Source organism: Halorubrum sp. LN27 (genome assembly GCF_016635065.1).
GTDB lineage: Archaea > Halobacteriota > Halobacteria > Halobacteriales > Haloferacaceae > Halorubrum > Halorubrum salipaludis.
This window is the reverse complement of sequence record NZ_JAEPET010000001.1, coordinates 2,732,993-2,789,579: the sequence shown is the minus strand read 5'-3', so window position 1 is coordinate 2,789,579 and position 56,587 is coordinate 2,732,993. Positions and strand designations below refer to the sequence as shown.

The 56,587-nt window shown below is 70.1% G+C and carries 50 protein-coding genes (2 of these 50 cut by a window edge); 17 read left to right on the top strand and 33 right to left on the bottom strand.

Translation table 11 applies throughout. The features are described 5' to 3' along the window. On the top strand, positions 1-440 hold the 3' portion of the coding sequence (locus JIN95_RS13690; RefSeq protein WP_200531833.1) for a DUF555 domain-containing protein. The gene continues 10 nt to the left of window position 1, outside the view; the window shows 440 of its 450 coding nt (coding positions 11-450); its start codon lies beyond the left edge, outside the window; it ends in the stop codon at positions 438-440. A 118-nt stretch (positions 441-558) separates the two neighbouring features. Here the strand turns inward: JIN95_RS13690 and JIN95_RS13685 are convergent, their stop codons facing one another. The 8 genes from JIN95_RS13685 to JIN95_RS13650 form a co-directional block, all read right to left on the bottom strand. After that, positions 559-792 carry a UPF0058 family protein gene (locus JIN95_RS13685; protein WP_095635738.1) on the bottom strand — a complete coding sequence of 78 codons (234 nt, stop codon included), beginning with the start codon at positions 790-792 and terminating at the stop codon, positions 559-561. A 271-nt stretch (positions 793-1,063) separates the two neighbouring features. Further along, positions 1,064-1,243, bottom strand: coding sequence for a hypothetical protein (locus tag JIN95_RS13680; RefSeq protein ID WP_050026851.1), 180 nt, complete (start codon positions 1,241-1,243; stop codon positions 1,064-1,066). A 133-nt stretch (positions 1,244-1,376) separates the two neighbouring features. After that, on the bottom strand, positions 1,377-2,378 hold the full coding sequence (locus JIN95_RS13675; protein WP_095636231.1) for a transcription initiation factor IIB: 1,002 nt from the start codon (positions 2,376-2,378) through the stop codon (positions 1,377-1,379). Positions 2,379-2,706: 328 nt separating this feature from the next. After that, positions 2,707-4,758 (bottom strand): PGF-CTERM sorting domain-containing protein, encoded by a 2,052-nt coding sequence (locus tag JIN95_RS13670; RefSeq protein WP_200532160.1) that lies wholly within the window; start codon positions 4,756-4,758, stop codon positions 2,707-2,709. A 774-nt stretch (positions 4,759-5,532) separates the two neighbouring features. Continuing rightward, positions 5,533-5,841 (bottom strand): hypothetical protein, encoded by a 309-nt coding sequence (locus JIN95_RS13665; RefSeq protein WP_095635740.1) that lies wholly within the window; start codon positions 5,839-5,841, stop codon positions 5,533-5,535. A gap of 99 nt (positions 5,842-5,940) precedes the next feature. Continuing rightward, a complete protein-coding gene (locus tag JIN95_RS13660) occupies positions 5,941-6,222 on the bottom strand; it encodes a winged helix-turn-helix domain-containing protein (protein ID WP_095635741.1) in 282 nt (93 codons plus the stop codon). Between the two features lie 85 nt (positions 6,223-6,307). Next, a complete protein-coding gene (locus JIN95_RS13655) occupies positions 6,308-7,264 on the bottom strand; it encodes a mechanosensitive ion channel domain-containing protein (protein WP_200531832.1) in 957 nt (318 codons plus the stop codon). A gap of 93 nt (positions 7,265-7,357) precedes the next feature. Further along, positions 7,358-8,620 (bottom strand): Zn-dependent hydrolase, encoded by a 1,263-nt coding sequence (locus tag JIN95_RS13650; RefSeq protein ID WP_200531831.1) that lies wholly within the window; start codon positions 8,618-8,620, stop codon positions 7,358-7,360. 100 nt (positions 8,621-8,720) lie between these two features. Between JIN95_RS13650 and JIN95_RS13645 the strand changes: the two genes are divergently transcribed. Beyond that, entirely contained in the window at positions 8,721-8,936 is a 216-nt protein-coding gene (locus JIN95_RS13645; protein ID WP_233138676.1) for a PLDc N-terminal domain-containing protein, read from the top strand. A 43-nt stretch (positions 8,937-8,979) separates the two neighbouring features. On the opposite strand, the gene JIN95_RS13640 is transcribed toward JIN95_RS13645, so the two are convergent. The 3 genes from JIN95_RS13640 to malA all read right to left on the bottom strand — a co-directional run bounded on the left by JIN95_RS13640 (position 8,980) and on the right by malA (position 13,750). After that, positions 8,980-10,011: a sodium:calcium antiporter gene (locus JIN95_RS13640; RefSeq protein WP_200531830.1), complete on the bottom strand. Its 1,032-nt coding sequence runs from the start codon at positions 10,009-10,011 to the stop codon at positions 8,980-8,982. 4 nt (positions 10,012-10,015) lie between these two features. Further along, complete coding sequence (malQ, locus tag JIN95_RS13635) at positions 10,016-11,518, bottom strand: 4-alpha-glucanotransferase (protein WP_200531829.1); 1,503 nt, start codon at positions 11,516-11,518, stop codon at positions 10,016-10,018. Positions 11,519-11,602: 84 nt separating this feature from the next. Next, positions 11,603-13,750, bottom strand: coding sequence for an alpha-amylase MalA (malA, locus tag JIN95_RS13630; protein WP_200531828.1), 2,148 nt, complete (start codon positions 13,748-13,750; stop codon positions 11,603-11,605). A 166-nt stretch (positions 13,751-13,916) separates the two neighbouring features. Between malA and JIN95_RS13625 the strand changes: the two genes are divergently transcribed. After that, a complete protein-coding gene (locus tag JIN95_RS13625; RefSeq protein ID WP_200531827.1) occupies positions 13,917-18,623 on the top strand; it encodes a glycoside hydrolase family 15 protein in 4,707 nt (1,568 codons plus the stop codon). Positions 18,624-19,164: 541 nt separating this feature from the next. On the opposite strand, the gene JIN95_RS13620 is transcribed toward JIN95_RS13625, so the two are convergent. The 6 genes from JIN95_RS13620 to JIN95_RS13595 form a co-directional block, all read right to left on the bottom strand. Continuing rightward, a complete protein-coding gene (locus JIN95_RS13620; RefSeq protein WP_200531826.1) occupies positions 19,165-19,623 on the bottom strand; it encodes a hypothetical protein in 459 nt (152 codons plus the stop codon). Next, entirely contained in the window at positions 19,616-21,478 is a 1,863-nt protein-coding gene (locus tag JIN95_RS13615) for a DNA mismatch repair protein (protein ID WP_200531825.1), read from the bottom strand. Before JIN95_RS13615 ends, JIN95_RS13620 begins: the two co-directional genes overlap by 8 nt. Positions 21,479-21,566: 88 nt before the next feature. Further along, positions 21,567-22,715, bottom strand: a complete 1,149-nt coding sequence (locus tag JIN95_RS13610) for an acyl-CoA dehydrogenase family protein (protein WP_200531824.1) — start codon at positions 22,713-22,715, stop codon at positions 21,567-21,569. 61 nt (positions 22,716-22,776) lie between these two features. Further along, the gene (locus JIN95_RS13605) at positions 22,777-25,038 is read right to left on the bottom strand and encodes an AMP-binding protein (RefSeq protein ID WP_200531823.1); all 2,262 of its coding nucleotides are present in this window, start codon (positions 25,036-25,038) and stop codon (positions 22,777-22,779) included. Between the two features lie 24 nt (positions 25,039-25,062). After that, on the bottom strand, positions 25,063-25,497 hold the full coding sequence (locus JIN95_RS13600) for a universal stress protein (RefSeq protein ID WP_200531822.1): 435 nt from the start codon (positions 25,495-25,497) through the stop codon (positions 25,063-25,065). A 93-nt stretch (positions 25,498-25,590) separates the two neighbouring features. Next, positions 25,591-26,544, bottom strand: coding sequence for a transcription initiation factor IIB (locus JIN95_RS13595; protein ID WP_095635754.1), 954 nt, complete (start codon positions 26,542-26,544; stop codon positions 25,591-25,593). A 423-nt stretch (positions 26,545-26,967) separates the two neighbouring features. Between JIN95_RS13595 and JIN95_RS13590 the strand changes: the two genes are divergently transcribed. Together JIN95_RS13590 and JIN95_RS13585 are read left to right on the top strand one after the other, a co-directional pair. After that, entirely contained in the window at positions 26,968-27,369 is a 402-nt protein-coding gene (locus JIN95_RS13590) for a hypothetical protein (protein ID WP_095635755.1), read from the top strand. Between the two features lie 4 nt (positions 27,370-27,373). Further along, the gene (locus JIN95_RS13585) at positions 27,374-27,997 is read left to right on the top strand and encodes an METTL5 family protein (protein WP_095635756.1); all 624 of its coding nucleotides are present in this window, start codon (positions 27,374-27,376) and stop codon (positions 27,995-27,997) included. Positions 27,998-28,178: 181 nt separating this feature from the next. Here the strand turns inward: JIN95_RS13585 and JIN95_RS13580 are convergent, their stop codons facing one another. The 3 genes from JIN95_RS13580 to JIN95_RS13570 are packed head-to-tail and all read right to left on the bottom strand — an operon-like array spanning position 28,179 to position 29,984. Continuing rightward, positions 28,179-28,547: a hypothetical protein gene (locus JIN95_RS13580; RefSeq protein ID WP_200531821.1), complete on the bottom strand. Its 369-nt coding sequence runs from the start codon at positions 28,545-28,547 to the stop codon at positions 28,179-28,181. Positions 28,548-28,589: 42 nt separating this feature from the next. Further along, the gene (gene engB, locus JIN95_RS13575) at positions 28,590-29,210 is read right to left on the bottom strand and encodes a GTP-binding protein EngB (RefSeq protein WP_095635758.1); all 621 of its coding nucleotides are present in this window, start codon (positions 29,208-29,210) and stop codon (positions 28,590-28,592) included. A 60-nt stretch (positions 29,211-29,270) separates the two neighbouring features. Beyond that, on the bottom strand, positions 29,271-29,984 hold the full coding sequence (locus JIN95_RS13570; RefSeq protein WP_200531820.1) for a DUF4013 domain-containing protein: 714 nt from the start codon (positions 29,982-29,984) through the stop codon (positions 29,271-29,273). Between the two features lie 116 nt (positions 29,985-30,100). On the opposite strand from JIN95_RS13570, the gene JIN95_RS13565 reads away from it, so the two are divergent. Further along, on the top strand, positions 30,101-30,853 hold the full coding sequence (locus JIN95_RS13565) for a 5-formyltetrahydrofolate cyclo-ligase (protein ID WP_200531819.1): 753 nt from the start codon (positions 30,101-30,103) through the stop codon (positions 30,851-30,853). A gap of 38 nt (positions 30,854-30,891) precedes the next feature. Here JIN95_RS13565 and JIN95_RS13560 read toward each other — a convergent pair whose 3' ends face one another. From JIN95_RS13560 to JIN95_RS13550, 3 genes are all read right to left on the bottom strand, one after another. Then, positions 30,892-31,119, bottom strand: coding sequence for a hypothetical protein (locus JIN95_RS13560; RefSeq protein WP_200531818.1), 228 nt, complete (start codon positions 31,117-31,119; stop codon positions 30,892-30,894). Positions 31,120-31,361: 242 nt separating this feature from the next. Continuing rightward, positions 31,362-32,456, bottom strand: coding sequence for an archaeosine biosynthesis radical SAM protein RaSEA (locus JIN95_RS13555; protein WP_095635762.1), 1,095 nt, complete (start codon positions 32,454-32,456; stop codon positions 31,362-31,364). A 37-nt stretch (positions 32,457-32,493) separates the two neighbouring features. Further along, positions 32,494-32,928: a hypothetical protein gene (locus tag JIN95_RS13550; RefSeq protein WP_234699379.1), complete on the bottom strand. Its 435-nt coding sequence runs from the start codon at positions 32,926-32,928 to the stop codon at positions 32,494-32,496. Between the two features lie 413 nt (positions 32,929-33,341). On the opposite strand from JIN95_RS13550, the gene JIN95_RS13545 reads away from it, so the two are divergent. Both JIN95_RS13545 and JIN95_RS13540 read left to right on the top strand, forming a co-directional pair. Continuing rightward, complete coding sequence (locus JIN95_RS13545) at positions 33,342-35,273, top strand: aldehyde ferredoxin oxidoreductase family protein (protein WP_095635763.1); 1,932 nt, start codon at positions 33,342-33,344, stop codon at positions 35,271-35,273. 75 nt (positions 35,274-35,348) lie between these two features. Continuing rightward, positions 35,349-35,693 (top strand): hypothetical protein, encoded by a 345-nt coding sequence (locus JIN95_RS13540; protein ID WP_095635764.1) that lies wholly within the window; start codon positions 35,349-35,351, stop codon positions 35,691-35,693. A gap of 41 nt (positions 35,694-35,734) precedes the next feature. On the opposite strand, the gene JIN95_RS13535 is transcribed toward JIN95_RS13540, so the two are convergent. Genes JIN95_RS13535 through JIN95_RS13525 form a run of 3 tightly spaced genes read right to left on the bottom strand, consistent with a single transcriptional unit; the run spans position 35,735 to position 39,045 of the window. Further along, on the bottom strand, positions 35,735-37,099 hold the full coding sequence (locus JIN95_RS13535) for a hypothetical protein (RefSeq protein WP_200531817.1): 1,365 nt from the start codon (positions 37,097-37,099) through the stop codon (positions 35,735-35,737). Beyond that, entirely contained in the window at positions 37,096-37,884 is a 789-nt protein-coding gene (locus tag JIN95_RS13530; RefSeq protein WP_234699211.1) for a hypothetical protein, read from the bottom strand. Before JIN95_RS13530 ends, JIN95_RS13535 begins: the two co-directional genes overlap by 4 nt. Before the next feature lie 48 nt (positions 37,885-37,932). Beyond that, positions 37,933-39,045 (bottom strand): aldo/keto reductase, encoded by a 1,113-nt coding sequence (locus tag JIN95_RS13525; protein WP_200531816.1) that lies wholly within the window; start codon positions 39,043-39,045, stop codon positions 37,933-37,935. Between the two features lie 167 nt (positions 39,046-39,212). Between JIN95_RS13525 and dacZ the strand changes: the two genes are divergently transcribed. The 4 genes from dacZ to JIN95_RS13505 all read left to right on the top strand — a co-directional run bounded on the left by dacZ (position 39,213) and on the right by JIN95_RS13505 (position 42,983). Further along, the gene (gene dacZ, locus JIN95_RS13520; protein WP_095635767.1) at positions 39,213-40,022 is read left to right on the top strand and encodes a diadenylate cyclase DacZ; all 810 of its coding nucleotides are present in this window, start codon (positions 39,213-39,215) and stop codon (positions 40,020-40,022) included. 5 nt (positions 40,023-40,027) lie between these two features. Further along, the gene (locus JIN95_RS13515) at positions 40,028-40,816 is read left to right on the top strand and encodes a mechanosensitive ion channel domain-containing protein (RefSeq protein WP_095635768.1); all 789 of its coding nucleotides are present in this window, start codon (positions 40,028-40,030) and stop codon (positions 40,814-40,816) included. A 73-nt stretch (positions 40,817-40,889) separates the two neighbouring features. Further along, positions 40,890-42,170, top strand: coding sequence for a PAS domain S-box protein (locus tag JIN95_RS13510; RefSeq protein ID WP_200531815.1), 1,281 nt, complete (start codon positions 40,890-40,892; stop codon positions 42,168-42,170). Between the two features lie 144 nt (positions 42,171-42,314). Next, a complete protein-coding gene (locus JIN95_RS13505; RefSeq protein WP_095635770.1) occupies positions 42,315-42,983 on the top strand; it encodes a GNAT family N-acetyltransferase in 669 nt (222 codons plus the stop codon). Positions 42,984-43,093: 110 nt separating this feature from the next. Here the strand turns inward: JIN95_RS13505 and JIN95_RS13500 are convergent, their stop codons facing one another. Then, the gene (locus tag JIN95_RS13500) at positions 43,094-43,411 is read right to left on the bottom strand and encodes a DNA-directed RNA polymerase subunit M (protein WP_095635771.1); all 318 of its coding nucleotides are present in this window, start codon (positions 43,409-43,411) and stop codon (positions 43,094-43,096) included. A 261-nt stretch (positions 43,412-43,672) separates the two neighbouring features. Further along, positions 43,673-43,951, bottom strand: coding sequence for a hypothetical protein (locus JIN95_RS13495; RefSeq protein ID WP_200531814.1), 279 nt, complete (start codon positions 43,949-43,951; stop codon positions 43,673-43,675). Between the two features lie 210 nt (positions 43,952-44,161). Here JIN95_RS13495 and JIN95_RS13490 point away from each other — a divergent pair, with 210 nt between their 5' ends. The 3 genes from JIN95_RS13490 to JIN95_RS13480 all read left to right on the top strand — a co-directional run bounded on the left by JIN95_RS13490 (position 44,162) and on the right by JIN95_RS13480 (position 48,716). Further along, a complete protein-coding gene (locus JIN95_RS13490) occupies positions 44,162-46,603 on the top strand; it encodes a DEAD/DEAH box helicase (protein WP_200531813.1) in 2,442 nt (813 codons plus the stop codon). 70 nt (positions 46,604-46,673) lie between these two features. Further along, positions 46,674-47,120, top strand: a complete 447-nt coding sequence (locus tag JIN95_RS13485) for a phosphate-starvation-inducible PsiE family protein (RefSeq protein ID WP_095635774.1) — start codon at positions 46,674-46,676, stop codon at positions 47,118-47,120. Between the two features lie 39 nt (positions 47,121-47,159). After that, positions 47,160-48,716: a deoxyribodipyrimidine photo-lyase gene (locus tag JIN95_RS13480; RefSeq protein ID WP_200531812.1), complete on the top strand. Its 1,557-nt coding sequence runs from the start codon at positions 47,160-47,162 to the stop codon at positions 48,714-48,716. Positions 48,717-48,800: 84 nt separating this feature from the next. Here JIN95_RS13480 and mvaD read toward each other — a convergent pair whose 3' ends face one another. Further along, positions 48,801-49,799: a phosphomevalonate decarboxylase MvaD gene (gene mvaD, locus JIN95_RS13475; protein ID WP_200531811.1), complete on the bottom strand. Its 999-nt coding sequence runs from the start codon at positions 49,797-49,799 to the stop codon at positions 48,801-48,803. Between the two features lie 619 nt (positions 49,800-50,418). Between mvaD and JIN95_RS13470 the strand changes: the two genes are divergently transcribed. Beyond that, positions 50,419-51,141, top strand: a complete 723-nt coding sequence (locus JIN95_RS13470) for a hypothetical protein (RefSeq protein WP_200531810.1) — start codon at positions 50,419-50,421, stop codon at positions 51,139-51,141. Positions 51,142-51,357: 216 nt separating this feature from the next. Then, a complete protein-coding gene (locus tag JIN95_RS13465; protein ID WP_200531809.1) occupies positions 51,358-51,705 on the top strand; it encodes a 2Fe-2S iron-sulfur cluster-binding protein in 348 nt (115 codons plus the stop codon). Between the two features lie 523 nt (positions 51,706-52,228). On the opposite strand, the gene JIN95_RS13460 is transcribed toward JIN95_RS13465, so the two are convergent. The 4 genes from JIN95_RS13460 to JIN95_RS13445 all read right to left on the bottom strand — a co-directional run. Further along, the gene (locus JIN95_RS13460; RefSeq protein ID WP_095635779.1) at positions 52,229-53,284 is read right to left on the bottom strand and encodes an ABC transporter permease; all 1,056 of its coding nucleotides are present in this window, start codon (positions 53,282-53,284) and stop codon (positions 52,229-52,231) included. Further along, positions 53,277-55,190: an ABC transporter permease gene (locus JIN95_RS13455; protein ID WP_200531808.1), complete on the bottom strand. Its 1,914-nt coding sequence runs from the start codon at positions 55,188-55,190 to the stop codon at positions 53,277-53,279. The genes JIN95_RS13460 and JIN95_RS13455 overlap by 8 nt, the downstream gene beginning before the upstream one ends. Further along, positions 55,187-56,239: an ABC transporter ATP-binding protein gene (locus tag JIN95_RS13450; protein ID WP_200531807.1), complete on the bottom strand. Its 1,053-nt coding sequence runs from the start codon at positions 56,237-56,239 to the stop codon at positions 55,187-55,189. The genes JIN95_RS13455 and JIN95_RS13450 overlap by 4 nt, the downstream gene beginning before the upstream one ends. Positions 56,240-56,392: 153 nt before the next feature. Further along, positions 56,393-56,587, bottom strand: partial view of a succinylglutamate desuccinylase/aspartoacylase family protein gene (locus JIN95_RS13445; RefSeq protein WP_095635782.1) — the final stretch only. It continues 882 nt past the right edge of the window; the window shows 195 of its 1,077 coding nt (coding positions 883-1,077); the start codon falls outside the window, past its right edge; its stop codon occupies positions 56,393-56,395.

Sequence of the window (56,587 nt, the reverse complement as noted above, 5' to 3'; positions counted from 1 at the left end):
GAGTCGTCGTCGAGGCCGCCGTTCCGGTGTACGACGTGGAGACCGCCGACGAAGCGGTCCGGATCGCCATCTCCAAGACGGGCGAGATGCTGAACCCGGACCTCAACTACGTCGAGATCGAGACGGGACGCCGCACGTCGCCCGGCGGCGAGGAGCTCCCGCCTGCCTTCGTCGCCGCCGACGAGGCCCTCGTCGCGCTCCGGCTCCGGATGGACGTGTTCAACGTCGACCGCGAGAAACACGCGAGCCGCGTCGCCCGCAAGGAGATCGGTCAGCGGCTCCGAAACATTCCGCTGAAGGTGCTCAGCGTCGAGGAGATCGAGGACGACTCCGAGGCGGAGCCGTCGCCCGACGGGTCGGCGGACGGGGATCAGGCCTCCGGAGACGCGGTCGACTCCGCCGACGGGGGAGACGACGACGCGACCGGAGTCCGGGACTAACGCTCGGACTGACGGTTCTCGCTCGGGACGAAACGCACCGCGATGGGGACTCAGCAGTCCGTTTTGGCCGGCGTTGTCACTGAGAACGTAACGATCGGTCGCAGGTAGCGACGAAGATTCAGTCCGCGGTCGGGGCCAGCGGCTCCGATTCAGACTCTTCCATCGGCTCGGTGATTCCCTCGGTCAGCTTAAAAACGGCGGCTTTGTGGTCGGTCTTCGACTTGTGAATCGATGTCGGTTTGACGCCGAGTTCCTCGTAGGCGTCGAGGTCGATATCTTCGTCCCAGAACTCGCACTGCTTTCGTACTTCCGCGAGGAGGCCGTGAAGGTGGATGAGTTCCTGCTTCTTCATGAGTACCAGTCCTTTGCTACCGGAGGTTTATATTATTATCCTGAGTCACGTTACCATGGGTAGCTCCGATTTCCGCGTTTCGGGGGTAGAGAGGCGGCTTTTCGCGTTATCGATCGGGAAGATTCTGCGGCCCGGCCGCTGCTGATCGACCGCCGGACGTCGTGGTTTCCGTCGGTCGATGCGCGATATACTCGTCTGTCGATGTGTCCCGGACCGCGCTGCGGTCGCGCGCGCTCGACGGACCGACGTGGATCGTCTGAGCCGCCGTGCGTCACTGGAACTGCTTGACCGCTTCGAGATCGCGTTCGGTCCGCATGAACTCCGTCAGTCGGCGCGTCGCGTGACAGTCGGGACAGCTGAAGTTCGAACGAAGCCGCTGAAGGTCAGCGGGGTTGTCCTGCCACTCCTTGTTACACTCCGGACAGACGAGTCTGACGAACGCGTCTACCATGTGAGTGACGTACACGGGGCCGGGTTAAAAACGTACGTGGCGGCTGCGCCGCGCGACGACGTGGCCGAAGCCGGCGTCGATCGAGAGGGGTCGCGACCGAGACGACCCAGACGAACACGGGGACGGAGACGACTCAGGCGGTCAGCCCCTCGCTGGCGTCGAGGAGCTCCTTGTACCGGTTCCGGATGGTGACCTCCGAGATGTCGGCCACCGCCGACACCTCGCTCTGGGTCACCTTCTCGTTCGAGAGGAGCGCGGCCGCGTACACCGCCGAGGCGGCGAGGCCGACCGGCGACTTTCCGCTCGTGATCCCGGACCGCTTGGCGCTGTCGAGCAGCTCGCGGGCGGCTCGCTGCGTCTCCTCCGAGAGATCGAGCCGCGAGACGAACCGCGGGACGTAGCTCTCGGGGTCGGCGGGCTGGATCTCCAGTTTCAGCTCGCGGATGACGTACCGGTACGTCCGGGTGAGCTCCATCTTGTCGACCCGCGAGACGGCGGTGAACTCGTCGAGGCTCCGGGGGTTCCCGGCCTGCCGGGCGGCGGCGTACAGCGCCGCGGTCGCGACGCCCTCGATCGAGCGCCCCGGCAGGAGGTTCTCGCTCAGCGCGCGGCGGTAGATGACGGAGGCGGTCTCGCGGACGTTGTCCGGGAGCCCGAGCGCCGAGGCCATGCGGTCGATCTCGCCGAGCGCCTGCTTGAGGTTCCGGTCCTTCGAGTCGCGGGTGCGGAACCGCTCGTTCCAGGTGCGGAGCCGCTGCATCCGCTGGCGCTGACTGCTGGAGAGGGACTTGCCGTAGGCGTCCTTGTCCTGCCAGCCGATGTTGGTCGAGAGCCCCTTGTCGTGCATCATGTTCGTCGTCGGGGCGCCCACGCGCGACTTGCTGTCGCGCTCGCTGGAGTCGAACGCGCGCCACTCCGGCCCGCGGTCCACCGAGTCCTGTTCGACGACGAGCCCGCAGTCGGTACAGACCGTCTCGCCGTGTTCCGTGTCGGTCACGAGGTTCCCGTCGCACTCCGGACAGGTCGTGGTCCGCTCGCTCGCGGACTCCGTCTCGTCCGTCGTCGATTCGGCCGACTCCGTGGTTCGGTCTCGCTCGATCTCGCTGTCGTAGCCGCGTATGTGTGTCTCAGTCATGGTGTTCATGGTGTCTTACCGATCGAACCTCGACAGAAATACTGGAGCCGGGTTCGCCGATTCGCTAACTCATAGTAAGCACCGAGAGTATATAAATCTTTGCCCTCTTTCACAAGCAATGATATCTGAAAACCCTCCTACCGGTCGTATGTGAGGGTATAACGGGATCGGCGCCGTTTCGCTGCAGCGTCGGATCGCGGGCCGAAGCGATCAGAAGTATATAAAACACGGTGTTTGAGTCGGCGTCGCCGACCCGGCGTCAACGAGAAAGCGCCGCCGAACTGGTGCTGCCGAGCTGGCGCCGCCGACCCTTTTTGAGGAACCGACCTCAGGGGCGACGGCGCGCGACGAGCGCGACCGCGATCAGCGCGACCAGGGCGACGACCGCGCCGAAGCCGGGCGCTTCGTCGCCGCTACCGTCGTCGCTCGCCTCGTCATCGCTCATCTCGTCGTCCGACATGCCGTCATCATCTGACATGCCGTCGTCGTCCGACATGTCGTCGTCGGCGTCATCGCCGTCCCCGCCGTCCGTCTCGTCTCCCATCTCTCCGCTCGCGACCGTCAGGTCGGCGGCGGACATCACGGGTCCGCTCGCGGCCGCGTACGGGCCGTCATCGGCGCCGTCGCTGCCGGGGAAGTCGTAGGCCTCGTTGCCGTTGGTGTCGCGGTGCGCCATCGCGAAGACCGAGTCGTCCTCGGTCAGCGAGTCGTCCAGCGCGATCTCGACGTCGGTGTGCGTCCCCGGTCCGAGGTACGCGCTCGTCCCGCGGATCGAGTCGAACACGGCGCCGTCGGCGAGCGACGAGTCGTGAACCGTCACGAACCCGCCGTCGTGGAGCGTCACTTCGTCGACGACGACGGTGTCGCCGTCGGTCTCCTGCGCGGTCGCCGCGACGAACGCGGTCACCTGGGCGCTCGTGCCGGCCGTCACCGGGGCATCCTCGCCGGTCAGGAAGGGGCCGTCGGCGTCTCCCTCGCTGTCGACGAAGTCGTACGCCTCGTTGCCGTTGGTGTCGCGGTGCGGCATCGCGACGAGCTGCTCCGTGTCCGTCAGCGGCTCGTCGAGCTCGATCGTCACGTCCTCGTGGACGCCGGCCTCCAGGTACGCGCTGGTGCCGCGGACGGAGTCGAACACGGCGCCGCCGCCGAGCGAGGCGTCGTGGATCGTCACGAACCCGCCCTGGCTCAGGTCGACGCGGTCGACCGTGACCGTCGCGCCGTCCGAATCGGCCGTCTCGAACGCGACGCCCGCGGAGACGGTGACGTTCCCGTCGTCCATCACGATGTCCGACGAGTCGGTCGTGTACGGGCCGTCCTCGCTGCCGTCACTGCTCGGGAAGTCGTACGCCTCGTTGTCGTTCGTGTCCCGGTGCGCCATCGCGAACAGCGCGTCGTCCTCGGTCAGCGGGTCGTCGAGCTCGACGACGACGTCGCGGTGGATCCCCGGTTCGAGGTACGCGCTCGTCCCGCGGATCGAGTCGAACGTCGCGCCGTCCGCGAGCGAGGAGTCGTGCATCGTCACGAACCCGCCCTCCGGCAGGTACACCTCGTCGACGACGACCGCGTTGCCGCCGGAGGACTGCGCGTCGAAGCTCGCCCGCGCGTCGTCGTCGAGCTCGACGTCGATGCCGGTCATCACGATCTCGTCGTCGGCGTCGGGGTACGGGCCGTCCTCGTCGCCGTCACTGCTGGGGAAGTCGTACGCCTCGTTGTCGTTCGTGTCCTGATGCGCCATCGCGAAGACCGTGTCGTCGTTCTGTAGCGGGTCGTCGAGCCGGACGCGAACGTCCTCGTGGACGCCCGCTTCCAGGTACTCGGTGGTGCCGCGGATGGAGTCGAACACGGCGCCGTCGGCGAGCGACGAGTCGTGGACCGTCACGAACCCGCCCTCGCTCAGCTCGACGCGGTCGACGATCACGTACTCGCCCTCGCCGGGCTGGTCGGTCCCGCTCACGCTCGCGGAGACCGTCACGTTCGCGTCGTCCATCGCGATGTCGCCGTCGACCGTGTACGGGCCGTCGGCCTCGCCGTTCGAGGAGACGAACGTGTACGCGCGGTCGTCGTCGGTGTCCCGGTGCGCCATCGCGTGGAACGTCCCCGACTCGACCGCGTCGGTGAGCTCGACGGTCACGTTCTCGTGCGTGCCCGCGTCGAGGTACGCGCTCGTGCCGACGACGCTCCCGAGGGTGTTCCCGTCGGTCAGCGAGGAGTCGTGGATCGTCACGAAGCCGCCGTCCGGGAGGTGGACCTCGTCGACGACGACCGTGCTGCCGCCGGACGCGCCGTCGGCGAAGCTCACGCTCGCCTCGTTGGTACCGCTCTGTGCCGCGACCGCGCCAGTCGCGCCGGCGACCGCCGACACGACCACCACGACCGTCATCGCCAATGTCAATGCGCTCTTGCGCATGAGAGAGTCGACCGCGGATATATAAAAAGAGATTTTCCGAACTCCCGCCGCGTTCTCACCCAAATTCGTTCGGAAAGCCGCCCAAAACACGTTTGCAAGCGCTGATGTTCCGTTTCTCGGAACAGCGGTGATCGATAGCGCGAGTGGATCTCGCAGCTCGGCGGTGGTAATTGGATATTTAAACAGGAATGAGCGATTGCGACGATCGCTTATAAAGAACGATGTGGTGGCGTCGCCGGCGGCTTCGCCGCCGGCTGCAAGCGAGAGCTGTGCTCTCGCCCTGCGTGCCTGCGAGGCCGCTCCGCGGCCGAGGAGCACGCGCGAGGGAGTCGGGCGGCCGGAGCGAAGCGGAGGCCGGCCGACGAGGCTGGGGAGGCGTGAGGCTGCGGTCTGCGGTCGGGTGGGACTCAAAGGGGCAGTCGCCGGCGGCGGAGCCGCCGGCTGCCAGAGGCGCGAAGCGCCTCGCTGCCGCGAGGACGAAGCCCGGCGACGGAAGCACCACAGCGAAGGAGCGTCAGCGACTGAGCGAGGAGCGCACCGAGCCGCGCGAGTCGTCGCGGCTGGGGCTTTGGAGATCTTCACCGCAACATCGTCGATCACTTATAAACACCCGCCAGCACCACCGCAATCAGACTTATAAACAACCACGCTACCAACGTACGAGACTCACTCCCGTCATCGATCAAGCTGTACCTCAACACTCACGGATACTCGCTCGACAGTACGGTAAAAGCGCTCCCGGTCGGCTCAGTCCCACGTGACCCACACGAGGAAGAGGAGCCCGGCAGTCTGGAGCACGTGGAGCGCCATCATCCCGCGCCACGCGATCGGCGGCACCGCCTCGGACGCGAACCAGACCGACAGCGTCGGGTCGAGCAGGTAGATGTACAGCGCGAACGCGTTCTCCCCGAGGAGGAACACGCCGAACATCGCCAACCCGAGGGCGTGCTTCGAGCGGAACTGCGCGTAGTTCCGCCCCCACACCCAGACGAGCGCGAGCAGCAGGGCGACGTTCACCCCCGCCGAGACCCGCGCCACGTCGAACCAGAGACTCATCGTACACCTGCTATCGGCGGGCCGGGTATAACCGCTTTCCCAAATTCGTTCCGAATACGACCCGCAACGCGGCGCTGACGGGTCGAAACTGCCGATCGGTCAGTCGTCATCTGTTTGCTCCATGATCGTTTCGATAGTGTCCCAGTGCTGACGCGCCCGCGGCGTCGGGAGGTAGATAGCCCCGTAGTCGTCGCCGCTACGCTCGACGACGTCGTTGTCCATCAGTACGTCGAGGTGGTGTCGAACGGTCTTGTAGTCCAGATCGAGGTCCTCGGCGAGCTGGTTCGCGTTCCGCGGGCGGTCGTCGAGCGCCCGCAACAGCCGGACGCGGTTCGCTCCGCCCCGCGTTCCGGTTAGCACGTACCAGAGTGCCGCTTCCATCGTATTCGAGTCGTGCGCACGCCACCTAACTCCACCGCTCCCGGACGCGGTCGGCGGGGATCGCAATCGCGGGCCGCGCGTCCCGCTACCGGCTCCGGCTCACCGGGAACGCCACTCTGTCGGGGTTCTCGTTGAACCGCTCCAGAATCCGATCGTACAGCCGGTTCTTCACGCGCTGTCCGCGGCGCGGGTGGGTGAGATAGCGGACGCGCAGCTCCACCCACGACTCCTCCTGTTTCACGTTCACCGTCGGCTTGTCGTACACCTCCAGCTCCACGGGCGTCTCGGCGAGCGCCTCGCGGTACGCCGCGATGCCCGCGGCCATCTCGTCGCCGAGGAGATCGGTGGCCTCCTCGGCCATGACCTCGCGCGCGAAGTCGAGATCGGTCTCGTAGGCGACCTGCACGGCGACCTCGTTCCACACGTACGCGGAGCCGCCCCCGCCGAAGTTGACCACGTTCGAGGAGAGCACGACGCTGTTCGGCACGGTCACCACCCGCCCGGACGGCTGATTCGTCGTCACCAGCTCGCCGTTGATCTCCCACAGCGTCGTCACGAGGAAGTCGACGCCGATCACGTCTCCCTTCGCGTCGTCGATCCGGACGCGGTCGCCGACGCCGTACGGCTGTTTGACCGTGATGTACACCCACGCGATGAGCGAGAGGAGCGGCTGCTGGAGCGCGAAGGTGATCGCGAAGCCGATGACCCCGAGCGAGAATAAGAGTCCGAGCCAGTTCTCCGTCAGCACCGCGAGCGTCGCGACCGTGCCCACGAACCCGAACGCGAGGCGCAACACGTTGCGCGTGTTGTACGCCCGTCGCTTGTTCGCGGAGCGCATCAACAGCTGGACCGCGAGGAGGTACGACCCGTACAGCACGCCGAACACGGCGACGACGAGCAGCGCGCGTCCGACGACGAGGGTCGCGGGATAGCCGATCAGGTCGGGCCAGTCGGCCAGCGCGCCGGTCGTCGTCACGAGGCCGCCGGCGGCGCCGGCGACGACGCCGAGGCCGATGGCACCGAGTCCGAGCGGTCGTCTCACGGTCGACGGTCGCGGCCGACCGCAAAAACGGTTGTGACGGCGGGCGGGGCCGGAGCGGGCGCGCCGTCGACCGTCGAACCGCGGCCGCAACGACTACTCGGTCGCGACGCGCGCCAGCGCCCCCGCGAGGACCTCGGTCGCCGCGGCGCAGTCGCTCCAGTCGGTCCACTCGCGCGGATTATGCGAGATCCCGTCGCGCGAGGGCGCGAACAGCAGCGAGGCGTCGGTGACCCCCGCCACCCGCATCGCGTCGTGGGCGGCCCCGGAGTGGAGGTCGATCGCGGTTCGGCCCGCCCCCTCGGCCGCCGCGTGCGCCTCGTCGCGGAGCCGGTCGCTCATCGGCGTCGGCGCCACGTCGAAGGGGCGCTCGAAGCCCGTCTCGACGCCGCGCTCGCGCTCCAACCGGTCGAGCGAGTCGCGCGCGGCGGCGACGATCCGGTCCATCGAGTCCGCGGTCACGTCCCTGACGTCGACGCCGGCCTCGACGCGACCGGGGACGACGTTGGTCGCGTTCGGCGAGACGGACAGCGAGCCCACCGTGCCGACCGCGGAGGGACTCGAGTCGTCGACGACCGCGTTCGCGGCCGCCTCCACGTCGAGGACGAACTCGCTCGCGGCCGCCAGCGCGTCGGTCCGCTCGCCCATCGCCGTCGCGCCCGCGTGGTTCGCCTCCCCCTCGATCGTCGCCTCGCAGTGGGTGATCCCGGTGATCGTCGTCACCACGCCGGCGTCGGCGGCCGCCTCCTCTACGACCGTGTCCTGCTCGACGTGGAGCTCGTAGAACGCCGCCCACGACGCCGGATCGACCTCGTCGTCGCCGCGGTAGCCGATTCGGTCGAGGGCCTCGCCGAGCGTCTCCCCGGCGTCGTTCTCGTACGCGAGCACCTCGTCGAGGTCGGTCACCCCGGTCGCGACGCTCGATCCGAGCAGCCCGTTCCCGAACGTCGCGCCCTCCTCCTCGGTGAAGCTCACGACGGCGACCGGCCGGGCCGGCTCGACGCCGGCGTCCCGCATCGCGCGCACCGCCTCCAGCGCCGCGTACACCCCGAGCGGGCCGTCGAAGATCCCGCCCTCGGGGACGCTGTCGAGGTGGCTCCCGCTCGCGACGGGCGCCGCGTCGGGATCGGCCGAGTCGGGGGTCCACGTCCCCACGAGGTTGCCGACCGGGTCGACGGAGACCGCGAGACCGGCGTCCTCGAACCGCTCGACCAGCCGGTCTCTGGCCGCGCGGTTCGCCTCGGTGCCGGTCAGGTTCGTTCGGCCGCGCTCCTCGGGGTCGTCCGACGCGATCCGTCCGAACGCCGCGTTCGCCTCCAGGTCCGCCCGGAGGCGGTCGGCGTCGACTGGCAGGTCCATGCCCGGATCGGGGGCCGGCGGGGCAAAACGGTTCGTGGTCGGAGCGCCAGCGGTTCTCGGGGCAGCCAAAGACACTTATTGCTCGACGGAGTCGTCGGGAGTGATGTCCCCGATACTGCTACAGGGAGGAGCCGGTGCGCTCTTCTTCCTGTTCGGCCTCCTCACGCTGCTCGTACAGCTCGGCATTATCGTCTGGATCTACTCCGACGCCCAACAGCGGAGCGACCAGCCCGCGTTCCTGTGGGCGATCGTCGCGTTCCTCGCGCCGCTTCTGGGGCTCGTGTTGTACCTCATTCTCGGTCGCAACCGGTACTGAGTACCGATCTGAGCGATCTGGCCGATCGGGGCGAACCCTCCGTTCACACGCCCCGAAGGACGGTCGTCGCCCCGACCGTCTCCGCAACCACCCACGCGACGAACAGGAGGTACGCGACCAGAAGCGTCGACGACTCCCGCTCGGTGAGCGACAGGTCCGTCCGGAGCGTCGCGAACAGCAGCACGGTCGCGACGGTGAGCACGCCGAGCATCGGGACGGCCGTCGAGAAGTTCACGTCGACGCTCCCGACGATCAACACCCCGACCGGGATGGCGACGAGCAGGTCGAACGTGTTCGACCCCAGCACGTTCCCGAGGCTCGTCCCGCCGCGCCCCTCGCGCGCGGTCCGGACGCTCACCAGGGCGTCGGGGAGGCTCGTCGCGGCCGCGACGATCGTGACGCCGGCGAGGAACTCCGGGATCCCGAACGCGGACCCGAGCGACTCCACCGACCCGACCAGCCGCTCGACGGCGACGCCGATGAGGAGCAGCCCGGCCGCGAGCTTCCCCCACTCGCGGCGGACGGACACGCCCTCCCGCACGCGCTCGACCGCCGCGTCGCCGACGTCCTCGTACTGGATGAACAGGTAGAGCCCGTACAGCGCGAGCGGGATCGCCGCGACGGGCCGGGTCAGCTCCCCCACGATCGGGTCCGAGGAGACCGGGAAGTAGATCACCGCGAGCGAGAAGGTGACCACCAGCGCCGACACCGCGATCATGTAGAACTGCGCCTCCTTGTACACGATCGCGCGGCTCGCCTCGAGGTCGCCGTCGGCGCCGAACCCCGAGAGCCCGGGAATGACGAGGACGTTGAAGATCGCGGAGCCGACGAGCGCCCCGACGCCCATGTCGAAGACGCCGGTGGCCGCGGTGACGACGACGCTCGCGAACTCCGGGAAGCTCGACCCGACGGCGACGACGATCGACCCCTGTACCACCGCCGGCAGGCCGTAGTACCCAGACAGCGTCTCCGCGGCCTCCTCCAGCCACCCGCTCCCCACCCAAATGGCGCCGGTGGCGACGGCGATCACGACGAGGTGGAGTACCGAGCCGTCCGCGAGCCCCCAGCCGAGCATCGGGCTACCTCACGTGTCGACCGGCGAGCTCCCACAGCCGGTCGGCGATGTCGTCGGCGAGCGCCTCGCGGCGGACGCGCCACTCCCAGTTGCCGCCGAGGGTGCCCGGCTCGTTGAACCGCGCCTCGCTGCCGAGCCCGAGCAGGTCCTGGACCGTCGTCATCGCTAACACCGCCTCCGAGGCCCACACCTCGTCGATGATCTCCCACTCGGTCGGGCGGCCGCCGTCGGCGCCGACGTTGTACCGGAAGCAGTCGCGCTGGCGCTCGGGGAGGTCCTCGAAGTAGCCGACCCACGTGTCCGTGTCGTGGGTCGACGTGTAGCCGACGACCCCCTCAGGGTAGTGCATCGGCTGGTACTCGTCGCCCTCCGCGCACCAGTCGGCGTACTGCGGGACGCGCATCCCGGGGAAGCCGAACTCCGCCATCAGCTCGTCCATCGCCGGCTCCTCGAACCCGAGGTCCTCGGCGATGAACGGCGCCTGCCCGAGCTCGCGCTCCACGGCCTCGAACAGGTCCCGCCCCGGCCCCTCGCGCCACTCGCCGGCGGCCGGGTCGTCGCGGTCGGCGGGGATCGCCCAGTACTTCACGAAGCCGAGGAAGTGGTCGAGCCGCGCCACGTCGGCGAGCTCGAACAGCCGCCGGAACCGGGCGATCCACCAGTCGTAGTCGCGCTCCGCGAGCTGGTCCCAGTCGTAGACGGGGTTCCCCCAGCGCTGGCCGTTATCCCCGGCGTTCGGCGGGACTCCGGCCACCGCCGCGGGGCGGTTCTCCTCGTCGAGCCGGAACGCCTCGGGGTTCGCCCACACGTCCGCGGAGTCGAGCGCGACGTAGATCGGCACGTCGCCCACGATCGAGACGCCCTCCTCGTCGGCGACGGCCCGGAGTTCCTGCCACTGCCGGTCGAACGTCCACTGGAGGAACTCGCGGAACCGGACCTCTGTCGCGTGGCGCTCGCGGGCGTCGGCGAGCGCCTCGGGCTCCCGCGTCCGGAGCGGCTCGGGCCACTCGGTCCAGGTGTCCTCGCTCCTCGCGTCCGAGAGCGCCCGGAACAGCGCGTAGTCGTCGAGCCACGGCTCGCGCTCGCGGAAGGCGTCGAACGCGGGGGGAGCGCCGCCGGCTCCCTCCCCGCCCCCCGCCTCGTCGAACCGCTCGAACGCGGCGCGCAACAGCGGCTCCTTGTACTCGCGGACCGCCTCGTAGTCGACCCGGTCGGCCGGGAACTCCGGGACCGGTTCGAGGTCGCCCTCGTCGAGCCACCCGTCGTCGACGAGCCCGTCGAGGTCGATCAGGAGGGGGTTCCCGGCGAACGCCGAGGGCGACTGGTACGGGGACTCCCCGGCGGCGTCCATCGTCGGACCGAGGGGACAGATCTGCCAGTGGCGGACGTCGGCGTCGCCGAGGAACGAGAGAAACGCCTCCGCGCCGTCGCCGAGGTCGCCGATGCCGTGTCTCCCCGGGAGCGAGGTGACGTGACAGAACACGCCGCCGGAGCGGTCGAGTCGCATGGGTCCCCCTGCGACCCCCACCGACTCAAGCGTTGTGACCACGCGGTCCCGGCGGGCGAGCCGGCGCCCCCCGCGGCTGGCGGATCAGCGCTCGGTCTCCCGGACGACCGCCACGTCGTCGACGCGGATCCGCTCGGCCCCCTCGCCGTCGACGACCACGCAGGGCTCGTCGGTCACGAGGTTCCGCTTCCCGTGGTCGGCGCCGACCGCGACGCTCGCCGGCTCGGGCGCGAAGTTGAGGACGACGACCAGCGACTCCTCGCCGTCGCTCCGGCGGAACGCCACCACGTCGTCGGGGTGGACGTCGCCGCTGGCGACGATCGGCCGCTCCGCGAGGTCGCCGCTGGCGACGTGGTATCCGATCCGGTCGAGGTCGCCGTCGGGGCCGAGCGCGGGGTGCTCGTCGCGGACCGCGAGCAGCCGCTCGTAGCGCTCGCGGACGCCCTCGCGGGCGTGCTCCCACGCGATCGCGTCGCGCCGGCCGCGCTGGCCGATCTCCTGGCCCGCGTAGATCATCGGGACGCCCGGCAGGGTGACGATCGCCGCGCCCGCCGCGGCCGCGGCGGCGTCCCCGCACTCGACGCGGTAGCGCGTCTCGTCGTGGTTCTCGATGTACTGGAGGAACTCGGCGTGGTCCGGGAAGCCGATCTCCGCGCGCTGGTCGATCGCGTCCAGCACCGACGCGGCGGGGTCGACGCCCCGCCCGATCTGGCGGAGCTGGAAGTACAGCGTCGCGTCGAAGTGCACGTCGAACATCCCCTCGTGGAAGCCGGGGATGTACGGGATCGTCTCGTCCATCAGCAGGAACTCCCGGTCGATGTCCTTCACCCGGTCGCGGAGCTCCCGCCAGAAGGAGTCGGGGACCGCCCACGCCATGTCGCAGCGGAACCCGTCGACGAGCGGCGCCCACTCGTCGACCACGTCGAGGAGGAACCGCCGCACGTCGAGGCTCGCGTGGTTCAGGTTCGCGATCAGCTCCCAGTCGAAGTACGTGCCCGGCTCGCCCGACTCCTGCCACTCGTAGCGGTCGCGGTACGGGGAGTTCGGGTTCTCGTAGGCGTCCTCGAACCACTCGTGGTCGCGCGCGGTGTGGTTCGCGACGAAGTCGAACAGCACGCGCAGGCCGTGGTCGTGGGCGGTCTCGACCAGCGCCTCGTAGTCGTCGCGGTCGCCGAGGTCCTCGGCCACGTCGAAGAAGTCGGTGATGTTGTAGCCGTGTGGCTTCCCGTCGTGCTGGAGGACCGGCGTGAGCCACAGGGTGTCGACGCCGAGCTCCGCGATCGCCGGGATCCGCTCCGCGATCGCGTCGAACGTCTCTCCCCGCTCGCCGTCTCCATCGCCTCCGTCCCCGCCGCCCTCGCCGCCCCCGCCGCTTCCGTCGGCGAACGTCCGCACGTACACCTCGTAGACGGACGCGTCGCGGGTCCACGCCGGCGGGTCGTTGAGCCGAACCGTCTCGAAGTCGGGCGCGTCCGGACCGCCGATCCGCCCGGCCCCCTCGCCTCCCCGCACCGTCCCGGCGTCGCGCCGGTCGACCGCGACCGCGTCGGCGACGCTGACGCGCGGCTCCCGTCCGGGCTCCGCGGCGACGGCGACCCCGTGGACGCGCAGGCGGTCCGCGACCGCGGCCGCGGGCACCCGGAGCTCCCGTCCGTCGTCGCTCGTCTCCAGGGCGTCCCGCGGGTTGGTCCGCCCCTCCGCGACCGCGCTCTCCACGTCGCGGTCGTCGACGACGAACGTCACCCGCAGGTCCTCCGGGGCGAGCGAGGAGCGGGGGTTCGGCGTCGGCGTCGCGCGGACGACGATCTCGGGGGCGCCGTCGTCGGGCGCGCCGCCGTCTCCGCCGTCATCCACGGTCGCGTCCAGTCGCACGCGCGGCCGTCCCACTCCCTCGTGACCGTGTGACTCCGCGTAGCCGACCGGGGCATCGCCGGCGGTTCGGTCGCGGATCGCCGTCCCGCTTCCGCCCGCCACGTCGACGCCCTCGTAGCTCGACGGGAACGCGCGGATCGTCAGCAGGTGGTCGCCGTCCGGCGCGTCGAGGCCGATCCGGTAGCGCCCGGGGACGTCGGGAGTGAACTCGGTCACCGGGTCGGGGCCGACCGTCGCCTCGCTGTCCGGGGGCGCGTCGACGACGCGCCACGCGTAGGACGCGCTCGGGTCCGGATCGCGCGGTGCGAGCTCCGTGGTCTCGCCGGTCGCGAGGAATCGCGGGGGTCCGGGATGGTGCATGTCACCCCCATCGGCGCCCGGGGTCTTCGGTGTTGCTCCTGCGCGGGTCGCCGTCGACCGGGCGTCCCCAGGGCCGGATCGCGTCGCGCCCCGCAGACGGCAAGCGTCGCGCCCCGCAGACGGCCTCGTTCGTCAAGGCTTTCACGCCGGGAATCGCAGGGAACCCATGCGACTGCGAACCGCTCTCACAGAACACGAACGTCGGCGCGGCGAGCGCTACCCGGCGGAGCGACCCACCACCGCCGGCGCGTTCACGGGCGACGACGGACGGCTCGTCCACGTCGGACCGGACGGCACCGTCCACGACTGTTCGTACTCCCTGTCCGGGGTCGGCGGCGCCGACCGGCTCCGCATGGGGATCACGGCCGGACGGGGCGTCCGCTGGTTCGACGACCTCACCACGACCCGACAGCACTACGACGGCGACACGCCCCTCGTCGAGACCGAGTACGACGCCGGGCGCTACACCATCCACCAGTTCGACCTGGTGGTGAGCGACACCCACCTCACGCACGTCGAGCTGCGCGGCGCCCCGCCGGCCGGCGCGGAGCTTGTCGCCGCCTGCGCGTTCTCACCCGACATGGTCGAGGGGCGCGTCGGCAACCTCGTCCACGAGGAGGCCGGCCCCGAGGCCGGCAGCGTCGTCGAGGTGTACCACCGCACGGAACATGACTTCCTCACCGCCTCCACGGGGCTGTCGGCCGCGCACGGCCAGCGGCTCCGCACGGTCCCGGAGCTGCTCGGCGAGAACGGCGAGGGGTTCCCGCACCGCGGCGAGATCGACCAGCGCGAGGACTCCCGGCTCACCCCCGACGTGGTCGTCCGCGCGCCCTTCGAGCGCGACGGGCGGACCGAGCGCGTCACGCTCGCGAGCCGCGCCGTCCTCGACAGGCGCGAGACCCGCGAGACGGTCGACGACGCCAAGGACGCGATCACGGACGGCCCCGACCGTCAGCGCCGCATCGACGAGCTGTCGCGGGTCGCGACCGCCTACCCCGACGCCGACGACCTCCGCGAGGCCGCCGAGGGCCGCGGGCCGGTCGTGCCCGCCGACGCGCCGCGCCGGTCGGTGCTCGCGAGCGACCTCCGCGCGCTCGACCTGCTCACCGCCGAGTCCGGCGCGCGGATCGCCGCCCCGGAGTTCGACGCCTTCTACTCCACCTCCGGCGGCTACGGCTACACGTGGTTCCGCGACGAGGCGGAGACCTCGCTGGCCCTGCTCGGCGCGAGCGACGAGCTCGGTCTCGACGCCGACGAGGAGCTGCTCGCGAGCGCCTCCTTCTTCTGCCGCACGCAGGACGCCGACGGCTCGTGGCCCCACCGGGTGTGGGCCGACTCCGGCAAGGTCGCCCCCGGCTGGGCGAACGCCCGGATCGAGGGGGCGAACGGCACCCCCGGGCCGAACGACCAGCTCGACCAGCCCGCGTCGGTCGTCGCCTTCCTCGCCCGGCTCCGCCGGACCGCGGACCTCCCCCCGGAGTGGCGCGACCGCGTCGACGACACGATCGCGGACGCGCTCGATTTCCTCCGGGAGACGACCGAGGACGACGGGCTCCCGCGGCGGTGCCAGAACTGCTGGGAGAACGCGCTCGGGCGCTTCACCCACACCGGCGCGACGTACCTCCGCGCGTTCGCCGCCGCGGCGCGCGCACCCCTCCCCGACGACGTGCGGGCCGACGCGGCCGCGGCCGCCGACGCCGCGCTCGCGGGCTTACACGAGCGCTGGAACCCGGACACGGAGCGGTTCCCGCAGCGCGCGAGCGCGGAGGACCGCGACGACCGCCCCGACGCCAGCACCTTCGCGCTCGCGGGCGCGGCGTCCGAGTACGCGGCACTCCGCGAGGAGCGCGCGGGGGAAACTGACGGAGGTGCCGCCACCGCCGCGGCCGATGTCGACTTCGACGCCTTTCTCGACCGCGTGACGACGCACGTGTTGACGACGATCGGCGAGCTCCGCCGCGAGACGGCGGACGTGGAGGGGCTCGTCAGGTTCACGGGCGACGACTGGCGCACCGCGGAGCAGGGCGGCGCGAAGGTGTGGTCGATCGCGACGCTGTGGGGATCGACCGCCGCCGCCGAGCTGGGCGGACTGGTCCGGGAACGGGGCGGGGACGCCGGCGATCTGTTCGGCGCCGCCCGGGACCTCTACGCGCTGTGCGAGCCCGACGGGCCGTTCGTCAACGACGCCGGGCTCATCGCCGAGCAGGCGTTCGACGACGGCGACCTCGACGGCGCGACCCCGATCGCGTGGTCGCACGCCCTCCGGATCGACGCGACGGTGACGCTCGCCCGACACGGGGCGCTCCCGGTCCCCCACGACGAGCCGCGGGGGCCGGGCGAGGCGCCCCACTGGACGACCGGTCGGAAGTTCGGCGTCGGCACCCCGGCCGACCACGAGGCCGACGACCCGGTCCCGGTCTGGTTCACGCTGACGGAGGGCGCGCTCACCGAGGCGCGGTTCCCCCGGATCGACGTGATGAACGTCCGGACGTTCGACTTCCTCGTCGCCGACCCGGAGACGGGGTACACGGTCCGGACCTTCGACGAGACGAGCCACGTGACGGCGACGGAGACGGTCGAGCGGACCACGGAGCCGACCGCGGACGACGCCCTCGCGTACCGCCAGACGATCCGGGAGACCGGCGACGGCCACGGCCACACCTGGACGCTCACCGTCGAGTACGCGGTCGACACCGACGGCGACGCGATCCTCGCGGACGTGTCGTTCGAGGGGAGCCGCGAGTACGACGTGTACGCCGTGGTCGACACCACGGTCACGAACGTCGGGACGAACGACCGCGGCGACCGCGTCGGCGGCGCCGACGGGTACCACCTGCTCGCGCGCAACGACGACGCCGAGCGCGGTCCGGGGAAGCTCGTCGACGACGGCGGCGACCCCTTCGAGGTCGCCCTCGCGCTCGACAGCGCCGGGGGCTTCGAGTGGGCGAGCGCGCTCGCGGCTGGCGGCGACGCCGCCGACGCGCTGTTCGCGGACGGCGACCGCGGCGAGGGGAGCGAAACCGCCGCCGGAAACGTGGTGCTCGCCGGACTGGTCGGCAGCGGTACCGAGGTCTCGGACGCGGTCGCGCTCGGGTTCGCCGAGAACGCCGACACCGCCGCCGCGCTCGGCGAGGCGCGCGGTGCCGTCTCCCGCGGGTTCCCGGCGGTCTCCGAGTCGTACGTCGAAACGTGGCGGGAGTGGCTCGCGGACCGGGAGTTCCCCGACTCCGTGACCGGCGACCCAGAGTTAGCGACCCAGTACCGGTTCGCGCTGATGACGCTCGCCGCGGTTGAGGACAAGCGGCACGACGGCGCCGGGATCGCCAGCCCGTCGGTGCCGTGGGGCGAGACCGAGTACGCCGCGGAGGACAGGGGGTACGGCTACAACTTCGTCTGGTCGCGGGACCTCTATCAGGTGTTCACCGCGCTGATCGAGGTCGGCGAGATCGAGCGCGGCGCGAACGCGCTCGCGTACCTCTACAACACCCAGCAGGACGACGACGGGTTCCTCCCGCAGAACACCTACATCGACGGGCGCACGCGGTGGGGCGGCGAGCAGATGGACAACATCGCCTTCCCGTCGGTGATGGCGTGGCAGCTGTACGAACACGGGACCGCGCCCGCCGACGCCGACTACACCTACGACCAGGTCCGCCGCTCGCTTGGCTACATCGCCGCCAACGGCCCGGAGACGGCCCAAGAGCGCTGGGAGGAGGAGGCCGGCTTCTCGCCGTCGAGCATCGCCGCCGAGGTGGCGGGGCTGGTCTGCGGCGCCGCGCTCGCGGTCGCCGAGGCCGACCGGGTCGATGCGGGCGGCGCGGAAAGCGGGGAGTCGCCGGACTCGCTCCGCGCCGACGCCCTCGCGTGGCTCGCGCTCGCGGACGACTGGGCGGCCCGCGTCGAGGAGTGGTGCGCGACCGCGACGGGCACCGAGCGGCACGGCGAGACGCCCTACTACGTGCGGATCACGGCCGACGGCGACCCGGAGATCGGTCGCCCGCGAACGATCGCCAACGACGGCCCCACCTACGACGAGCGGGAGATCGTCGACGGCGGCTTCCTCGAACTGGTCCGGCTCGGCGTGAAGCCCGCCGACGACCAAGTGGTCCGCAACTCCGTCTCCGTGGTCGACGACTCGATCCGCGTCGACACCCCGTACGGCCCCGCGTGGTACCGGTACGTCGGCGACGCGTACGGCGAGCTCGCGCGCGGCGACCCCGGAGCGCCGTGGGCCGGGACCGGAGACGGTCGCGGGCGCCTGTGGCCGATCTTCACCGGCGAGCGCGGCGAGTACGAGCTCCGCGCCCGCGCCGACGGCCCCGACGGCTTCGGCGGCACCGACGAGGACGCCCTCGAACCCGACGCCCTTCTGGAGACGATGGCCGGGTTCGGCAACTCCGGCCGCATGCTCCCCGAGCAGGTGTGGGACCGCGAACACCCGACCGACTACGGCTGGGAGTTCGGCGAGGGAACCGGGGGGGCCACCCCCCTCGCGTGGTCGATGGCCGGCTTCATCCGGCTCGCGCACGGCGTCGACGCCGGCGAACCCGTCGAGACGCCGACGGTCGTCCGCGACCGCTACGTTGAGCGCGCCCGGTCGGCGCCCCCGGAGCTGACGGCGACCGACGACTACGTCGACGACGCCCTCGTCGTCGCCGGCGAGACCGACGCGGACACCGTCGCCGTGTACACGCCCGACGGCTCCGAGACCGCGACGCCGACGGACGGCGAGTACGAGTTCCGCCTTGACCCGGCGCTCGACGCGAAGACGATCGTCGTCGCCGCCGCGAACACCGGTGAGGATGGCAATGATAACGCGGTCCTCGGCGAGTTCGCGGGCGCCGGCACCGCGGTCGAGCGGCTCCGGCTGTAGTTGAAGGCGGTTTTTAAGCCGGCACCGTTGAACGCCCCCGATCCGCCGGGGTCACGTTCAACCCGGTGGTCGCTGAAGACACCTCCCTTGATCGACGGCGGGAGTGAGTTTTGCAGTTCGTCGGTGGCAAGGTAGTATTTAAATTGTCGTGAGCGACGGCGACGATCGCTTATAAATATGTGCGGTGGCGCGTGCCTGCGAGCGGCCGACAGGCCGCGAGGAGCACGCGCGAGGGAGTCGCGGCGCTTATAAGCGCCGGGCGACGAGGCTGGGGAGGCGTGAGGCTGCGGTGCGGTCGCGGGGTGGGACTCAAAGGGCCAGCCGCAAGGCGGGCGCAGGCGACGTAAGCACCGCAGCGAAGGAGCGACAGCGACTGAGCGAGGAGCACAGCGAGCGTGCGCCCGCCTCGCCGGCTGGGGCTTTGGAGGTATTCACCACAGACACGTCGATCACGTATAAACAGCCGCCAGCGACACCCCAATCTGACTTATCAACAACCGATCCGCCAATTTGCCATACTCACTCCCGCTGTCAATTGCGCTCAGCCGAGCGCGGCCACGTCGACCTCGACGGTCTCTTCGTCTCCGTCACCCCCGCCGGCGTCGAGTTCGACGCTCTCGACCACCGACTCCCGAATCGTCTCGCGCCACGACTCGACGGCCTCGGTGTGTCGCTCTCTGCGGGTCTCCAGGTCGGCGTCCGGGTTGTCCGCCATCGTCTCGTCCACCTCCGGGTACGGGGGGACGTCCGCGACGAGGTCGCGCGGGTCGACGTGGATCGGGGCGGGGTCGGCGTCGGTGCCGGCTCCGTCCCCACCGTCCGCGTCGAGCGCGTGCAGCCGGGCGCGCATCCGCCCCGAGAAGGGCGGCGTCACGCGGAGCGCGACCTCGCGATCGCTCCGGAGGGTCGCCTCCAGCGCGGTCGCCACGTCGTCGCGGTGGACCGCGATCGACCGGATCCGGCGCGGTCCGTCGGACGCGGCCGACCCCTCGTCAGTCATCGCCCTCCGACCACTCCGCGTCCGAGAGTGTGCGCTGGACCGCCTCCTCGCCGACCGCGCCGGCGAGGTGCTCGAACCCGGCCCGGACGCCGCGGTCCTTCGCGTTCGCCACCAGCCGGGAGACGATGAACTCCGGCGTCGACTTCCCCACCGTGCCAAACCGCGGCTGGTAGTCGACCCGGAGGTCCAGGTCGCTCGTGAGCCCCTCGGCGAAGATGCCGTCGATCCGGGCGGGCTCCGGGAGCGGACTCAGGTCCTCCGCGAGGTGGGTGACGTACACCCCGAGCGCCCCGCGGTCGACCGTGAGCGTCACGAGCCCGTTCAGGAGATCCGCGGCCCGCCCCGGCTCCGTGATGGCCTCGAACTCGTCGACTAACATGAGGGTCCGGCCGTCGGCGACCAGGGGCGGCACCACCGACTTCAGCGTCGACTCTAACACGCCGGCGTTGAAGGAGGCGTGCCGCCGGTGGAACACGATCCGGTCGAACGCGCCGACCTCGGCCTCCTCGGCCGGCACGGGGAGCCCCATGGACGCCAAAAGCGCCACCGCACACAGCGTCTCCAACAGGGTGGTCTTCCCGCCGGAGTTCGCCCCGGTGAGGACGCTCACGCGGTCGCCGGTCGGCGGCGCCTCGGCGCTCGCCAGGCCGGGGTCGCCCGCGAGCGAGTGGGTGCCGATCGCGTACGACACCGGCTGGACGTCGCCGTCGATGAAGAGGTTGCGGGCGTTGCGCACGGCCACGCCATCGTCGACGAGGGTCGGTCGGGTCAGGTCGAACGCGGCCGCGAATCGCCCGAGCGACAGCAGGAACGCGGCGTCGGAGACGGCCGCGACCGCGGCGGCGACGGTGCTCGCGCCCGATTCGTCGCGTTCGTCGTCGTCGGTCTCGGGATTCTCGCCGTCCCCGCCCTCGACCCCCATCCCGCCGAGCCGCTCGCGGATGTCGTCGGCGACGGTCGCCTCGCGCTCCGCGACCGCCTCCTCCAGCTCCGTCACCAGGTCGCGGAGCGTGGCGGAGACGAAGTCGGCGGCGTCGAGCGCCTCGTCCGGCGCGACCGAGCGCACCGTCGCCGGGTCGACGCCGGTCTCGCGCGCGACGTGGTCGACCGTCGCCGCCTCCAGCGCCTCGAAGTCCCGCAGTGAGCCGTCCCGGACCGCGTCGAGCACGTCGAACGCGGAGTTCGCGAGGTCGCGGGCCGCGTCGAGCCGGTCGCGCCGACGGTCCAGCTCGTCGTCCGCACCTCGCGCGACCTCGATCTCGCCCTCGCCGCCGGCGCCCGCCGGACCGATCGCGCCCCGCACGTCCGCGAGGGCGTCGGCGGCGTCGCGCAGGGCGTCCCCGTCCAGCGCGCCGATCCCCTCGAACGGAGCGCCGGTGAGCCCGGTCTCGCGCAGCGCGACGGCAGTCTCGACGGCCGCCAGGTCAGAGCCCTCCGCGTCGTCGTAGTCGTCGAACGACTCGATCACCCGCTCGCGCTCGCCGTCGTCGAACCCTTCCCACGCGTCGCGGGCGGCGACCACCTCGTCGAGCCGGGACTCGACCGCGTCCCGGTCGGTGAGGGGCGTCAGCACGCGGATCCGGTCGGCGGCGTGGGCGGTCAGCGCGTGGCCCGCCGCCAGCGCGAGGAGGTCGTCGTACACCGAGCGCGTGTCCCCGGTGGCGAGGACGTCCATCCCGGCCTCGCCGTTGGCCCGGCGGAGGATCCGGGTGGCCCGCCCGCGGTGGATCCCGGCGTCGACGAGCGCCCGCACGTCGGCCGCCTCGATCGCCTCGATCGCCCGCTCGGTCCCGAGCGACTCCGCGAGCCGCTCGCTCGTCTTCGGGCCGATCCCCCAGTAGTCCTCCAGTCGCATACCTCGTGGTGTCCCCCCGGCGTCTTGGCGTTTTCGTCGGGGCGCCCCGCGTGGACGCGGTCGGCGGCGGTCGGAGCCGTCGTCCGCCTCAGCGCGACTGCCGGTAGATCAGGTTCCGCTGGATGTCGTTCGCGCCCTCGTAGATCACCGGGATGCGCACGTCGCGGTAGACGCGGGCGATCCGGCGGTCGGTGAGGATCGAGCGCCCGCCGTGGAGCTTCATCCCCTGCTCCGCGCAGTCGGTGGCGACCTCGGTGGACTTGGTCTTCGCCAGCGCGGCCCAGTAGCCGGCGTCCTCGTTGTTCGCGACCTTCTCGCAGGCGCGCCAGTTGAGCGCCCGCGCCGACTCGAAGCCGATCCGCATGTCCGAGAGGGTGTGTTGGACCGCCTGGAACTCGTTGACGGTGCGGCCGAAGGCGTTGCGGCCGTGGACGAACTCCTCGGCCTCCTCGATGGCCGCGGCCGCGAGTCCCAGCCCGTGGCCGCCGACGACGACGCGGCCGTGGTTGAAGAAGTCCGCGAGCACGTAGAAGCCGCCGCCCTCGCTCCCGACGACGTTCTCCTCGGGGACGAAGCAGTCCTCGAAGACGATGTGGCCCTGCTTGGAGGCGCGCATCCCCATCTTCTCGGGGATGTGCTCCGCCTCGTAGCCGTCCGAGTCGGTCTCGACGATGAACAGCGTGTAGTTGGAGTAGCGGTCCTCGCCGTCGCCCGTCTTGGCGTACACCGTGAGCCAGTCGGCCTCGACCGCGTTGCCGACCCAGTACTTCTCGCCGGTGAGCTCGTAGCCGCCCTCGACCTTCTCGGCCTTCGTCGTCATCCCCGCGAGGTCGGAGCCGGTCTCCGGCTCGGAGACCGCGAGCCCCGAGATCTGGTCGTTCTCCGCGACCGGTCGGAGGTACTCCTCCTTCTGTTCGTCCGTCCCGTACTGCTCGACCATCTCGCAGCCGAAGCTCGCGAGCTGGAGCGTGAGCGCGATGCCCGCGTCAGCGCGGTAGAACTCCTCAGCGATCGCGAGCACCTGCGCGAGGTCGTATCCCTTCCCGCCGTACTCCTCGCCGATGTCCTGCGCGACGAGTCCGGCGTCCATCCCCGCCTCCAGCACCTCCCACGGGTACTCGCCGGACTCGTAGTACTCCTGGGCGTTCGGGGCGATGTGCTCGGCGGCGAACTCCCGGGCCTCCGCTTTCACGTCCCGCGCGTGCTCCGGAACGACGCTGTCGTCGAGTAGGTCCATGGGCTACGTGTGGCCCCCGCGGGCAAAACGTTCGTGGAACAACGAAAAACTCCGGGTGAGTTTACACCTGATCGTCCGAACCCGCATCGGTCGGCTCCTCGTCCGCGGCCACGGAGTCTCCGTCTGCTCCTTCCGGGTCTCCGTCTGCGGCCTCCGAGTCCTCCTCTGCGTCTCCCGAATCTCCGCCTCTCTCCGTCGAATCCGCGTCCGAATCTCCCGACTGGTCGTCCGCACCCGGTGATTCCCCGTCCACGTCCGTTGAGTCGGATTTCCCGTCTCCCGCGTCGGATTTCCCGTCTCCCGCGTCGGATTTCCCGTCTCCCGCGTCGGATTTCCCGTCTCCCGCGTTGGCGGGCCAGTCAGTCGGCTCGGCGGAGCCGATCTCGTCGGGCAGCGTTGACGGGTCCGGCGTCTCGCCCGGCGACTCGTCGCTTCCGTCGACCCCGTGCGGTTCCGCCGATTCGATCGGACTCGACGAGTCCTCGGATTCCGAGGCGTCCGCCGGATCGGCCGGATCAGCCGGATCAGCCGGATCAGCCGGATCGGCCGGATCGGCCGGATCGGCCGGATCGGCGGGCTCGAACCCGGCCGTCTCCAGATCGGCGTCGGCCTCGCGCCGCGGGTCGTGCCCGCGCTCCCGGAGGATCCGGCGGACGGCCTCCCGGTCGACGGTCCCGGACACGGTTCGGGGGAGCTCGCCGACGTACGCGACGGTTTTCGGGATCTTGAACCCCGCGAGTCGGTCCCGGGCGAATGAGACGAGCTGCGCTTCGTCCACGAGCGGCGCCGGGTCGCTCTCGGCCCGACGGTCTATGTCGCCCTCCGGCGGCTCGGGCGAGCCGTCGCCCTCCGAGCCCTTGCCGCCGACCTCCTCCTCCGAGTCGTCAGGATCGGCCGGATCAGCCATGTTGGCTGGCTCGTCTAGCTCGTCCGGGTCGGTTGGGCCGGCGACTCCCAACAGGTCACCGACCGCGAGCAGCGCGGAGACGCGCTCGCCCCACACGTCGTCGTCGAGCCCGACCACGGCGGCGTCCTCGACCTGCGGGAACTCCCGGAGCACGTCGACCACCTCGCCGGGCTCGACGTTCTCGCCGCCGGTGACGATCCGGTCGTCGAGCCGGTTGAGCACGTAGAGGAACCCCTCGTCGTCGATGCGCCCCACGTCGCCGGTGTGGAGACCGTGCGGGCCGAACGCCGAGCGGTCGAGGGTGCCCTCTTCATCCCCCGGCGGTCCGGCGATGTATCCGGGCGTGATCGTCGGACCGTCGACGACGATCTCGCCGGCCTCCCCGGGCTCGGCCGGCGTCCCGTCCCCGTCGACGACCGTCACGTCCGTGCCGAAGACGGGTCGGCCGACGGTTCCGAGCCGCCCCCGCGTCTGCCGCGGCGTCGCGGTCGCGATCTGCGAGGCCGACTCGGTCATCCCGTAGGTCGGGTACACCGGGATCGAGTAGTCGCGGCAGCGCTCGATCAGCTCGTCCGGGGCGGGCGCCCCGCCGAGCAGCACCACCCGGAGCGTGTCCGAGAGGGTCCCCCGCCGGTCGAGCATCTGCTTGAGCATGGTCGGGACCAGCGAGATCCCGGTCACGTCGTAGGCGTCGATGTCGTCGGCGGTGCCGCCCGGATCGAACCCCTCGCGGAGCACGAGCGTCGTCCCGTAGAGCGCGGAGCGGTACACCGGGGCGAGCCCGCCCATGTGGTGGAGCGACAGCGACACGAGCCACCGGTCCCCGCCGTCGACGCCGAGCCGGAACGCGGAGGCGACCGCCGAGCTGTACACGTTGCCCGCGGTGAGCGGGACCGGCTTGGGCTCGCCTGTCGTCCCCGAGGTGAACAGGACACAGAGGTAGTCGGACTCGGCCCACTCCGCCGGCTCGACGGGGTCCGGATCGACGCTGTGGACCGCCGTGACGCTCTGGGACGCCGGATCGTCCACGGAGAGCACCGGGATCTCACCGACGGCGTCGCACTCCTCGACGGCGCCCACCGCGGCGTCCTCCGTCGGCTCCGCGCACACCACCGCGTCGAGGTCGGCCCGCTCGACGCGCTCGGCGAGCTCCCGCTCCGTCAGCTCCTGTCCGAGGGGGACGAACGTCGCCCCGATGCGCATCGCCGCGTGGACGAGCCCGACGGTGCCGACGTAGGGGGGCGTGAGGACGCCGAGCCTGTCGTCCGCCTCGACGCCGTGCCCGACGAGCCGGCCGGCGGTCTCGGAGACGAGCCGGTCGAGGTCGGTGTAGGTCCACGCCTCGCCGTCCTCGGCGCGGATCAGCGCGGTGTGGTCCGGCGAGGAGACGACCCGATGTGACAGCCAGTCGCGCATCGTCGTCACCGGGGCCGCGATCGGTCACTCATCGGTGGGCTGGCGCACCGTCAGTACCGGCACGTCGGAGGTGCGGACCACCCGCTCCGTGACGCTGCCGAGCAGGTAGCGGTCGAGCCCCCGCCGGCCGTGCGTCCCCATCACGATCACGTCGACGTCGTTCTCCTCGACGTAGTCGCGGATCGACTGGTACGCGGTGCCGGTGGCGACCGTCGTCTCGCAGTCGACGCCCGCGTCCGCGGCGGCGTCGGCGACTCGGCGCGTGGCCTCCTTCCCCTCGGATTCCAGCGCCTCGACGACGACGTCGGCGCCGGCTTCGAGCGTCGAGTACGCCGCGCCGTCGACGACGTAGAGGGCGTGCAGGCGGGCGTCGTACTGTCGTGCGAGGTCGATCGCGTGCTCGATCGCGGCGTCCGACGCCGGACTGCCGTCGGTCGGCACGAGGATCTGGGAGTACATCTCGTCGCACGCTACGCTCGGTGTCGATTAAAAACCCGATCACGGCGACGCGTCAAACCCGCCGCTCCTCGGAGGGCGTCGTCGACGGCGGTCCTACCGGAACCCCATCGCTTCGATCTGCTCTTGATACCGGTTGCGGATGGTGACCTCGGTGACCTGCGCGACGTCGGCGACCTCGCGCTGGGTCTTCTTCTCGTTGCACAGCAGCGACGCGGCGTAGATCGCGGCGGCGGCGAAGCCGGTCGGGGACTTCCCGGAGAGCAGTCCCTGTTCCGCGGAGACGTCGATGATCTCTGTCGCCTTCGACTGGACCTCCTCGCTCAGCTCGAGCGACGAGGCGAACCGCGGGACGAACTGCTTCGGGTCGACCGGCTTCAGCTCTAATCCGAGCTCCTGGGAGATGTAGCGGTAGGTGCGCCCGATCTCCTTCTGCGGGACGCGCGACACGTCGGCGACCTCGTCGAGCGAGCGGGGGATCCCCTCCTGTCGGCAGGCCGCGTAGAGGGCGGCGGTGGAGACGCCCTCGATCGAGCGCCCGCGGATGAGGTCCTCGTTGAGCGCGCGGCGATAGATGACGGAGGCGACCTCGCGTACCGATCGCGGGACGCCGAGCGCGCTGGCCATGCGGTCGATCTCAGAGAGCGCGAACTGGAGGTTGCGCTCGCCCGCGTCCTTCGTCCGAATCCGCTCCTGCCACTTGCGCAGCCGGTGCATCTGCGACCGCTTCTCGGAGGACAGCGACCGGCCGTACGCGTCCTTGTCCTTCCAGTCGATCGTCGTCGTCAGCCCCTTGTCGTGCATCGTCTCGGTGATGGGGGCGCCGACGCGCGACTTCGACTGGCGCTCCGAGTGGTTGAACGCGCGCCACTCCGGGCCGCGGTCGATGTTCCGTTCGTCCAGCACCAGGCCGCAGTCCTCGCAGACGAGCTCTTGATCGGCGTCGGTGACGATATCGGTGGAGTCACACTCCGGACAGGACACCGTTTCTTCGTCCGATTCTTGCTCGGTCTCCCGCTCCTGTTGGCGCTGGCGGCTCGGACGTTCCATTATAAGGTTTCTGGTTATTGCCGCATTTAAACCTTTGTCCCGGGTCGCAGGTTCGCCCGGCTCAAGCGCCGCTCCGACTGAACGAGTAAAACGGCTTGAAGGCTACTCTGTGGCCCGTTTACCGCGTCTGGGTTGATTCGAGCCGACTCCGGATCGGCCGGTTGCGACGACGGGACGAACGCGGGTTGTGACGGCGACACGAACACGAAACGTGACCGAGCTCGACGGTCGGAACCGCCGGCAGATCCGGGCCGATCACTGGCCGAGATCGGACTGCTATCGGGCTGATGTCGGACTACTATCGGGCTGATGTCGGACTGCTATCGAGCCGATGTCGGATCGATACCGAGCCGTCTTCGTCTGCGATATATTACTATAAAGCATTTACCAAAGCTTTTGTATTACTAATACATATAGAGGAGTATGAGCACGACGCAGTCCGACGGGATCGAAGCCACGCTCCGCGGCTGTCGCCCCGCGGAGATAGACCCCATCGTCGTCGACGCCGCCGACCTCGAAAGCACCGCTCCCGAACACCTCCGCGACCTCAAAGCCGAGTTCTCCGCCCGCGGCTACCAGCCGGCGACGCTCTCCGTCGCGGCCTGCTTCGACTGCGACGACGCGCTCTCCACCCAGCGCGAGGCCGATCGGCTCCGCGAGTTCGTCCGCGCCGCCTCCTTCCTCGGCGCCGGTCGGATCGAGGTCCGGCTGGGCGAGGTCGCCGACCGAGAGGCCGCCGAGCCGGCGCTGTCGGCGCTCGCCGAGCGCGCGCGCCGCGAGGGCGTCGAGCTCGTCCGCGTCGACGACGGCTCGTCCCCCGCCTGACCGGATGGCGTCGAAGCGTTCGCTCGCGACCAAGCTCGGCGTCGTCGCCGGCTTCGAGGCGCCCAGCGCCGCGCTCGAACAGTACCCGACGCCCCCCGATCTGGCGGCGCACGTCGTCCACCTCGCGGACCTCCACGGCGACGTCGACGGGCGGACCGTCCTCGATCTGGGCACCGGGACCGGCATGCTCGCGCTGGCCGCCGCCCTCCGCGGCCCAGCGCGCGTGCTCGGGATCGAACTCGACCGCGACGCGCTCGCGACCGCGCTCGAAAACGAGCGTCGGGTCGCCGCCAGCGCCCCCGTCCACTGGCTGCAGGGCGACGCGACACGGCTCCCGCTCGACGTGCCCGACCCGGTGACCGTCGTGATGAACCCGCCGTTCGGCGCGCAGGACGGGAACCGGAACGCCGACCGCGGGTTCCTCGCGACCGCGAGCCGCGTTGCAGCCGTCTCCTACTCGGTCCACAACGCCGGCAGCCGCGAGTTCGTCGAGGCGTTCGCGGCCGACAACGGCGGCGAGGTCACCCACGCGTTCGCCGCCGACTTCGCGATCGAGGCGCAGTTCGACCACCACACCGACGCCTCCCGAGACATCGACGCCGAAGTGTACCGGATCGAGTGGGCCTGAGGGCGACGATCGCTTCTAAACATCCGCCAGCACCACCACACTCCGGCTTATAAACAACCACTCTACCACCGTGTGGGACCTCCTCCCGCTCCCGATCACTGGGTACCGGTCTGACCGATCGAGATGCGAAACGGTCCACTGCGGAGGACTGCGACGGAACCGCCCGTTCCCCTCCACCGACTCACCCGATTCGGTCGGCGTACCGACGACCGAGCAGGAACGCGACGACCGCACAGCCCGCGGCGAACGGGACCGCCGTGTCGACGCCGACGAACCCGCGAGCCGGCGGCACAGCGTACGAGACCGCGGCGGAGACGAGCACGGCGTAGCCGAAGGCGGCGACCCCGAGCAGGGGCGGCCGTGCCCGCGGGAGGGCCCAGAGGCGCGTCCACGTCGCGATCCCCGCCGCGGCGCCGGCGAGGAGTCCGATCGGAAGCCCGACGATCGCCGAAAAGGCGATCCGGGCCGCGAGGAGTTCGGTGAGCAGCGCGGCGACGGCGAGGAAGGTCGCGAGCGCGACGCCGATCGCCGCGGCGGGACGGGCGTTCATGCGCGCGACATCGCCGCCAGCCGACTTAAAAGACGCGCGGCCTCAGGAGACGAACTTCAGCAGGTCGTCGCGGTTGTGCTCGTGGAAGCGCGTCCGGAGGCACTCCTCTAACGCCTCGATGTCGCCGCGCTTCGCGCAGATCGGGGCGATCCGGTCGGACCACTGCTGCCACGGCGGGTAGAGGCCGAGGCGGTCGCAGATCTCGTCGAGCCGCTCGTCAAGGTCGTCTATCTTGTCGGTCTTGTTGACCGCGACGATGGGCTCGACGCCGACGTCTTCGAGGAAGCCGTACATCTCCACGTCGTGCGGGATGTTCCCGCGCTCGGCGTGGCGGTCGATGATGTCGACGGCGGCCTTCCCGTCCATCACGACGACGCCAGCCAGGATCGAGTCGGCGTTCTCCTCCAGGTAGCGCACGATGTTCGTCTTGATCGCCTCGCGGTGCTCCTCCTCGACGCCGGACATGAACCCGAAGCCGGGCAGGTCCGTGAACATGAACCCCTCGCTGGCCCAGTCGAAGTGGTTCGGCTGGCGGGTCACGCCCGGCTTGCCGCCGGTCGAGAAGTCGTGACCCGTGAGCTCGCGCATCAGCGTGGACTTGCCGACGTTCGAGCGCCCCACGAGGACGACCTCGGCGTCGCGGTCCGGCCGGTCTTCGAACATACCCGTACGTGGGCGGTTGAACGGTTTAAAAGGCGCGTCGCGGGACCGCAGTCGGACCGCTCAGTAGGTGACTTCGTCGCCGCCGACCGCGCCGGTGTCGGGGTCGGCCGGATCGGCGTCGATCTGCTCGTTCACCGTCGCGAACGCGGCCCCGAACATCCGGAAGACGGCGACCTGCCCGTAGAACTGGACGAAGGGGACGAGGAGGAGTCCGATGATCGTCGCCGCGAGCACGCCCGCGACGACCCACGTGATCACCGCCACGACGATCGGCATCAGCACGGCGACGAGGTACTCGGTGCTCAACAGGGTGGGCTTCAGGAGGTCGATGTCGAACGCGGCGGCCATCTCGCCGCGGGCCGCGTACGCCGTCAGGCCGGCGGGGACCGCGTAGTAGACGAGGAATAGTACCGGAATGAACGCCAGCGCGAGCAGGAGACCGACGACGCCGATGAGGGCGCCGGCGTCCCCGCCGACCGCGCCGCCGGTGCCGACCACGACCGCGACGACGATCCCGTACACGATCACCGGAACCACCGTGTACGCGATCGTGATGATCGTTCCGATGACACCCTTCATCAGGAGGTCGCCCCAGTCGGTGAACTCCGGCGGCACCTCCTCGCCGGCGATCGTCTCTTCGAGCACCCGCACGAGGTACCCGACGATGACGAACGCCGGGAGGAGGAGCACGGAGAAGAGCCCCAGTATCCCGCCGATGATGATCCGGCCGATCCAGTCGCCGCGAACCGGGTACGAGAGTCCGTCTTCGAGCATAAGTTACTTCACACGAATCTGATGTATAAATACACCGGTAAATAAACGATCGCAGGACGCGAGGGGGACGGCTTCGGGGTCGAGGGGTACTTGTCGCCCCGCTTCCTCTTTGATCCATGGACAAGCAGGCCGTTCGCGAAGCCGTCTGGGACGCCTTCGACGCGGGGGATCAAGCGCGGTTCCCGTTCCCGCCCCACGGTCGGATCCCGAACTTCGCCGGGGCCGACGCGGCCGCGGAGCGACTCGCCGACGCGCCCGAGTGGCGCGACGCGGCGACCCTGAAGTGCAACCCCGACGCGCCGCAGCTCCCGGTCCGCCGGGCCGCGCTCCGCGCCGGGAAGACCGTCTTCGTCGCCCAGCCGCGGCTCCGCGACCCGGACCCGTTCCTCCGGCTCGATCCGGCCGAGATCCCGCCCGAGGAGATCGACGACGCCACCACCGTCTCGGGAATCGACGAGTACGGCGTTCCCACCGCGCCCGAGGACGTGCCGCGCGTCGGCCTGATCGTCGCCGGCTCCGTGGGCGTCACGAGCGACGGCGCCCGGATCGGAAAGGGCGAGGGGTACAGCGACTTAGAGTGGGGCGTGCTCAGCGAGCTCGGCGCGGTCGACGCGGACACGGCGGTCGCGACGACGGTCCACGAGCTGTCCGTCCTCGACGGCCCCGAATCGGCGGTCGAGGGGAGCGAGTCCGATCTCCCCGCGCCGGACGCCCACGACGTGCCGCTCGACTTAGTGGTGACTCCGGAGCGAACGGTTCGGACCGAGACCACGGACGCGCGACCGGACGGAATCGACTGGAACGCGCTCGACGACGAGCGACTGGACGCGATCCCGGTGCTCGCTGAGCGAGCGCCGGAGAGAGAGTGAAGAAAGCCGGTCCGATCGCCGTCCGACCGAGTCGCGAGTCAGTCCGCGGGCTGTGACGGCGCCGGGGCCGACCGCTCCGTCCGGTGGTCGGCGACGTGGCCGCACTCCGGACAGACGACGGTGCGCTCGTCGCCGTCGCTGACGACGAGCCACCCCTCCGAAACGGGGTTCTCGAAGCTGCATTCCGCACAGAACAGCACCGACTTCGCGCGGAAGGACCGGGAACCGCTGGCGTCCGACCGAGGACCGCTGGCGTCTGCGTTCATACGTTACCTCAGTATCCGGAGGTATAAGGGTCTTTTTCGACCTGATCGATCGGTATGGTCCGCATTCTCATGCAAATTCCGTCCGAAAAAACGGGAGAACCAGATCGAACGTTTCGGAATAGTGGGATAAGCTGATCGCGATTGCCCTCGATCGCTCCCGTTTCGGACGGGGGGCGAAAGGAGGTGGTCGGAAGGGGGTGGTCGGAAGGGGGTGGTCGGAAGGGGGTGGGCGAAAGGCGGAGCTACCGCGCGAGCGGCATGTTGTAGCTCGTCTCCTCCTCCATCACGAGCTCCCACGTCGCCTCGCACTCGCAGGACACCTGCTCGAAGACGCTCGGGTCCTGCCGCTTGTCGAAGTCCTTGATCGCGGTCTGGACGCGGTCGTCGCACTCGCCGCAGTTGTGCGCCCCGCGGTCGGAGCCGTGTCCGACCGGGTCGGAGACCACGATGGCGTCGACGTCCGCGGTCTCCTCGAGGACGTGCGCGACCGACCAGAGCCACGGCGGGCGGTAGCCGCCCTCGAAGAACAGCTCGTCGACCATCGTGTAGCGCTGGACGTTCGTCGGGTTCATCGAGACGGTGTGACAGCCGTCGACGTCGGCGCAGCGCCGGATCGAGTCGATCATGTCGGCGGCGGCCTCGGGCTCCGCGAGGAAGGGGGGCTTCATCAGGAGGTACGCCTTGATCCCCACGTCGGCGTCGAACTCGGCGTCTGCGGCGGCCGCCTCCGCGCAGGCGTCCTCGAAGTCGGCGAAGTCGAAGTACTTGTTCACGCAGTCGTGGCGGACGCGGTCGGTCGCCGTTTCCAGCCCGACCGCCACGTCGGTCGCGATGCCGTGGTCCGCGAAGTCGCCGATCTTCTCTCGGCTCACGAAGTCCGGCAGCGACTCGACGACGATCCGGTCGCGGTCCGCGAACGTCTCGGCGATGGCGCGGCGGGTCTCCGCGGGGACCTCGCGCTCGTCGAGGAACGAGCCGGAGGTGTAGATCTTGATCAGCTCTGCGGGGGCGTCCGCCTCCTCGCGCTCGTGGTCGAGGCAGACCTCGATCTGGTTCATGAGGGCTTCGTGGCTCACGCTGCCGCCCTCCACGGACTCCGCGACGTAGCCGCACATCGTGCAGCCGCCGGCGCGGGCCCACCGACAGCCGCCGGTGTTTAAGATGATCGTGAGGGAGTTCACGACCCCGTCGGGCGTGTTGTCCTCGTCGATCCACACGCGGGTGGGCTGGGTCGGGTCGTACGTCTCCGAGCGCTCGGCGCGGATGTCGCGCATCACGGCGTTGTGCGCGTCCATCCCGCGCCCCTGCTCGTACGCGTCGGGGCTCGGCTTGCTCATTACCGGAGGAAGCGGGCGAACGCGTAAAGCCGTGTCGTCATTGCGAGCGGCGCGTGCGTGACGCCTCGTCCGGGTCGGTCTCGTCGCCCGAGCCGATCCCACCGGCCGCGACGAGCGCGGCCGACCCGATCGCCGCCCCGACCGCGTTGACGGCGGCGTCGCGCCACGCGAACGACCGCCACGGGATCGGTGCCTGCACGAGTTCGATCCCGAGACCGAACGCGACCGCTCCGGCGGCGGCGAGGAGGAGCCCGCGCCGCCCCCGACCGATCGCGCGGCTCGCGAGGACCGTCAGGACCGCGTAGCCGACGAGGTGGAACGGGTCGGTGAGCCCGACTTCGAACGGAAGCGCGCCGACCGCGCCGATTCCCGGCCAGCCGGCCCCGCTTCCCCCCCCGCCGCCGGACGCGACCCGCGACACGGGAATCACCGACGCGACGAGGACCGCCAGCGCGAACGCGACGGTGCCCAGCCGCGCGTCGCTCCGCCCTCTCCCTGCGGCGGGGTCGGCGTCGCCGTCGGCGTCATCGGTCTCGTCGGCGTCGCTGGCGTCGTCGTCAGAGTCGCCGTCGCGTCCGCGGTCGGTCCGATTCACGCCCTCTCGTCCGCGGCCAGCGAAGTTAGCGGTCACGGACTGCCCCGATTCGGACGCCGTCGCCTCCCGGCGCGTCGTCCCTCCCGAAACCGCTCGGCAGTACGGCCCTCGTCTCGTCCGTGCGACACATGCGCAAGCGTCGTCATGTCGGCGATTTTCTCCGGATTCTTCGAGACCACCGTTTATATATCGCCCCGTCGACCGCGGGGGCTCCGACGTAACCGGTTCCCGTTTCGACCGGAGGTGAACAACTAACCCGCTACAGTCCGTCTATAATGAACGAGCATTACATGACTGAAATGGGCGGCTACAGAGACCGAGTTGCACAGGTCGATCTCGGGGACGGAGCGGTCGACTACCGGGGGATCGACGAGGAGGACGCGGAGAAGTACATCGGCGCGCGCGGGCTCGGCGTCAAGTACGTCTTCGACGCCGGCCCGGACGTCGACCCGCTGGGGCCGGACAACCGGCTCGCGATCATGACGGGTCCCCTCACGGGGACCCAGACCGTGATGAGCGGTCGGATCGCGTTCGTTACCAAGTCCCCGCTGACGGGGACGGTCACCGACTCGCACCACGGGGGCTGGTCCGGAGCGCGGCTCAAGTGGGCCGGGCTCGACGGCCTCCTGCTCGACGGCGCGAGCGACGAGCCCGTCTACCTGTTCGTCGAGGACGGCGACGTCGAGGTACGCGACGCCTCCCACCTCTGGGGGCAGGGCGTCCACGACACCATCGACCAGCTCGGCGAGGAGGTCGACGGGAAGGTCGGTCGGAACGTCTCCGTGATGGCGATCGGACAGGGCGGCGAGAACGAGGTGCGCTACGGCTGCGTCATCAACGAGGACGACCGCGCCTCGGGCCGCGGCGGCACGGGCGCCGTGATGGGCTCGAAGAACGTGAAGGCGGTCGTGGTGAAAAGCGGCACCGACATGCCGAAGCCGGCCGACCCCGAGACGTTCCAGGAGGGGTACCAGCAGGCGATGGAGGTCATCCGGGAGTCCGACGTGACCGCCCCCAACGAGGGCGGGCTCTCGATGTACGGCACCAACGTCCTGATGAACGCGACGGAGGAGATCGACGGCCTCCCGACGAAGAACGCGCGACACACCTCCACCGAGGCGTACAGCGAGGCCGACGGCGTCGACGTCCAGGCCGAGCGCGTCTCCGGCGAGAACGTCCGCGAGAACATCCTCGTCGACGAGCCGACCTGTCACTCCTGTCCGGTGGCGTGTAAGAAGGAGGTCGAGGTCGACGTGGTCCACAAGGGCGAGGACATGAACGTCCGCATGGAGTCGTACGAGTACGAGTCCGCGTGGGCGCTCGGCCCGAACTCCGGGCACGACGACCGCGACGAGATCGCGGTCATGCTCGACCGCTGTAACGACCTCGGCATCGACACCATCGAGTCCGGCAACATGATGGCGATGGCGATGGAGATGAGCGAGGAGGGCAAACTGGAGGGCGTCGGCCACCTCGACTGGGGCGACTCCGAGACGATGATCGACCTCATCGACGAGATCGGTCACCGCTCCTCGGACCTCGGCGACCTCCTCGCGGAGGGCCCCGAGCGCGTCGCCGACGCGAAGGACGCCCACGGCAACAAGCTCTCCGTCAAGGGCCAGACGATGGCGGCGTACGACCCGCGTTGCATGAAGGGCATGGGGATCGCGTACGCGACCTCCAACCGCGGCGCCTGCCACCTGCGCGGCTACACGCCGGCCGCCGAGATCCTCGGCATTCCGGAGAAGGTCGATCCGTACGAGTGGGAGGGGAAGGGCGAGCTCACCGTCACCTTCCAGAACCTGCACGCCGTCTCCGACTCCTTCGACATCTGCAAGTTCAGCGCGTTCGCGGAGGGGATCGAGGAGTACGTGCTCCAGTACAACGGCATGACCGGCCGCGACCTCACGGAGGACGAGCTGTTCGAGGCGGGCGAGCGCGTCTACAACCTCGAACGCTACTACAACAACCTCGCCGGCTTCGACGGCAGCGACGACACGCTGCCGAACCGGTTCATCGAGGGGCACCCGGACGCCATCCCCGGCACGGGCGCCAGCGAGGGCCAGCTCGTCGAGCTCGACCAGATGCTCGACGAGTACTACGAGACCCGCGACTGGGTCGACGGCGTCGTCCCCGACGAGAAGCTCGAGGCGCTCGGGATCGACATCGGGCCCGGGACCGGCGTCTCCGCCGGCGACTCCGCGGCGCCCGCCGACGACTGAGGGCAGTCGCGACCCCGCGACTCCCGCGGACGGCTCGCGTTTATTTTTAAGTGTCCCGCGCCGGTAGCGCCGCGTATGGTCCACAACCCGCTCTCTCCCTCCGAGGCCCTCCGAACGCCGGTCGGGGCGATGCTCGCCCTGTTCTCGCTACTCGTGATCGCCTACTCCCTCGTGATCGTCGGACAGGTCCTCCTCGGCGTGATGGTCGGCGTCGCGCTCCCCGTCGGCCTGTACGTCAGCTACCGGCTGTTCGCCGCGCTCGACTCAATCGCCGACGCGACGCAGCGGATCGCCGACGCCCGCGAACGCGAGGCCGAAGCGTCGGGCCGGCTCGGATCGGCGACGCGACGCGACTCCGCTCCGGGGCGCGACGGCGATGCATCGCGGTCGTCGGACCGGCTGTCGGAGCGCGAGCGGTAGGCGGCCCCGGCGTTCACCCCTTCCTCGCCGGTCCCCCTCGGCTACCCGCCGCGGGATTCGACCGCGTCGCCGACCGACGCCAGCACGGGGTCCGCCTCGTCGCCGACCAGTTCGATCCACCGGTACGCGGCGAACGCCTCGGCGACCCGGCGGGCCTCGGGACTGCTCGCTTCGAGCGCGTCGTCGGGCTCGGCGAACAGGGTGCGGAACCGTCCCCCGAGCCAGCGCGCCAGGGGGTTCGCGCTCGTCACGAGCCGGTCGACCGACCGGACCGCGTCCTCGCGAGCGTCCCCGACCGCGTCGGCGTCTTCCGGGAACAGCGTCTCCCCGTCCTCGATCAGTCCGGCGAGGTCGTCGAGCGCCCGCAGTCGGACGCCGGCGAGCGCAGTCCGCGTGAGCGCCGTCGCCGGGTGGTCCGGGGTGTAGTCGCCGACCGGGACCGGGTCGAACCGGAGGTCCTCGAAGGTCCGGTGGGTCACGCGAGAAAGGAGCGAGACGCTGGGCGCGTCGCGCGCGATCGGCCGGTCGTCGAGGAACGCGTCCATGCCGGGGCTTCCCCTGAGACCGATCGGGTCGTTCTCGTCCCCGTGCAGCTCCCGGAGCCGGTCGCCGATCGCGGCGCCGACCCGCTCCGCTGCCGCGCGAAGCGGGGCCCCGACCGCCCGCGGTTCCGAGAGCGACTCCCGGTACCGGTCGCGGAGGTGTCGCCCGGCTTCGATCTGCGACTGCACCCGTTCGACGTCGCCGACCGCCTCCCCGGTTCGAAGCGGGTCCGCGCCGTCCGCGACGCCCGTAGAGCCGACGAGGTCCCGGCGGCTCGCAACGTCGAGCCAGCGCTCGATCGGGCCGTACACGGCCGCGCCGGCGAGGGGCGACGACGCGGTCCCCGGGAGGTCGTCCCTCATCTCGCCGATCCGGTTCCGGACGGTCCCCACGCGCTCCGTCACCCCTCGCGGGTCGCCCTCGGTCGTCACGGCGCCCCACGTCCCGACTGCGGTCGCGGCGCGGCCCCGCGCGGTCGCGAAGCGCTCGGCCCGCGCGAGCGGCGTGAGCGACTCCCTCGGCGTCGGGACCGCGTCGCGGGCGTCGTCGCGCCCCGCCGCGATCTGCTCCCGGATCGCCCCGTTCGGAAGCCTCTCCGCCGTCAGCGGGTCGGGGATCGGGTCGAGCAGTCGGTCGACGCGGTCGGCGAACGCGGCCGAGGCCCCGGAGTCGATCGACACGGAGACGAGCCGCGGTCGGTCGGGGACGGGCGCCTCGACCGCCGCCGACGCCCCCGCCGTGTCGAGCGACGGCGGGTCGTCCCAGAACCCTCGGTCGCGCCCCCGGTCGCCGTCGAGACACCCGCCGAGCGCGAGCGCGCCGGCGGCGGACAGCGCCTCCCGGCGAGTGAGCCGCCGGGTCACGAGCGGTCACCTCCGGACTCCCCGGCGGTCGGTCCATCGCCTAAGTCCTCGTCGTCCGAGCCCCCGTCGTCCGGGCTCCCGTCGTCCGCGCTCCCGCCGAGCGCCGTGTCGTCTCCCGGGACGGTCGCGTTCGCGTCGATCCGGTCGTACTCCGTCTCGACGGCCCGACAGGGAGCGCGCCCGCTCGCTCCCGACCCGGTGAGCCGCGAGTCGAGCGCGGCCGGGAGCCTGAAGAGCAGTCCGACGGCGTCGCGCGCGCCGGCCTCGCAGGCCGCGTCGGGCGGCCGGAGCTCCCGGCAGTACTCGTACTCGACGCGACCCGGCCGCCACGAGACCGACCGGATCCGGAGCCGGTAACACGACTTGATGCCGGCGCGGGCGACGAACACCGTCTCCGTCTCGTAGTCGGTGTCGTCGAGGAACGACCGGACCCGCGAGCGGTCCGCCTCGTCGACGCCCGCGGCGACCGTCAGCTCGGCCGCCCGGTCGTCGGTCGTCACGATCTCGCGGGAGACCGGAGCGGGGTCGGTGTCGGCCTCGTCGCTCCCGCCGCCGGCTCCGTCATCCCCGTCACTCCCGTCACCACCGGCTGCCCGGTCGAGAACGGCCGCCTCGCCGCCGGGGTTTCTGACCGTCAACACGGTCGGGTCGTCGTCGCTGCCCGTGGTCGATCGGCTCGTCGAGGTCGCGCCGTCGCCGCCGGGCGGATCGGTGCGGAGACAGCCGCCGAGCGCGAGCGCGCCGAGCGACGCGCTCCGGAGGAGGGCTCGCCGCGTGGGGGACATGCCCCCGGCTTGGACCGGTCCCGACAAACGTCTTGTGGCCGGCCGACCTCACTCGAACACCGCGTCGAACGCCGACGCGCCGAGGGGATCGAACGTGCCGGCGGCGACGTTCTCGCGGAGGTGGTCGAGGTCGCTCGCGCCGACGAGCGACGAGGTGACGCCCGGCGCGCTCCGCGCGAAGTTGAGCGCGCGCTGGGCCGGGGTCTCGCCCGCGAGCGTCGCGTCGACGTCGGCCGGGATCGCCCCCTCGACGGCGAGTTCGCCCTGCCCGATGCTCGCGCTCGTCACCACGGAGAGCCCCGCTTCGTGAGCGAGTTCGAGCGTCGAGACCGGCTCCGCGTCGCTTTCTCCGCCCGGGAGCCGCTGATTCCGCCGCGTGAAGGCGTCGGCCATCGCGACGTTAAACGGGAGCTGTACCGCCTCGAACCCGTGGTCGTCGCCGGGGCCGACCGCCTCGCCGGCGGCCTCGGCCCGCGCGAGCACCTCGGCGAGCGAGAGGTAGCGCTCGTCGTCCTCCGGGACCCGGAACGCGTCCCACGTCGCGACGCCGTAGGCCCCGATGTCACCCGCGGCGCGCCGACGCTCCAGCAGCTCGAAGGCCGCCTCCAACTGGTCGTACACGTCCGATCGCGACCTGACCGCCAGCTGCGTCTCCGGGTTGTGGACGTAGTAGCAGTCGATCGCGTCGAGCCCGAGCCGCTCTATCGACCGGTCGAGGGACCACTCAAGGAAGTCGGCGGAGATGGCGTGCGCCCCGTTCGCGAGGTCGTCGGGCGCGACGATCCCGGGCTCGACGAATCGCTCGCGGACGTACGCGGCGGGGTCGTCGGGACGCTCGCCGTCGAACGGGAGGAATCCGCCCTTCGTGGCCACGACGATCGACTCGCGGTCGATCGGGGAGTCCCGGACCGCCTCGCCGACGACGCGCTCGGCGCGCCCGCACCGGTAGTTGACCGCGGTGTCGACGTGGTTCACGCCGGAGCGGAGCGCGAGGTCGATCGCGTTCCGGTACGCGTCGTCGACCGCGGGGGTCGGGTCGCCGAGGTACGTCCCGATCCCGACGCTGGAGACCACGCCCGGCCCGAACCGGCGGAAGTAGGTGCGACCGAAGGCGTCGCCGAACTCGTCGCGGTAGTCCCAGAGGGCCTCGCGGGTCGCCATGTTCGTCCGATCGGTTGCGCCGCGAGGTGAAAAGTCGCGCGGCACCGCGGCCCCTCGCCGTCGCCCTCGTGCTTTCCACCGCCTCGTTCGTCTCCAACGCCCGAGCGTCAGACGCACGCACGACGCCGACGCAACGACTATACGTCGTCCGGGAGTCCCTGCGAGTAATGGCCTCGCTCACCGACCACCTGTCCGATCTCGTCGAGGACGCCGACGCCGTGTTGCTGTTCTCGCCGACGAGCTCGTTCCACGACCGGTTCGAGGACGGCGACACGGAGATCGTCGTCGTCGCGCCGGACAACGACGTCGACGCCGAGGTGTTCGTCGAGCTCCCCCTCCCGTTCGACAACGTCAAAGACCGGATCCGGTTCGGGATCGAGGGCGCGATGGACGCCGAGCTCGTCTCGGAGGGCGACGAGGTGGTCTGTATCGCCTCGGTGTTCGACGGCGGGTCGGACGCGGTGGTCCGCGTCACCGTCGACGAGACGGTTCACACCGGGATCTACGACCTCTTCGTCAACTCCCGGGCCGAGCCGAGCGTGATCCGCGACGTGTTCGAGGTCGCGATCGAGCTCGGACAGAAGGGGCAGAAGGGGAAGCCGGTGGGCGCGCTGTTCGTCGTCGGCGACGCGGGCAAGGTGATGAACAAGTCCCGTCCGCTGTCGTACAACCCCTTCGAGAAGTCGCACGTCCACGTTGGCGACCCCATCGTCAATGTCATGCTCAAGGAGTTCTCGCGGCTCGACGGCGCGTTCGTCGTCTCCGACTCCGGGAAGATCGTCTCCGCGTACCGCTACCTCGAACCGGGAGCGGAGGGCGTCGACATCCCGAAGGGGCTCGGTGCGCGCCACATGGCCGGCGGGGCGATCACCCGCGACACGAACGCGACCGCGATCGTGCTCTCCGAGTCGGACGGGCTCGTGCGGGCGTTTAAGGCGGGAGAGCTCGTCCTGGAGATCGATCCGGAGGAGTACTAACCGCCATGTCCGCGGTACCGACACCGGTCTCCGAGTTCGTCGCGGCGGTCCCGGACCGGATCTGGCTCGCGCTGTTCGTGCTGCTGTTCGGGCTGCTGGCGGCGTACGTCGTCGGCGTGATCAACCGCCGGCTGCTGACCCGCGCGGGCGTTCCCGAGGTGATCGAGGGGACCGCCTTCGAGCGCACCGCCCGCGAGTTCGACACCTCGACGGTGCGAATCTTAGCGCAGCTGTCGAGCTACTTCATCCTCGCCGTCGCCGTCATCGTCGCCCTGACAGTCGCCGACGTGAACTACCTCGAACGGTTCTGGTCCGACGTCGCCGCGTTCCTGCCGCGGCTGTTCGTCGCGGTCGTCGTCCTCATCGTCGGGATCGTCGTCGGCGACAAGGCGGAGCTGCTCGTCGCCGAGCGGCTCCGCGGGATCAAGCTCCCCGAGCTCGGCGTGTTGCCGCCGCTCGTGAAGTACAGCGTCGTGTACGTCGCCGTCCTGATCGCGCTCGGGCAGGTCGGGGTCCAGACCATCGCGCTGGTCGTGCTGCTGGCGGCGTACGCGCTCGCGGTCGTGCTGTTCGCCGCGCTCGCGACGAAGGACCTCGTGGCCAGCGCCGCCGCCGGCGTCTTCCTCCTCCTGCGACAGCCGTACGGGATCGGCGACGAGGTGCGGGTCGCCGGGGAGCGCGGCATCGTCCAGGAGGTCGACCTGTTCGTCACCCGCATCGAGGCCGATGGCGAGGAGCACGTGGTGCCGAACCACTCCGTGTTCCGCGACGGGATCGTGTTGATTCGGGAGTGAGGACCGGTCCCGACGCCCCGCCGAAATCGAGTGCGGAACGCATATACTCGACCGTATTTTAGGCTGGCCTAAAATGAATCGGTACGAGGAGCAGATCGTCGGGGCCCTGTTCGACGTCGTCGACGCCGAGGAACACGGCGAGGCCAGACGGCTGTTGATGCGCGCGTACGAGTCGAACGCGACGGGCGACCGCGACGAGCTGATCGAGCGGCTCGTCTCGGAGCTGGTCGTCGTTCTCAACGAAGAGCTCACCCGCCGCGAAGGGGCCGACGTTCTCACCGACACGATCGGTTTCCTTCTCGATCGGTTCCTCTCGGTCGTGGAGGTCGCCCCCGTGGCGATCGTCGTCGTCGGCCCCGACGGGACCGTGCAACTGTGGAACGACGGCGCGGAACGGCTCTTCGGTTGGTCAGAGTCGGACGCGCTCGGACGCCGGTTCGTCTCTGGGGAGGCGGAGACGGAAGCGGAGGCGGAGGCGGAGGTGGACGGAGGTGCGGGGGTGGACGGAGGTGCGGAGGCGGCCGACCCGCTCGAGTCGTCCCTGCAGCGACTCAGAAACGGCGAGCGGTTGACCGGCGTCGAGGCGCGCCACCCGCACCGCGACGGGTCGCTGCTCGAGGTTCGGTTCTGGGCGGCTCCGCTTCGCGACCGCGACGGGGAGTTCACCGGAGCGACGTACGTCGCGACCGACATCGGCGAACGGAAACGGCGAGAGCAGCGGCTGACCGTTCTCAACCGGGTGTTGCGACACAACATCAGAAACGACGCGAACGTCATCGCGGGACACCTCGAAGCGATCGCCGCGAATCGCCCCGACGACGATCCGCACGTCGAGGCGATGGACCGACGCCTCTCGAGCATCGTCGATCTGAGCGAGGCCGCGCGACAGCTCGAGCGTCTGCAGGGCTCCGACGGAGAGGAGAGCCAGACGACGTACGACCTCTCGTCTCTGGTGGAGGGGCGAGCCGGCGATCTCCGCGCGACCCACCCGACCGCGGACGTCGCCGTCCGGTCCCCGGCCGACGCCGAAGCCGTGGCTCACGAGCTCTTTCCGTACGCGCTCGACAACGTCCTGGAGAACGCGATCGAACACAACGACTCGCCGTCGCCCCGCGTTCGCGTGACGGTCCGCGCGGACCGAGACGGCGCCTCCGTCACCGTCGCGGACGACGGCCCCGGACTCCCGCCCCACGAGCGCGAGGTGTTGACGAGGTCCGACGAGACGAAACTCACCCACAGCACCGGGATGGGACTCTGGTTGGTCCGGTGGATCGTTCGCGCCTCCGGCGGCGAGTTGCGGGCCGCGAAAAGCGACCTCGGCGGTACCGCGGTGACGGTGTCGCTCCGCGGGTGACCCTCGCGCCCCCGTTCCCACACTACGGGTGGCCCCGTTCCCTCGCTATAGGTGGGCCCCGTTCCCTCGCTATAGGTGGCCCCCGTTCCCACGCTATGGGAGCAGCTATCACGATATAACCCCGCGGAGCACCGACGGGCACGTATGAGCCACGACGCCACCGCCGCCTGCGACGGCTGGGACGGCAGCGAGTGCGAGGGGACGGTCCACTGTCCGCCGCGCTGTCCGCGCTTCGTGGACAAACAGGGGGCCCGGTGGACGATCCGCCCCGCGGTCGACGAGGACGCGCCGTACCTCGTCGAGATGTACGAGCGGTTCGGTCGGGCGGACCGCGCGCAGGGGCTTCCGCCGGTGAGCCGGAACCGGTGCGTCGACTGGGTCGAGTCGATGCTGGCGGAGGGGAGCAACGTCGTCGCCGAGCGAGACGGCGAGCTGTTCGGCCACGCCATGTACACGCCGAGCGACGCGGCGGTCCCCGAACTCGCCGTCTTCGTCCACCCCGCGATGCAGGGGCGGGGCGTGGGCACGGAGCTGTGTCGGCACGTGATCGCCGACGCCGCCGCGGGCGGTCGCGACGGGATCGTGCTCCACGTCGAGACGGGGAACCGCGTCGCCCGCAGCGTCTACCGGACGGTGGGGTTCGAGGTCGTCGAGCGCCGGGGGGACCTCCGGATGCGGCTCGACCTCGACGACCCGATCGCGACCGAGGTTCGCTGGCCGCCGCTCGCTCGCGAGGGGCCGACTGAGCCGCTTCCGCGGGAGCCGCTCCCGATCGAGGTCGGCGGGACGCGGGCCGCGGGCGCCGACGACTAGCCGAGCGGGGACGGAAGCAGCGCACGGCGGGTGCCTTCCGGCGTTCGCCTCCGGAGGAACGGAAGGGGAATCTGCGCGTATTTAAGGAATAAACGCCGGGAGACGCGCCGTCAGGAGTCCCGCCACTTGTGGCCGCACTCGACGCAGGTGAACAGCCGCACCTCGTAGGAACCGCCCGGCTTCGGCATCATCTCGGAGGTGGCCCGGTCGCCGTCGCAGTCGTCCGCCGGACAGGGCTCCCGCGTCGTCTCGGCGGCGTCCCCAGTCGCGTCGGCCACCGCGGGCGCCCCGTCGTCCCGCTGTCCCTCTCGGGTCGCCATCGACGCTTCCGCCTGCGAGTCCCGCGGCTCCTCGTTCTCGCAGGAGCGACAGACCCACGCGTCGCCCTCCGTGTGCATCATCGACCCGCACCCGTCGCAGAATTGCATCGTTGACGGATCTACGTGCGTGGTGGATAATAGGCTTTAAAATCCGGCTCCGCTCGGAGGCCAGCGAGCCGCCCCGAGCGATCCGACCGCTCTGCCAGGACTCTGAACCCGACTGCTTCCGACGAGAACGCGCTCGAAGCAGAGGCGCTATACGGGTGTACAGAGGCGCGGCGCTGTTGAAATCACCTTTCAGACACAGAATCAGGTGAAACAGCGGATCGGCGAGGGGTGCCTATTTACTGGCGGCTTTATACCAGATTGTTACTCTTCATTCATCAAATGACGAAGGTTCTGCTGAGTGTTCGAGTCCTCACTGAACTCGAAGTCGGTTGCCTCAGAAATCCTCCGCATCGCATCTCTTGTATGTCCTTCACAAATCTCGAGTTCTGCGATTGAATGGTTGCCGTCGCTTGCTTGTTTCTTAAATACTCGTCCACTGTCGTCCTCGAACTGGATTACAAAATAGTGGCCGCCTTTGTCGTCGCTGAATTCCTTGAACGAACTCAACTTCTCTATAAAATCGTTAGCGTCACTTGACATACAGAAATGTATCTACTCCAATAACTTAGTAGATACCATCCAACAATTGACCGCAACAGGGTCGGGCGATGTCTCTTTCTGAGGGTTTCGGCAGGGCTGGAGGTGCTCGACGGAGTCAGACGGCCCGCTCCGAGACGCGCGGATCTCCTCTCCGAACCCACCGCCCCGACCGCAACGATTAGGGACGGGCGACCCCACGATACCGTAGCCGTGGAGGACGCCATCGAGTGGCTGCGGAACCGACCGTTTTACGAGGGACAGATCGCGGAGCACCGCCGCCTGCCCGCCCGCGAGCCCGAATTCCGTGACGTCGACCTCGCGCCCCGGATGGCCGACGCGCTCGCGAAGGAGGGGATCGACCGCCTCTACCGCCACCAGGTCGAGGCGATCGAGGCGGTCCGCGACGGCGACGACGCCGTGCTCGCCACCGAGACCGCGAGCGGCAAGTCGCTGGCGTACACCGTGCCGGCCTTCGAGGCGGCGATGGACCACGGGGGGCGGACCCTCTATATCGGCCCCCAGAACGCGCTGATCGCTGACCAGGAGGAGAGCCTGAGCGACCTCGCTCACGGGCTCGGCTTCGGCAGCGGCGTCTCGGTCGAGTCGTACACCGGGCGGCTCTCGCGGAGCGAGAAACGGGAGGTGCGCGACCGCGAGCCGACCGTGCTGCTGTCGAACCCGGACATGCTCCACTACGCGCTGCTCCCGTACGCCGGGCGCCTGTGGGACTGGTTCTTCTCCTCGTTGGAGTACGTCGTCATCGACGAGGTCCACAGCTACCGCGGGGTGTTCGGCTCGCAGGTCGCCCTAACCTTACGCCGGCTCGCGCGGACCTGCGATCGGTTCGGGTCGAGCCCGCAGTTCGTCTGCTGTTCCGCGACGATCAACAACCCCGTCGAGCACGTCGCGACCGTCACCGGCCGCGACCCCGACGGGATCGCGCTCGTCGACGAGGACACGTCGGGGCGGGGACCGCGCGACTGGGTGCTGTGGAACCCGCCCGAGTACGACGACGACTGGCAGGAGCGCGGCAGCGGGCGCCGGAAGTCGAGCCACGCGGAGAGCAAGCGGCTCTTCGTCGACCTCGTGACGGCGGGCGCCCAGACCCTGGCGTTCACGCGCGCCAGACAGACCGCGGAGCAGTACGCGACCGACAGCGCGAGCGACCTCCGCGAGCGGGGCGAGCGCGACCTCGCGGGGAAGGTCGGCGCGTATCAGGCGGCGCTGACCGACGACCGGCGCCGCGAGATCGAGGCGGACCTCCACGCCGGCGACCTCCGGGGCGTCTGGTCGACGAGCGCCCTCGAACTCGGCGTCGACGTGGGCGGGCTCGACGCCGTGATCTTGGACGGCTACCCCGGCACGCGGATGTCGGCGCACCAGCGCGCGGGGCGGGCCGGCCGCGGCGACGACCCGGCCCTCGTGGTGATGGTCGGCGGCGAGGACCAGCTCGACCAGTACCTCATGCGCAACCCGAGCGACTTCTTCGAGGCGCCGCCGGAGGACGCGATCTGCGACCCGGAGAACCGGCAGCTGCTCCCGGGCCACGTCGCCTGCGCGGCCGACGAGAGCTGGCTCTCGCCCGACGACGAGCGGTTCTTCGGGGGGTCGTTCCCCGGCGTCGTCGCGGACCTGACCGACGAAGGCGTCCTGGACAGGCGGGAGGTCGCCGACGGGATCCGGTGGACCCACACCGGCTCGTCGAGCCCGCAGCAGTCGGTGAGCCTCCGGACCGCCGGCGACCGGGAGGTCGACCTGATCGACTCCTCGCGCAACGAGACGGTCGCCTCGCTCGGCTTCGGCGACGCGCTCCGGGACGCCCACCCCGGCGCGATCTACCACCAGCAGGGCCGGACCTACGAGGTGACGAATCTCGACCTCGACCGCGACGTGGCGGAGCTGCAGTCGTCGTGGGCCGACTACTACACCCAGCCGCTCACCGAGAAGGACATCGTCGTGAACGCGGACCTCGGCGAGCGCGAGCTGTCGGCCCGCCCGGACGTGCCGGTCCGGTTCGCCGACGTGACCGTCACGGAGCAGATTACGGGATTCGTCCGGAAGGACGCCAAGACGGGCGAGTCGCTCGGGGAGTCGACGCTGGACCTCCCCGAGACGACGCTGCGGACGAAGGCGCTGTACTTCCCGGTTCCGGGAGACGTCGAGTCGGAGATGCGGGCGCTCGGCGACTCCCTCGACGGCGGGTCCGCCGACGCCGACGGCGACGTGGAGGGAAATGCCGACGACGCGGGGGCGGCGACAGACGGCGGCGAGAGCGTCCCGGGCGGCGAGTACGCCTTCAACGGCGGTATCCACGCGGCCGAGCACGGGCTCATCTCGCTGTTTCCCTTCCACCTGCTCTGTGACCGCGCGGACGTGGGGGGTATCTCGACGCCGTACCACCCCCACACGGACGCGCCGGCGGTGTTCGTGTACGACGGCCACCCCGGGGGGGTCGGGCTCACGCGGCGCGGCCACGAGCGGATCGAGGAGCTGATGGCCCGCACGGCGCGGCTGATCGACTCCTGCGACTGCGAGGGCGGCTGTCCCGCGTGCGTCCAGTCGCCGCACTGCGGCAACGCCAACGAGCCGCTGGCGAAGGCGCCCGGGGTGCGGCTGCTGGAGGCGCTGACGGGCGGGAACGCGGATCGGTGAGGCGGATCGACGACCTCCCTGACCGCGTTCACCCAAAGCCACTTGCTCCCGCGCACTCACCGATCCGGCGATGGCGATCGATCTCGACGACGCGGCGGATCCCGCCGCCCGGGCGATGGAGTGGCTCGTGTTGGGGGCGGCGTACTTCCTGCTCATCCTGTTTCTCATCGGCGTCTTCGACCTGTTCATCTCGCTGTACCGGCTGCTCGTCACGGGCGATTTCACCGATCCCATCGAGGTGGTGGGACTGCTCGACAGCGTGCTGCTCCTGCTCATCATCGTCGAGGTCCACCGGACGCTCGTTGCATACGCCCGGGGCCAGCCCGTCCTGCGGATCGTCGTGAGCGCCGCGATCATCGCGGTCTCCCGGCGTGTGATCAGCTACCGGCTCGACGACTACGCCACGGGGGAGGAGGCGCTGCTCGCGGCGGTCGCAATCGGGGCGCTGGTGCTCTCGCTCACGGTCGGGTACTTCCTGCTCGACCGCGTGAGCGTGCCGGGTCGCCTCGAGCTGTGATCCCGGTGGTTTCACGGTCGTCGCACCCGTGGCGATCCCATGGAGCTGTTCTGGCACCGGCGGGACCTCAGAGTCGCCGACAACGTCGGGCTCGCGGCCGCGGCGGGGACCGAGGACGACGCCCGCGGGCCGGCCGCCCCCGTGTTCGTCTTCGACCCGGACGTGCTCGCCCACGCGAGCGACGTGCGAGTCCGGCGCCTGCTCGACGGGCTCGCGGCGCTGCGGGACGACTACCGCGACCGCGGCGGCGACATCCTCGTCGCCCGCGGCGACCCCGAGACCGTGCTTCCTGCGTTGGCCAACGCCCTCGACGCCGACCGCGTCGTCTGGAACCGCGACTACTCGGGGCTCGCACGCGAGCGCGACGCGGGCGTCCGCCGGGCCCTCAACGAGGCCGGGATCGAGCGCGAGGCCCACCACGACGCGGTCCTCCACGACCCGGACGCGATCCGGACCAACGCCGGCGACCCCTACTCGGTGTACACCTACTACTGGCGGAAGTGGACCGACCGCGAGACCGACCCGCTCGCGCCGACGCCGGAGGCGGACGACCTCGTCGGCGCGGACGCGTTGCGGGCGGCGGTCGGGGGCGGAGGCGGCGCCCTCGCCGACGGCGGCGTCGAACCGGAAACCGATAGCGCCGCGATCGATCGCGTCGCCGTCGGCGATCTACCCGCGCCCGCCGATCTTGGGTTCGCAGAGCCGGACGCCGAGCTCGGCCCCGCGGGCACCGACGCGGCCCGCGAGCGACTCGACGACTTCCTCTCGGAGGCGGTGTTCTCGTACGACGCCGAGCGCGACTACCCCGCGCGGGAGGCGACCTCCCGCCTGTCCGCCTTCCTGAAGTACGGCGAGATCGGGATCAGGGAGACGTACGAGGCGACCGAGGAGGCGATGGCCGCGGCTGAGGAAAAGGCCGGAAAGGGAGACGGGGACGACGACAACGACGACGAGGGACCCGCCGCCGCGGTCGAGGAGTACCAACAGCAGCTCGCGTGGCGGGAGTTCTACGCGCAGGTCCTCTTTCACAACCCCGAGGTCGTCACCGAGAACTACAAGGAGTACGAGGAGGGGATCGCGTGGCACGACGACCCCGAGGAGATTGCGGCGTGGAAGCGCGGCGAGACCGGCTACCCCATCGTCGACGCCGGGATGCGACAGCTCCGAGAGGAGGCGTTCATGCACAACCGGGTGCGGATGATCGTCGCCTCCTTCCTCACGAAGGACCTGCTCGCGGACTGGCGACACGGGTACGACCACTTCCGCGAGCGGCTGGTGGACCACGACACCGCCAACGACAACGGCGGGTGGCAGTGGGCGGCCTCGACGGGGACTGACGCCCAGCCCTACTTCCGCATCTTCAACCCGATGACGCAGGGCGAGCGCTACGACCCCGACGCGGAGTACATCACGGAGTACGTCCCCGAGCTCCGGGGGCTCGACGCCGACCTGATCCACGGGTGGCACGAGCTGTCGCCGACCCAGCGCGCGAACGCCGCGCCCGACTACCCCGCGCCGATCGTCGACCACTCGGAGCGGCGCGAGGAGGCGCTGGCGATGTACAAGCGGGCGCGCGGTGAGGACCCGGACGAATAGGTGGAATGGACGGAATGGACGGAATAGTCGGAATCGGCGGAATGGACGGAATAGGCAGAAGCCGGCGACGAACCGGCGGCTCGGTCAGAACAGCGCTTCGCTCTCGTCGAGCACCCGCGCCGGGCCGCCGACCTCCCACACGTCGGTGTCGATGCCGATCTCGGCGATCCGGCTCTCGACCTCGTCGACGTGGTCCGCGAGCGTGTTGACGTACACGGAGGCGCCGGTGTCGGTCGAGAAGTAGACGGGGACGCCCTCCTCGCGGAGCTCGCGGACCGCGTTGAACACCGCGATCGTCTCGGGCTGCCAGTACACCCACCCCGAGGGGCCGGTCATGGTGGTCGCAGTGAGCGAGAGGGAGTCGTGCTCGGCGGTCTCGAAGATCCGGTCGAAGTCGCCCGCGCGGAGGGCGTCGGTCATCTCGACGAGCTGGTCCTGGACGTGAGCGGTCCGCGCCTGCATCATGTGGCTCGCGGCGGCCTCGCGGTGGGCCTCCTCGGTCTCCTTGTACGCGGGGACGTGCGCGGCGACGATCCGGAGGTCCTCCTCGGGGTCGAACCCGTCGTCGCCCGTCCCCACGTCGAGGCGGTACGAGCGGCAGTCCTCGTCGTTGAGCCCGGCGTCGAGCCGGGAGTACGCGCCCGTCACCGCGCGGGCCGCGGAGGAGGAGCCGCGGCGGGCGACGGTGGAGACCTCGGGGAGCGACAGGTCGAGGCCGGCGGCCTCGGTGAGGGCGAGCGCGGCGGCCGCGAAGCCGGACGAGGAGGATCCGAACCCGATGTTCGACGGGAAGGAGTTCTCGCTCTCCAGCCGGACCGCCGCGTCGACGCCGGCCAGCTCGCGGACGTGATCGACGACCATGTCGATGCGCTCGGCCGCGCGCCCGTCGACCGCCTCGCCGCCGATGACGTAGGTGTCCTCGCTCGCGTCGGGCTGCCACTCGACGGTGGTGGTCGTCGCGGTCGGCGCGGTACAGAGGCTGATGCTGTCGTGGTACGGAAGCCGGAGCTGCTCGTCGCGCATCCCGTGGTACTTGACGAGCCCCTGGATCGGGTGGGCTCGCGCGGTGGCCTTCTCGGTCATACCTCGGGAAGCGTCCGGCGGGGGATTAGTCGTTGCGATGGGCGGGAGAGTCCGACTGACAGGTTACCCGATGTGGCGATCCGATTGTGAATGTGCTGCGGCCGGCCTCTGAGCGGCCGCTTATAAGTCGCTCTGAGTAGGGAGAGCGCGAAGGCCTCGCAATACATAAGTAACAGATAAGTATCCAACATTTGTACGAGATTTTATGGATTCATCGCGACGTCGACGATTCTTACAGGCCGGTGTAGGCGTCGGCGGTCTCGTACTCGCGGGATGTAGCCAATTACCGAGTGAGCTAACAGGTGAGCGTCAGGGAGAGCAACCGGGGGATACCGATACGGGGACATCCTCCTCAACGCCGGTCCCGGAGGACGCGTCGTTCTCGTTCGATTACTCCAGTGGATCGTTGACGATCCGACTCACCAGTGAGAGGCCGATCCCCGCGTCGAACCTCGTTATTCGAAGTTCCGAGGGGACGCAGGTACGATGGCACGAGCTCGGCTCGACAGCCGTTCCGGCCAGTGAGAGTGTCACGTCTGGGGACACGGCAACTATCGGTCCTTCAGTGTTGAACTGGCCGAACGCAGTTACACAGTCAGAGACGATTCGAGCCGTGTTTATGACCGACGGTGGGTCTCCGACAACACTCGCCATCTTCGACCCGTCAGCCGAGGACGCGGAGCCCACAGAGGATGACGCAGAATCGTCAGCGGAGGACACGTCTGAAGGTACCCCAGATTGGCCGATTGATATCTCCTTCCAAACGACCGGATTGGGTTACAGTGATGAATTCGTGTTCGCGAGTGAGAGAGGGGACACCCAACAGATACACAAGGTCGATCCCAGTTCGGAGACGACCGTTGACTCCTACGACAAACCGAGTGCCGCCGGAAACATCTCCGGAGTAACGGTTATCGATGAATACATTTGGATGGTCGACTGGCGGAACAGCGGTGCGTATCGAATACACAAAGAGACCGCGGACACCGAATACATGTTTGATGTCACCGATCCGTCCGGAATCGGATACGGTGACGGTTCGATTTGGATCTGCGAAATCGCTGGAAACTCAGTTATGGAGTATGACGAATACGGGAACCGACAGTCGGAGTTCTCCATATCCGAGCACACATTTACGCCGAAAGGGCTCGGGGTATATGACGGTGATATCTACGTCGGAGACGCAGACGGGAGCCGCTCCGGACCACACATCTACACGTTCAGTCAAGACGGTGAGCTGATAGAAAAGAGGAGAACGGATGACAGGAACACCGGGATTACCGGCAGCCCGTACGGTGTGATCTATCCTCATAAGGAGAACACTGAGTTGCATCTCCTCTGAGACAGCTCTCATCGAGTAACACGCACGGCTGTCGAGCAGCCGTTTCGGACGGGCATGTCGATATCCCGACATCCCGACATTTCGACAGAGAAACTCCGGTCGCGACGGGTCGACGCAAACCGCACCGATTTTCATCTCTCTCGTTCCCTTCCGTCCCCGCGACGGCGACGCGATCGAGGGGAACCCTTTTTGACGGGTCGGCGGGTACACCGCGCCATGACCGAGTACACCGTCGAGTTCGTCGGCACCGGCGAGACGATCGAGGTGGCCGACACGGAGACGATCCTCAGCTGCTGTATCGACGAGGGGATCGCTCAGGAGTACTCCTGCCGCGTCGGGATGTGTCTCGCCTGCTCCGCGGCGATCGTCGAGGGCGAGGTGACCCAGCCGGCGGCTCGCGGGCTCACCGACGAGGAGGCCGAGGAGTTCGCGCTTACCTGCATGGCGCGGCCGCAGTCCGACCTGAAGCTCGACCGCGGGAAGTACCCGCCGAGCATCGAGGACGACGCGGCGACCGAGGCGGGCGATTCGGATTCGGACGGGATCGCGGCCGACGACGACTGATACGCGGGAGGCGAGTGGCCCGTTTCTCATACGCGAACTGTGGCTCGTCGCGGATCGGTTGATCGCTTATAAGTGGTTGACCGCGGATCGACGGCAACCACCGCCAAAGCCCCAGCTTTTCGCTTATAAATCACTGACTACGGATCGATGGCGAAACCCTCCAAAGCCCCAGCTTTTCGCTTATAAATCACTGACTGCGGATCGACGACGAACTCCTCCAAAGCCCCAGCCGTGCTCGGCTCCCACAGCTCGCTGCGCTCCTCAGTCGCTCGTTTCACTCACTCCTTGCGGTGCTTGCGTCGCTGGGGTTCGCCGAGCACGGCTGCCCCTTTGAATCCCACCCGTCCCGCACCGCCCCGCGCCTCACGCCTCCCCAGCCTCGTCGGTCGCCCTCCGCGTTGCTCCGGGCGACCGACTCCCTCGCACGCGCTCCTCGCGGCCGCCGATGGCGGCCGCTCGGAGGCGCGCGCCCACCGCGTCGTCATTTATAAGCGATCGTCGTTCGTTTATAAGTGAGCGTCGCTCACGTCTCGAACCCGTTCTCCGCGACGATCGTCCGGACGCCGGCGTACGCGACCGCGGCGAGGCCGACGTACGCGACCACGAGGGCCGTCGTCGTCGCGTCGGCGCTGTCGATCGCGAGCCGCGCGACTGCGTTCGCGGGGCCGCCGGCCATCGCCGTGGCGCCGCCGAAGAGGACCAAGACGCCGATCGAGTAGAGGAACTGCGCCGCGCGCCGGTCGGGCGCGAGCGCCGAGATGGCGAGCGCCAGCGCGACGACAAGCGCGGTGAGCGCGGTCATCAGCACGAGGATCGACGGGACGTTCGCCACCGGCGTCCCGTTCGCGCGGAGCAGGAGCAGCCACAGCAGCGCCTGTCCGGGCGCGATCGCGACCGCCGCCAGCGCCTTCCCGTCGACGATCTCGCCGAGCGTGACGGGCGCGACGCGGAGCAGCTCGAAGGTCCCCTCGTCGAGCTCCTCGGTGATCGAGTCGACCACGAGCGACCCCGAGATGAAGACGGGGAGGAAGACGAGGACGGGGATCAACACGGTGTACGTGAACGTGAAGTACGGGCTGGTGCCGGTCCTGTCGGGCAGCGGCAGCGGGGATTCGCTCAGGTAGGCGGCCCGGTCCGCGCGCTCCTGACGCTCGTACGTCCGGAGCAGATCGCGGAGCTGAACGACGATCACGGTGGTCTCCACCGTCGCGTCCGGCGCGGTGACCACCACCGAGATCCCCCCGTCGTCGTTGCGGTTCGCGACCACCACCGCGTCGGCGGCGTTGCGGTCGAAGGCGAGCCGCGCCTCGCCGGCGTCCTCGTAGCGCGTCACCGAGGCCCCGTCGACCTCGCTCGCGGCGCGTTCGAGGTCGCTCACGGCGTCGCCCGCGCCAGCGACCTCCACCTCCGCGCCGCCGAGCGAGCCGGGGTCGTACATCGAGACGAGCCCGACGACGAGGAACGACGAGAACGCGGCGATGAACAGCTGGATCCCGATCGCGAGCAGGATCGTCTTCTCCGCGCGCAGCCCCGACAGCTCCCGGCCGGCGATCGTCAGGCGGCTGTCCCGGCTACGCATAGAGACGCACCACCCCGAAGTTGTACGCGGCGTGGATCAGCGTCGCTAGCGCCAGCGTCAGGACGTAGTACGTCCGGTTCCGGCTCGCGCCCACCGCGGCGAGCGTCGTCGCGAACCCGTGGAGGAGGAGGGGCGCGAAGAACAGCGCCGCGACGGCGAGCGGTGAGAGCCCCTCCGCCCCGGCCACGCTCCCGAACGCGGCGCGGCCCACGTACAGCTCCGTGAGCCCGACCGCCTGCACGACCGCGGTGGCCTTCTCCGCGAGGAAGAAGCCGACCGCGGAGGCGACGCCGACCGCGACGGCGACCCGGTCTGTCCGGGCGAAGGCGCCGCGCTCGAACCCCGCGTAGAGGTGGACGCTCTTGGCGACCTCCTCGATGAACGCGATGGTCACGAGGAGGACCGGGATCGACACCGTGACCGGCAGCGCGAACAGCAGCGCGACGGCGAGCAGCTCCGCGACGAACACGAAGGGGATGGTACAGGCCGTGAGGACGGCGACCGGGGCGAGCGCGCGGAGCCCGGACCGCGAACGGAGCGACCCGGTGCCCGCCTCCCCGACCGACCGGAGCCGCACCGCCAGCGCGTCGAGGAACTTCCGCCCGACAGGCTTCTGGGCGAACATGTCCTCCTCGCGGTAGACCCCGAGCCCGAGCCCGAACAGGAGCGCCGCCCCGACGGTCATCGGCCCGGTCGAGAAGAGGATCTCGCCGACTCCGACCGCCTCCCCTTGCAGGTCGAAGACGACCAGCGTGAGCGGCGAGACGAGCGCCACGGGCGTGACGTTCGTGAAGATCGCCGGCACGAACGCGTACGTCGTGAGCAGGACGCTCACGCCGACCGTGACGAAGGTGAGTTCCTTGAACGACCGCGCGAACATCGCGCCGACGAAGGTGGCCCCGAGGAAGGCCAACGCCACCGGAAGCACGGCGACCACGGAGAGCGCGCCGCCCCCGACCGCGGCCGCGATGAGCGCCGTGACGAGCGCCGCGACCGCGACGTACGGGAGGGTCTTCCCCGCGACGATGTCGACCGGGGACAGCGGCGTGACGAGCAGCGGCTCCCCGCGCCGGTTCGTCCGCTCGTCGAGGACCGACGAGCCGTACGCCTGGATGAGGAAGTTCATCGGCACGAGGAAGACGAAGGCCAAGAGGAGCGAGACGAACGGGAACGGAGGCGAGATCGCCCCCGGCGACCCGACCGTGTCGGCGCGGAACGCCCCGCCGCCGATCGAGGGGACCGCGAGCCCGCCGTCGCCGCCCTCCGCTGTGCCGTCTCCGCCGGTCTCGCCGGTCCCGTCGCTCCCGTCGGCGGAGTCGCCATCGCTCCCGTCGCCGTCGCCGCTCCCGTCCCCGCCCTCTCCGGAGCCGGCGTCGCTTCCGGCGTCGCCTCCCCCGAGGGTCGACCCCTCGTCGAGGCCGCTGGTCCGCCCGACGTACTGGAGGGCGACGGTGATCGGGAACGCGGCGGTCCGGTTCTCCTCGGCGGCCATCAGGCGCTCGTTGTGCGCCTCGACCGCCTCTCGGAACTCGGCCGCCGCGGCCTCCCCCTTCGGGGTGTCGCTGGCGCGGACCGTGACCGTCTCGACCGTCCCGCTCCGCGTGCCGTCGAACACGACGAGGTCGGCCGTGTCGCCGAGGACCGCGTCGTCGACGGGGACGCGCGTCAGCGCCGGCGCCTCCTCGACCGCGTCTGTGTAGGGTGAGTCACCGTCGACGGCGACGCGGTACACGTCGCGGTCGACGTCGAGCCCGACGACGCCGGCCGCGAGCCCCCCGCCGAGGACGCCGCCGGCGACAAGCAGGAGCGCGAGCGCCGCGAGCAGGGTCCGGCGGTCGACGCCGCCGCCCGCGCGGGCCGCCTCCCAGCGGGCGACCCGGAGGATCCGTCGGAGTCGGTCGATCACTCGGCCCCCTCCGGCGGCTCGGCCGGTCGCGTCTCGTCGCTCGCTCGCTCCCCGTCCCCGTCGTTGCCCCCGTCAGCAGCCTCCACGCCGCCGCCACCGGTGTACCGCCCGGGCATCGGCCGGCCGACGATGTCGAGAAACACGTCCTCCAGGCTCGGATCTCGGGTGCGGATGTCGACGACCTCGCCGCCCGCGGCCGCCGCGGCCTCACGGACCGCCTCGACCGCGTCCATCGTCGGGACGGTGGTGCGGAAGCGGTCGCCGACCTCCTCGATCGCGGCGTCGAGGGCGTCGGGGCTGTCGAGATCGTCGCGGTCGCCGAGAATCTCGACCAGCGCGTCGGTCCGAGCCGGGGAGACGTCGGTGAACACGCGGTAGGTCGTCTCGCCGTGTCGCTCGCGAATCCCGTCGACGCTTCCGCGGGCGACGATCCGCCCCTCGTTCATCACCGCGACGCGGTCGCAGACAGACTCGACGTGATAGAGGTTGTGCGCGGAGAAGACGACGGTCTTCCCGGTCTCGCGCAGCTCGCGGGTGAACTCCAGCACGGAGTTCGTCGTCACCGGGTCGAGCCCCGAGGCCGGCTCGTCGTACACGAGCACGTCGGGGTCGTTGACGAGCGACCGGGCGATGGCGACCTTGCGTTTCATCCCCTTCGACATGTCGCCGAGCCGGCGCTCGCGGTGGTCCAGTTCGAGCCGGTCGAGCGCGGCCTCGATCCGCTCGTTCGCGGCCTCGCGCGGCACGTCGTATAAGTCGGCGAAGAAGCGCAGGTACGACAGCGGCGTCATCTCCTCGTAGAGCGGCGACTCCTCCGGGAGGAAGCCGAGCCGCCGGCGCATCTCCGGGTCGTCAGAGGCGAAGCCGGCGACCTCGACCTCGCCGTCGGTGGGGTCGACGAGCCCGGCGAGCACCTTCAGCGTCGTCGTCTTCCCGGCGCCGTTCGGTCCGACGATGCCGAACACCTCGCCCTCTTCGACGGAGAAGGTGCTGTCGACGACGGCCGCGAAGTCGCCGTACGTCTTCCGCAGCCCCTCCACTTCGATCATGCGCTCGGGTCCGCCGTCGGGCGGGTTAAACCCACGCCCGCGGCTATCACCCGCGAGAACGCGGGGAAGGCGCGGAACGGTGGAAGATGCGTGGAGCGACGGGAGGTGCGCGGAACGGTGGGAGATGCGCGGAGCGACGGGCGGTGCGGCCCCTCAGTCGTCGCTCCAGGCGTCGCCGTGCGAGCGGTATCCGTCGAACTCGCCGACCTCGATCTCGCGTTCGATCTCGGCGCGCGTCTCGGCGTCGATCTGGACGATGTGACAGAGGGGGTGGCCCGGCGCGGCGACCGGGTTCTCCAGCGACCCGAGGATCAGCCCGTCGAAGGGCGCCTCGACCGCGTGTTCCTC

Bases quoted from the DNA above. Each gene is read 5' to 3' on its own strand.
- JIN95_RS13640 (WP_200531830.1), bottom strand. From the start codon at position 10,011: ATGCTCGGCTGGGGGCTCGCGGACGGCTCGGTACTCCACCTCGTCGTG.
- JIN95_RS13600 (WP_200531822.1), bottom strand. From the start codon at position 25,497: ATGTACTCCCAGATCCTCGTGCCGACCGACGGCAGTCCGGCGTCGGAC.
- JIN95_RS13465 (WP_200531809.1), top strand. From the start codon at position 51,358: ATGACCGAGTACACCGTCGAGTTCGTCGGCACCGGCGAGACGATCGAG.
- JIN95_RS13680 (WP_050026851.1), bottom strand. From the start codon at position 1,243: ATGGTAGACGCGTTCGTCAGACTCGTCTGTCCGGAGTGTAACAAGGAG.
- JIN95_RS13685 (WP_095635738.1), bottom strand. From the start codon at position 792: ATGAAGAAGCAGGAACTCATCCACCTTCACGGCCTCCTCGCGGAAGTA.
- JIN95_RS13500 (WP_095635771.1), bottom strand. From the start codon at position 43,411: ATGCAATTCTGCGACGGGTGCGGGTCGATGATGCACACGGAGGGCGAC.
- JIN95_RS13620 (WP_200531826.1), bottom strand. From the start codon at position 19,623: ATGACTGACGAGGGGTCGGCCGCGTCCGACGGACCGCGCCGGATCCGG.
- JIN95_RS13585 (WP_095635756.1), top strand. From the start codon at position 27,374: ATGGCGTCGAAGCGTTCGCTCGCGACCAAGCTCGGCGTCGTCGCCGGC.
- JIN95_RS13450 (WP_200531807.1), bottom strand. From the start codon at position 56,239: ATGATCGAAGTGGAGGGGCTGCGGAAGACGTACGGCGACTTCGCGGCC.
- JIN95_RS13650 (WP_200531831.1), bottom strand. From the start codon at position 8,620: ATGGACCTGCCAGTCGACGCCGACCGCCTCCGGGCGGACCTGGAGGCG.
- malQ (WP_200531829.1), bottom strand. From the start codon at position 11,518: ATGCGACTCGACCGCTCCGGCGGCGTGTTCTGTCACGTCACCTCGCTC.
- JIN95_RS13605 (WP_200531823.1), bottom strand. From the start codon at position 25,038: ATGCGCGACTGGCTGTCACATCGGGTCGTCTCCTCGCCGGACCACACC.
- JIN95_RS13675 (WP_095636231.1), bottom strand. From the start codon at position 2,378: ATGACTGAGACACACATACGCGGCTACGACAGCGAGATCGAGCGAGAC.
- JIN95_RS13480 (WP_200531812.1), top strand. From the start codon at position 47,160: ATGGAGCTGTTCTGGCACCGGCGGGACCTCAGAGTCGCCGACAACGTC.
- JIN95_RS13460 (WP_095635779.1), bottom strand. From the start codon at position 53,284: ATGCGTAGCCGGGACAGCCGCCTGACGATCGCCGGCCGGGAGCTGTCG.
- engB (WP_095635758.1), bottom strand. From the start codon at position 29,210: ATGTTCGAAGACCGGCCGGACCGCGACGCCGAGGTCGTCCTCGTGGGG.
- JIN95_RS13615 (WP_200531825.1), bottom strand. From the start codon at position 21,478: ATGCGACTGGAGGACTACTGGGGGATCGGCCCGAAGACGAGCGAGCGG.
- mvaD (WP_200531811.1), bottom strand. From the start codon at position 49,799: ATGACCGAGAAGGCCACCGCGCGAGCCCACCCGATCCAGGGGCTCGTC.
- dacZ (WP_095635767.1), top strand. From the start codon at position 39,213: ATGGCCTCGCTCACCGACCACCTGTCCGATCTCGTCGAGGACGCCGAC.
- JIN95_RS13565 (WP_200531819.1), top strand. From the start codon at position 30,101: ATGGACAAGCAGGCCGTTCGCGAAGCCGTCTGGGACGCCTTCGACGCG.
- JIN95_RS13525 (WP_200531816.1), bottom strand. From the start codon at position 39,045: ATGGCGACCCGCGAGGCCCTCTGGGACTACCGCGACGAGTTCGGCGAC.
- JIN95_RS13515 (WP_095635768.1), top strand. From the start codon at position 40,028: ATGTCCGCGGTACCGACACCGGTCTCCGAGTTCGTCGCGGCGGTCCCG.
- JIN95_RS13530 (WP_234699211.1), bottom strand. From the start codon at position 37,884: ATGTCCCCCACGCGGCGAGCCCTCCTCCGGAGCGCGTCGCTCGGCGCG.
- JIN95_RS13485 (WP_095635774.1), top strand. From the start codon at position 46,674: ATGGCGATCGATCTCGACGACGCGGCGGATCCCGCCGCCCGGGCGATG.
- JIN95_RS13545 (WP_095635763.1), top strand. From the start codon at position 33,342: ATGACTGAAATGGGCGGCTACAGAGACCGAGTTGCACAGGTCGATCTC.
- JIN95_RS13595 (WP_095635754.1), bottom strand. From the start codon at position 26,544: ATGGAACGTCCGAGCCGCCAGCGCCAACAGGAGCGGGAGACCGAGCAA.
- JIN95_RS13510 (WP_200531815.1), top strand. From the start codon at position 40,890: ATGAATCGGTACGAGGAGCAGATCGTCGGGGCCCTGTTCGACGTCGTC.
- JIN95_RS13560 (WP_200531818.1), bottom strand. From the start codon at position 31,119: ATGAACGCAGACGCCAGCGGTCCTCGGTCGGACGCCAGCGGTTCCCGG.
- JIN95_RS13555 (WP_095635762.1), bottom strand. From the start codon at position 32,456: ATGAGCAAGCCGAGCCCCGACGCGTACGAGCAGGGGCGCGGGATGGAC.
- JIN95_RS13660 (WP_095635741.1), bottom strand. From the start codon at position 6,222: ATGGAAGCGGCACTCTGGTACGTGCTAACCGGAACGCGGGGCGGAGCG.
- JIN95_RS13580 (WP_200531821.1), bottom strand. From the start codon at position 28,547: ATGAACGCCCGTCCCGCCGCGGCGATCGGCGTCGCGCTCGCGACCTTC.
- JIN95_RS13665 (WP_095635740.1), bottom strand. From the start codon at position 5,841: ATGAGTCTCTGGTTCGACGTGGCGCGGGTCTCGGCGGGGGTGAACGTC.
- JIN95_RS13610 (WP_200531824.1), bottom strand. From the start codon at position 22,715: ATGGACCTACTCGACGACAGCGTCGTTCCGGAGCACGCGCGGGACGTG.
- JIN95_RS13670 (WP_200532160.1), bottom strand. From the start codon at position 4,758: ATGACGGTCGTGGTGGTCGTGTCGGCGGTCGCCGGCGCGACTGGCGCG.
- JIN95_RS13590 (WP_095635755.1), top strand. From the start codon at position 26,968: ATGAGCACGACGCAGTCCGACGGGATCGAAGCCACGCTCCGCGGCTGT.
- malA (WP_200531828.1), bottom strand. From the start codon at position 13,750: ATGCACCATCCCGGACCCCCGCGATTCCTCGCGACCGGCGAGACCACG.
- JIN95_RS13495 (WP_200531814.1), bottom strand. From the start codon at position 43,951: ATGTCAAGTGACGCTAACGATTTTATAGAGAAGTTGAGTTCGTTCAAG.
- JIN95_RS13470 (WP_200531810.1), top strand. From the start codon at position 50,419: ATGACCGACGGTGGGTCTCCGACAACACTCGCCATCTTCGACCCGTCA.
- JIN95_RS13540 (WP_095635764.1), top strand. From the start codon at position 35,349: ATGGTCCACAACCCGCTCTCTCCCTCCGAGGCCCTCCGAACGCCGGTC.
- JIN95_RS13570 (WP_200531820.1), bottom strand. From the start codon at position 29,984: ATGCTCGAAGACGGACTCTCGTACCCGGTTCGCGGCGACTGGATCGGC.
- JIN95_RS13625 (WP_200531827.1), top strand. From the start codon at position 13,917: ATGCGACTGCGAACCGCTCTCACAGAACACGAACGTCGGCGCGGCGAG.
- JIN95_RS13505 (WP_095635770.1), top strand. From the start codon at position 42,315: ATGAGCCACGACGCCACCGCCGCCTGCGACGGCTGGGACGGCAGCGAG.